The organism is Polaromonas sp. YR568 (genome assembly GCF_943369415.1).
GTDB lineage: Bacteria > Pseudomonadota > Gammaproteobacteria > Burkholderiales > Burkholderiaceae_C > Polaromonas.
In genome coordinates this window covers 1-54,328 of record NZ_CALRNF020000040.1, presented here as the reverse complement: position 1 = coordinate 54,328, position 54,328 = coordinate 1, and the positions used below count along the sequence as shown (strand labels likewise).

Below are 54,328 nucleotides of genomic sequence, written 5' to 3'. Positions count from 1 at the left end.
GACGGGGTCAAAAACAACTCGCCTGCGGCTCAAACAAGTTTTTGCCCTGAACCGTCTGGCCCTGCGCTCCTCGGCGCATCCACAAGGGGTGGGAGCGGGGACAAGGAATACCGAACAGCCAACAGCCGAAGACAGAAACCCGTATGTGTCTTCCTTCTTGTCCCCTCTCCCTCTGGGAGAGGGTTAGGGTGAGGGCCAGCAGCTTTCGCACCCGCAGCTACACATCAACTGCCGACGGCCCTGTCTTGCAGACCGCAGCCCAGGCTGAGCCTGGGCTTCTTCGCGCTGTCCAGATGCGCGCAGGCGCATCTGGAGCCGCAGCGCTCAGCCCCTGCCCTCTCCCAGAGGGAGAGGGAGTAAATTCATGGCCACCGCATCGCCGTCTTCTCTTGACCTGCCCTCCCTTTTTATCCCCGATCCCGATTGCCCCTTGTGGATGCGCCGAGGAGCGCAGGTTCAGGCGGATCAGGGATCGCGTTGTTTGAGCGAAGCGCAGCGAAGCGAGTTTAGCGAGACCCCGCCTGAACCGAGCACCGCAGGTTGCCCGTAGCGAAGCGGAGGGACGCAGCAACCAGGGTCGCCTTTTCTTTGGTGACTTTCTTTTGGCGAAGCAAAAGAAAGTTACTGGCCGCCGGGCCACTCCCGGCCAGCCGCCCTCAGCAAAGAGCACAAAGGAGAGCGCGCAAGCAGGCGCAAGACCCGGCCCCAAAACTCTACTTAACCCGATTCACCAAAAACACCCCAAATATCGCCAACCCCCCGCCGGCGAGCAGGCTGGCGCTCAAGGGCTCACCAAGGATGAGCCACCCCAACAACACCCCAAACACCGGCACCAGGTTGTTGAACACCACGGTCCGCGCCGCGCCCAGCTGCCGCAGGCCTTCGTAGTACCAGACAAAGGCCACGGCCGTGCCGAGCACGCCGAGGAACACCAGGCCGGCCCAGACTTCGGGTGTGAAGGATGCCGCGTGCACATGCGGGATGTCGCGCAGCGCCAGCAGCCCCAGAAACAGCGTGCCCCAGATCGCCGCCCACAGCGTGGCCAGCACCGGCGACAGGCCTTGCAGCAGCTTGCGGCCCAGCAGGGTGTAGACGGCCCAGGCGCAGACCGCGCCGAACATCGACAGCTCGCCCTTGCCGAGCGACTGCGCGATCTGCGACAGGTCGCCGCGCGTCACCACCACCCACACCCCCAGCAGGGCCAGCGCCACGCCCAGCCAGCGGGTGGCCGAGAGGCGGTCGCCCAGCAGCGCGGCGGCGATCAGCAGCGTGACCACCGGGTTGAGGGCGATGATCAGCGAGGTGCGCCCGGCCGGCAGCACCGACAGCGCCGTGAAGAACAGCAGGTTGTAGGCAAAGATGCCGGTCGCGCCCAGCGCCATGGTGCCCAGCAGCTGGCGCCGCGTGATGCGCGAGATGGCGCGCAGGCCTTCGGTGAAATGCAGGGCCGCCAGCAGGGCCAGCGTGGCGAACACAAAACGCACAAAACCCGCGGTCGCCGGCGGCAGGTGGGCTGAGATCACGCGGCCGGCGATGAAAGTGCCGCCCCACAGGACGGGCACGCAGGTCAGGCGCAGGTAAATGCTCCACAGCCTGGGGGTGGCGGGAACGGGCGTGGGGGCAAGGGGCGCGGTGGCAGTCGTCATGCTGTGGCTTTGTGAAAAACGGCAATTCGGGTAGATTTGATGCATGAGATTAGTTGTTAATCAATTCACTATCAAATGAGTATTCACTCATCATGACCCTGGCCCAACTCGAAGTGCTGATCACCCTGGACGAATGCCGCAGCTTTTCGCGCGCGGCCATGCGGCTGGGCACCACGCAGTCGGCTGTCAGCCATGCACTGCGCGCGCTCGAAACGCAGTTCGGCGTCAAGCTCGCGCTACGCGATGCCTCGGGCGTGTCCATGACCGACGCCGGCGAGCGCCTGCTGCTGCGCGCCCGCGAAATGACGGCGCTGGCCGCCACCATGACGCAGGAGCTCGGCGACGCGAGGGAGCTGAAAACCGGCACGCTGCGCATAGGCTCTTTCGGTCCCACCTCCACCGTCAACCTGCTGCCGCCGCTGCTGGCCGCGTTCAAGCAGCGCCACCCCGGCGCGCAGGTGCGCATCGAGGAAGAAAGCGACGAGGTCATTGACGACTGGCTGCTGCAAAAACGCGTGGAGCTCGGCTTCGTCGTGGTGCCCGACGAACGCTTTGAGGTGCTGCCGCTGGTGCAGGACGAATTCGTCGCCATCCTGCCTGCCGGCCATCCATTGGCTGAAAAAAAGGCCGTGCCCATCACCGCGCTCACGGGCCTGGACTTCGTGCTGACCGAGGCCGGCTGCGGGCCGGTCATCGTGCCCATTCTGCAGAAAAACATCGCGCTGCCCAAGGTGCTGTACCACTTCACGCAGATCATCTCCATCCTGCAGTTCGTGCAGCGCGGCCTGGCCGTCTCCGTCGCGGCGCGGCTGGCGCTGCCCGATGAGCCGCCCGGCGTGGTCTACCGGCCGCTGCTGCCCGCGCAGCCGCGCACCGTGGGCCTGGCCTGCCTGGACGCGGCAAAGCTTTCGCCGCTGGCGCGAGCCTTCTGGGAAACGGCTCGGGAGCAGGCCAAGGCTCCGGCGGCCGGCAAGGCCGGGCGCGGCAAACTTCCGGCCGCATGAGGCACGCGTATTGCTATCCATACTCTTATTAACGGTGTCTTCGGGGCAAACCCCGGCTTCGCTGCGCACGGCCTGCCGCCACAATAGGCCGCAACAACATCAAGAGGAGTGAGCATGAGGAACACGACGAGGGATTTCCAGGGCACACGCCGCGCCTTGCTGGGCCGGCTGGCCGGTGTGGCCGCAGCCGCCACCTTCATGCCGCTGGCATCGCGCGCGCAGGCGCCCGCACCGGGCCGCGCCATCCCGATTGCCGACATGCATTCGCACCTGGGCATCGTGGGCCGCACGCGCTCGCCGGCCGACCTCGCCACCGAAATGAAAACCCACGGCGCGACGCTGGTGTCCTGGTCCATCGTGGGCGATGCACCGTGGCTGGGCAACGGCCCCAAGGGCGTCATCCAGCAGGGCGAACCCACACCCGCCGAGCTCTCGGCCTTTTTTGAGAAAACACTCAACGGCATGCTGGCCTACGCCCAGCAAAACCAGCTGGCCATCGTGCGCACAGCTGCCGACGTGGACGCGGCCATGGGCGGCAAGCACTCGGTGCTGCTGGCCAGCGAGTCGGCCGAATTCATCAGCACCGACCTGGCGCCGCTGAAAAAAGCCTTCGACCTGGGACTGCGCCAGCTGCAGCTGGTGCACTACATCCGCAACCCCATAGGCGACTACTCGACCGCATCGCCGGTGCACAACGGCCTGAGCCCGCTGGGCCGGGAGCTCGTGAAGGCCTGCGAGGCGCACGGCATCCTGCTGGACCTGGCGCACTGCAGCACGCCGGCCATAGACCATGCGATGGAAATCGCCACCAAGCCCATGATCTGGTCGCACGGCTGGGTCGACAGCGACGCCGGCGGCTACCGCGACCAGTACGGCTACCTGATGCGGCGCCTGTCCGTGGACCAGGCCAAAAAGATCGCCGCGCGCGGCGGCGTGGTCGGCCTCTGGGGCCTGGGCCTGCGGCAGCCGGGCCAAGCCTACGGCTGGAAGGTCGGCCTGCAGGACCGCGCGGGTTATGCGCGCGAAGTGGCCAAGCTGGTCAACATGATAGGCGCCGACCACGTCGCCTTCGGCACCGACATTGCCGGCGTCGGCAGCGAATGGGCCATCAACGACTACAGCCACGTGCGCGAAATCGTGCAGTTGCTCGAAGGCCAGAAGCTGGACGCCGCCACGATTGAAAAAGTCGCCTTCGGCAATTTCGCCCGCGTGCTCAAGGCGACCTTGCCCGCGGCCTGAGCGCCATGCCGGTTTTCCAGATTGAAGCCATGAATACCGAGAACTTCCCCCAGGACATCTACACCGAGCCCGAGGTCGACCCCGACACCCTCGCCAACCTGGGGCCCTTGCGCGCCATGGCCGGCATCTGGGAAGGCGCGCGCGGCGCCGACGTCAAACCTGTGGTCACCGGCACCAAGACACAGGCTTATATCGAGCGCTATGAGCTGCACCCCATAGACGCGCAAACCAACGGCCCGCAGGCGCTCTACGGTTTGCGATATCACACCTTCATCCACAAGCCAGGCTTCACAAAAACGTACCACGACCAGGTCGGCTACTGGCTGTGAGAGCCGGCCACCAGCACCGTCTATCACACGCTCGCGATTCCGCGCGGCCAGGTGGCCATGGCCAGCGGCAAGGTCGCGGCCGATGCGACGCAGTTCGAATTGGTTTCCGAACGCGGCAGCCTCACCAACGGCATCGTCTCCAACCCCTTCATCGAGCACGCCTTCACCACGCTGGCCTGGCGCATTTCCGTCACGCTCAATGCCGACGGCAGCTGGTCCTACTTCCAGACCACGGTGATGCAGATCCAGGGCCGCGACCAGCCCTTCGACCACACCGACCGCAATACGCTGGTCAAGGTGGGCGAGCCCGCGCTCAACCCCAAGGCGCTGGCGAAGCAGCAGGGCACCACCGCATAACAACCGCTCAGGGTGCCAGCAACACCCGCGGCTCAAACTTCGCGCGCCGCGTGCTGAAAAAAGCCTTCACGTTGCGCACATTCGCATCGCTGGTGAACAGCCGCTGCGCCAGCGCGAGGTAACGTGGCATGTCGGCCACGTGCACCACCAGCATGAAGTCCGGCCCCGGCGACACGCGGTAGCACTGCTGCACGGCCTCGTCCGTGATCACACGCGTCTCAAAGGCCTCCTGCTGTTCGGCGCCCTGGCGTTCGAGTGTGATCTCGACCAGCGCCGTCAGCCCGTGGCCCGTGATCGCGGCCAGCTTGTCGACGTTGAGCAGCGCCACGTCGCGCTCCACCAGCCCGGCATCGCGCAGGCGCTTCACGCGGCGCAAGCAGGTGGGCGGCGAGATGTGGACGCGCTCGGCCAGGGCCTGGTTGCTCAGCGAGGCATCGGTTTGCAGGCTGTCCAGCAGTTTGAGGTCCGTGTCATCAAGCGTTATTTGTTCCATAAAATTACTGTAAATGAAATTAAATTCAATCAATCAAGAATTGTGAAATTAAATTCCACATTTAAAGAAAAATCAATCACATAACAAAATAACAAGTCCGTAGCATCAAGCCATTCTTTTTCAGGAGACCTCCATGTGCGGCATCGTTGCTTCCGTTTCGACCCGAAATATCGTTCCCATCCTGGTGCAGGGCTTGCAGCGCCTTGAATACCGCGGTTATGACTCCTGCGGCGTCGCCGTGTACAACGGCGGCCTCAAGCGCGCGCGCAGCACCTCGCGCGTGGCCGAGCTGCAGGAACAGGTCGCGAAAGACCATCTCGAAGGCGCCACCGGCATCGCCCACACCCGCTGGGCCACCCACGGCGCGCCCGTGGTGCACAACGCGCATCCGCATTTCAGCCACGGCAGCGGCGCCGCATCGCAGGCCAAGCCCGGCAAGGTCGCGCTGGTGCACAACGGCATCATCGAAAACTACGAAGAGCTGCGCGCCGGCCTCAAAGCCAAAGGCTACGTCTTTGAAAGCCAGACCGACACCGAAGTCATCGTGCACCTGATGGACAGCCTCTATGACGGCGACCTGTTCGAAGCCCTCAAGGCCACCGTCGCGCAACTGCACGGCGCTTACGCCATCGCCGCCTTCTGCAAGGACGAGCCGCACCGCGTCGTCGGCGCGCGCGCCGGCTCGCCGCTGATCCTCGGCGTCGGCAAAGGCAACGACGAGAACTTCCTCGCCAGCGACGCCATGGCCCTGGCTGGCGTCACCGACCAGATCGTCTACCTCGAAGAAGGCGACATGGTCGACATCCAGCTCGGCAAGTACTGGATCGCCGGCAAGGACGGCAAGCCCGCGCAGCGCGAGGTCAAGACCGTGCAGGCCCACAGCGGCGCCGCCGAGCTCGGCCCCTACCGCCACTACATGCAGAAAGAAATCTTCGAGCAGCCGCGCGCCATCGCCGACACGCTCGAAGGCGTCGAAGGCATAGTCCCCGAACTCTTCGGCGACGAAGCCTTCCGCGTCTTCAAGGACATCGACTCCGTCCTCATCCTCGCCTGCGGCACCAGCTACTACAGCGGCTGCGCCGCCAAGTACTGGCTCGAATCGATTGCCGGCATCCCCACGCAGGTCGAGGTGGCCAGCGAATACCGCTACCGCACCTCCGTGCCCAACCCCAAGACCCTGGTCGTCACCATCACGCAAAGCGGCGAAACGGCCGACACCCTGGCCGCGCTGCGCCACGCGCAAAGCCTTGGCATGACGCAGACCCTCACCATCTGCAACGTTTCCACCTCGGCCATGGTGCGCGAATGCAAGCTCGCCTACATCACGCGCGCCGGCGTCGAGATCGGCGTGGCATCGACAAAAGCCTTCACCACCCAGCTCGCGGGCCTGTTCCTGCTCACGCTGGCCCTGGCGCAAAGCAAAGGCAAGCTCACAGAGGAAGAAGAAGCCGGCCACCTCAAAGCCATGCGCCACCTGCCCGCCGCCCTGCAAGCCGTGCTGGCCCTCGAGCCGCAGGTCATCAGCTGGGCCGAAGACTTCGCGAAAATGGAAAACGCGCTTTTCCTCGGCCGCGGCCTGCACTACCCCATCGCCCTCGAAGGCGCGCTCAAGCTCAAAGAGATCAGCTACATCCACGCCGAGGCCTACCCCGCCGGTGAACTCAAACACGGCCCCTTGGCCCTGGTCACCAGCGCCATGCCCGTCGTCTGCGTCGCGCCCAACGACGCCCTGCTCGAAAAACTCAAAAGCAATATGCAGGAAGTCCGCGCCCGCGGCGGCGTCCTCTACGTGCTGGCAGACGCCGACAGCCACATCGAAAGCAGCGAAGGCCTGCATGTCATCCGCATGCCCGAACACTACGGTGCCCTCAGCCCGCTACTGCACGTGGTGCCGCTGCAGCTGCTGGCGTATCACACGGCCGTGGCGCGGGGGACGGATGTTGATAAGCCGCGAAATTTGGCGAAATCGGTCACTGTCGAGTGACGGATTTGGGGCGGCGTGCAACGCCGCACGGCGAAGCCGCCAGGTTTCTTGGTTTGGGGGAGCACTCATATCGCGAAGCGATGTGATGTGATCACCACACGCCACTGCAATCTTGCAAAGAGCGTGACCGTCGAATGACGGTCACGGTGCGCGCAAAAAAATACCGGCACGGAGCCGGTATCTAAAAACGGGTTTTCACCAGTCGGAGACTGGCGCGAGAGAGCCGCGCCAACAAAAAATCTTGGCCGCCTCCCATGACGGAGTGATGTCATGCATGAAACGGTTGCGTTCACGCCATGTGCGCCATGTCACGGATGTCGCTGCGCAGCGCCGCACGGTCAGATCCATGCATGGGAAGCGCGACCAGGAGTTCCAGGCGGCGGCGCAGCGAGTAGAGCGTTTGCAATGACATGGCTTTCAGCTCGGAGCTGTCGATGCCGGGCAGCAGGATCGCGGGGCTTCCCCACAAGGCGGTATCAGGTTGGCCGGGCCAGCTGGGGTGCTGACTGGCGGTGGCCTCGTCCAGCGAGATCACAAAGTCCATCCTGGGCGTGCCCAGGCGCGTGAACTCATTCCAGGATTTGCTGTGCAGGCCTGTGGTCGCAACCGATGCGGTTTCCAGCACCTCCAATACCGGCTCCGGGATGGGTCCGCCGGTGTGGCCCCGCGCGCCGCACGAAAACGCGTGGAATCGCCCCTTCCCAAGCTGGTTGAGGCACGCCTCGGCCAGGATGCTGCGGGCGCGATTGGCGCATGAGACGAAGAGCACGTGTATTGAAGATCTGGCCATGCTGGATTGGGAAGAGAAGTTACTGCTGTTATAGCCAAAAAAAATGACCGACGAAAAACGCCGGTATCACGCCTTGCGCGGATACGTGGCAAGCTTTCGGGCCGGGCGGTGATGTAGATGCCAACTCGCCACAGCAAGGTCATCTTCGACGCCGGCAAGCCAGGCCGTCTGCAGTGCGATTCGGCGGGCAAGGGCACCCCTGAACATCAGCGCCCGGCCCAAGCCGGTGAGCCTTTGGAGGCTGACGCTGCTGCCTCGTGTTCTCCGCATTCCAGAATCCAGGCCCTGAACGCGGCAAAAACAGGGCGATCAAGCCTGTCTGGTGCAAAGCATAGATAGTGACCCTGATCGAGCTCGATGGGCTTTCCCACCACGCAGGCAGTTCCTGATGCGATCTCCTCCTCAACCAGCGTCCTGGGAACGAGGCCGACGCCCAGACCGCTGACCACGGCTTGAATCACTGCCGAGTATTGGGCAAAAGTGGGGCCGGACATCGCCAGGACTTCGTCAATGCCGTGATGAGCCGCCCATCGAGGCCATGCGGAGACCGCTTGCTCGTGGTGCAAAAGGGTCTGGTCCAGAAGCTCACGCGCAGGCCGCTCCCTGCGCCCCTGTCTGGCTATCGAGGGTGCCGCGATGCACACGAATTCCCGGCCGGAGATGTACTCTGACTTGACGGCTCCCCACTCGCCCTTGCCGTATCGGATGGACGCATCGATGTCCAAAGGCTGCGGATCATTCGGTTCAAGGTGTTGCCGGAAGCTGAACTCGACCCCAGGATGGATTTTCCTGAAGTCAGCAAGCCGCGGGATCAACCACTTGCTCAAGAAGGTAGGTGCGCTGGCCAGCCGCAAGACACCTGAACTCGGTCCCCCGGAGCGGGCTTCAAACGTCGCCGTTTCTATAGACCTGAGACTTGGGGAAATCTTGGACCAGTAGTCCCGTCCGGCAGATGTCAGCCTCACGCCGCGCCCGGACTTTTGCAGCAGTTCCAGGCCGATGAATGCTTCAAGCCCTGTGAGCTGCTTGCTGATCGCGCTGACTGACACACAGAGGCTGGATGCGGCCCGAGTGAGGCTTTCATGACGCGCGACAGAATCGAACGCCAGCAATTCCTGAATGGTGGGGCAGCTTCTCTTCATGAAAGCAGTATGACAAATCGTTTCCAAATGCTCAACTGTTGTCGTTGAATTTTTCACTGGTGCTCAGGCTTCATCATAGACAAAATTTGCGACTGTGCAGCCTTGGTGATTTGTGAAGGTGGACTGCAAGGAAACAATTTAGAAATCTCGCAAGATGGTCCGCTTCCTTTCACTGATCTATGGCGTCTACCTGACGCTTCCGATCCTGCTGCTGCTTGTGGGGAGCTTTGGCGCGTCCTGGTCCAACACACTCCTGCCGACCGGCGTCACCGCCCGGTGGTACCTGGATCTCTGGTTCGATCCTTCCTTCCGGAAAGCCTTTGCCACCAGCCTTGTTGTGGCACTTTGCGCTTGCGCCATCAACACCGTCATCGCCGTCCCGCTGGCGTATTCACTGCATCACCGCGCAGGACAGCGTGGCGCCTTCGCAGGCCGCCTTGTGAGCGCGCTCCCGATCGCGGTTCCCACCATCACACTCGGATTTGGCTATGTCATCGTATTCAACACGGATACGCTTCCGTGGCTGGGCACACTACCGCTGCTGATTGCGGCGCATGCTGTACAGACATTGCCTTATCTCACTGCGACACTGCTCGCCGACCTCCGCCACCTTGGCATCGAGAAGCTGGAGGCCGCGGCTGCCACCCTGGGGGCTTCCAGCTGGCAGAGATTCTGGGGCGTGGCGATTCCCAATCTGCGGCATAGCCTGCTGAGTGGACTGGTCATGGTCGCCGCAATCTCCGTGGGTGAGTTCGGCCTGTCCAACCTGCTCACCAGTTTCCAGAACCGCACGTATCCGGTCGTCCTGCTCCAGGCTTTCTACGGGGCCACAGGCTTTGCCTGTGCAGCCACCGTGATTCTGTTGCTGCTGGCCAGCGCTTCGGCCGTCGTCTCCTCGTCCGTCATCAAAAGAATATGAGCCTCAAACTCGATCATGTCAGTTATCGGTATCCGGGAACGTCGCACGGTCTGACGGATTTCACGCTGGAAGTGCAGACCGGTGAACTGCTGGCCGTGGTGGGGCCCAGCGGCTCCGGCAAGTCCACCTTGCTCAAGCTGGTGTCGGGCCTGGCCAGCGGCTATTCGGGCACGATCCTGCTGCATGGGGAGGACATCTCCTCCAAGCCAGTCCACAAGCGGGACATCGGCGTGGTTTTTCAAAGCTATGCGCTGTTTCCCCATCTGGATGTCGCCGGCAATGTCGGGTACGGGTTGAAGTTGCGTGGCGTGCCGGCCGCCGAGCGGGCGCGGAAGGCAAAGGAATTGCTCGAGCTTGTGGGGATGGGCGACACCGCCGCCAAATCAGTGGATCAACTATCGGGCGGGCAGCAGCAACGGGTCGCCCTGGCCCGCGCCCTGGCGATCGGCCCCAAGGCCTTGCTGCTGGATGAGCCGCTGTCTGCGCTCGATGCGGGCATTCGCGCGCATCTTCGCGACCAGATTCGCTCGCTGCAGCGAAGATTCGGGGCCACGACCCTGCTGGTCACCCACGACCAGGAAGAGGCGCTCACCATGGCCGACCGGGTGGCGGTGATGAAAGACGGCGTCCTGCTGCAGGTGGGATCCCCGGAAACGATCTACGCCGAGCCGGCCAACCGTGCAGTGGCTGAGTTCATCGGCCTGTCGAACATCCTGGAAGCCAAGGTGCGGGGCCAGGACGAGATCGACCTGGGCTGGGCCATCCTTCGCGCGCCTACCGGAAACAGGTCAATTGGCGCCACGGTCCAGGCCCTGATCCGCCCGGAGCACATTCAAGCCGACCCTGAGATAACCACGATCAACCGCGTGGCGGGCCGCCTGACTGCCCGCCGCTATCTCGGGCCCGTGGTGCGCTACGACTTCAGCGTCCCCGGCAAAGCCGAACCGATTCTTGCCGAAGGCCTGCGCGAGGCCCGCGAAAGTATCGCCATTTCGCCCGATCACATCCGCCTTCTTGATTCCTGACCATCCAAACCGGAGATTTCCATGAAACGCAGAACACTCATCCAATTCGCAGGCCTGACTCCCCTGGCAAGCCTCTCTTGTCTTCCCGCATTCGCCTTCGACGGGCCGGAACTCTATGCGGGCGAGAAGGCGCTCTACGCCGCCGCCGAGAAGGAGGGCCTGGTCGTCTCCTTTGACACCGGACCGGAGTGGGCAAACTGGAAAGCCCTGTTCCGGGAGTTCAAGAAGCGCTATCCCGAGGTCGAGCTCACGTACAACGACCTGGGCTCAGCCGCCACCGTTGTGGCTTTGGAAAAGTCCAGGCGACGGCCTCAAGCGGATACAGCCTACTACTTCGCCGCCTCGGCGGTCGACGCCGTGAAGAAGGACGTGGTCGCCCCTTTCCAGCCAGTCAACTTTGAGAAACTGCCATCGGTGTTTCGCGAGGCTACCGGCAAATGGTTCACCATCCATACGCTTAACGTCGCCTTCCTGGTCAACAAGAAGCTGGTGAAGAATGTACCCGCGAGCTGGGCTGACCTGATGCAGCCGGAGTTCAAGAGCTCGGTGGTCTACCTGGACCCGCGCTCGACGGGTGTTGGTCAGGTCATCGTGTTTGCAGCCGCCTACGCCAATGGCGGTTCCGTCGACAACGTCAAGCCTGGCACCGACTATTTCGGGGCGCTCCACACCGCTGGAAACGTCATGCGCGTGGAAGGCACGACCCCTTATGCCAAATTCCTCAAAGGCGAGATTCCGGTCTGGATCAGCTACGAGAACGACGGCCTCAAGGCCAAGCACGTTGATGGCATGGGTGATGCGATGGAGGTGGTGATACCCAAGGAGGCGAGCGTCTCCGCACCCTATGCCATAAGCCTGGTCAAGAATGGACCCAACCCTAACAGCGCCAAGCTCTGGTTGAACTTCATCATGAGTGAAATGGGCCAGGGCCTGTTTGCTCAGGGCTTCGTTCGCCCATCGGTTCCCGGCATCAAGCTCGCCGCAGATGTGGCCGCCAAAATGCCGCCGGCGCCGCAGCTCAAGCCGCTCGACGTGATCAAGGCGTCCGAGCGCAAGGCGGATGTCGACAAACTCTGGGCCCAGGCAACCTTGGCGAAGTAAAGCATGACCATTTTGGAAAGACTTTCGATCCGGCAATTCGGGTCCTGGCCGGCATGGCTATTTCTTGCCGCATTTCTGGGACTTCCACTGGGCGCGTTGTTTGTGGAAGCGCTCTCAGAGCCCGCTTCGTTTGGGCGTGTTGTGGGAGACGGTCTTTTCGGGACGGCCATCAGGAACACCCTGTTGCTTGGCTTGATCTCAGGCGCTCTGTCGACGCTCGTGGGAGTGGCGATCGCCATCGAGCTGGCGCGCCAGCCTGAGTCGCGCCGGCGCGTGATGATGACCCTGCTGGGTCTGCCGCTCGCGTTTTCCGGTTTGGTGATCGCTTTTGGGTTCATCCTGGCTTTCGGACGTGCCGGCTTGGTCACGCAGTTGGCCGCGGGTGTTGGCGCGGACGCGGCGCTGGTGGGAAGCTGGCTTTACAGCGTATGGGGCCTGGGTTTCGCCTACGCCTACTATCTGGTGCCCAGGGTGGCGTTGTCTTTGTACCCGGTATTCAGCAATCTGGATGAGAGGCCCATGCTGGCTGCGCGAACCTTGGGAGCGTCCAGGCTGAGAGCCTTCTGGGACACCGTAGTCCCCGAAGTTCTCCCGTCCGTCATCACCGCGGCGACTACTGTCTCCGCATTGGCCATGGGAACCTACGGAACGGCTTTAGCCTTGGTAGGGACGCAGTTGAATATCCTGCCGCTGCTGCTCTTCGCCAGGGTCAGCGATGGCGCAGCAGATTTCCCCGCGGCCGCGGCGATGTCGCTGATTCTTATGGGGATCTGTATGCTCGTACTGTCGGGTGGTGACCTTGCAGCCCGCTTCCATCGCAGGAGTTCAAGCCGTGGCGCGTGAAGTTGATATTTCGACCCTATTGTCCAGACAGGCGGGGACGAGGCGCTTCACGCAGCCGATAGGAATGATAGGGCCCGGCGAGGGCGGCATTGAAGACTGCGAGGCCGCCTATGCCGCCGCGCAGGCGTTCGCACGGGCGGGACTGCACGTCATTTGTGGCGGCCGCGGAGGCGTGATGAAAGCTGCATCCGCGGGAGCCCGGGCTGCCGGCGGCGTGGTAGTTGGCATCCTTCCAGAGGATGACATCAGGGCGGCAAATCCGTATCTGACGGTGGCCATCGCCACGGGTATGGGCGAAATGCGCAATGCCCTTATCGCCCGGTCAAGTCTGTGCCTCGTGGCGATTGGCGGCGGAATCGGCACGTTGTCCGAGATTGCGCTTGGTCTCAAGTGGGGGAAGCGAGTCTTCGCCTTGAACTCAGACGCCGATCTTCCCGGGATGATCAAGGTTGAATCAGTGAATGAATTGATTGACGTCGTCCTCGAATGGTTGGCGGCGCATCCTTGAGCGTTGGTGGATCAGATGTTGGCGGAATTCAACAGGCCGGCGTAAAAGCTTCGATATCGGGCGTTGCGCATGGGCTGGGACCTGGATATCTCCAATCCGGGTGCCAGCCATTCAGTATCGATGCAGTTCTCCCGAAATGGTCCGGGAAAACTGTGATTCACGAATGAAAAAGCATTCGTATTGGCGCCCGAAAGCGTAAATCCTCCCGAGCTTTGTCCATCAGGCTGACACAGTAAATTGCGATCATTTCCAGGAGTCAAAAGCACAGCCCAGGAGAGAGAAAACATGGCCGCAGGGACCCTCGACAAGAAGTACCTGCGCCCACGGCCGCGGCGGGGTTTCACGCTCATTGAAATCATGGTGGTGCTGGTCATCATGGGCGTGCTCGCGGCGCTGATCGTGCCCAACCTGATGGAGCGCCCGGACCAGGCGCGCGCCACGGCGGCCCGCCAGGACGTGGGCGCCATCATGCAGGCGCTCAAGCTGTACCGGCTCGATAACGGCGAATATCCCAGCGCAACCCAGGGCCTGCGCGCGCTGGTGGAAAAACCCACCGCGGGCAAGGTTCCACCGAACTGGCGCAGCTACCTGGAGCGCTTGCCCAACGATCCCTGGGGCAAGGCCTACCAATACCTCAACCCCGGCACCAATGGCGAGATCGACGTGTTCTCGCTGGGCGCAGATGGGGAGCCGGGCGGAGAAAAAGCCAACGCCGACGTTGGTTCCTGGCAGTTGTAGGCGGCCGTCATGGGTGGAACCAGGGAGCAGTCCGCGGGCCTGCGGAGACAGGGCCGCATGAAGCGCCTTCACGCGCAGCAGGGCATGGCCATCGTCAGCATGCTGCTGGTCGTCGCCGTGATCGTGGTGCTGGCGGCGGCGCTGCTGGGAAGGCAGACCGCGGCCATCCACGCCGCCCAGACGGAGCAAACAAGGGCCCAGGCGCGCTGGCTGCTGCGCGGCGAGATCAGCCGCGCGCAGGGGGTCTTGCGCGAGCAGGCGCGGCGCAGCGCCGTCATCCGCCTCGACGGGCCCTGGAACCAGCCCGTGAGCGGGCAGGTCCTCGGTGAGGTTCAGGGTTCTCCCGCGCGCGCGTTCACCGAGATCATCGACGAGCAGTCCAGGTTCAACCTGCGCAACCTCGTGCGCTTCGGGCAGGTCGACCCGGCCGAAAGCGCCGCCTTCCTGCGGCTGTGCGCGCTGATTGACGTGCCGGCCGGGCAGGCGGCCCGCATCGCCCGCCGCGTGGTCGTCAGCCTGGTGGAAGCGGATGCCTCCTCAAGCCGGTCCGTCGCGCCGGAGGAAATCAAGGCGGCGCGGGACGCGGCGCAGGAACTGGGCTTGGCCAGCCTGCCGGCGCGCGAGCAGGCGCCGCGCCTGCGCGTGATCGAAGACCTGCTCGCCGTTCCCGGCATAGACGCCGGCAGCGTCGCGCGCCTGCGCCCTTATGCCACCGTGTTGCCGCAGCGAACATGGATCAACGCTAACACCGCCAGCGCCGAAGTGCTGGCGGCCTGGGTACCCGGGCTGGCGCTGGACCGCGCCCGCGAGGTGCTCAAGGCACGCGACAGCGGCCAGTGGTTCATCAACCGCGGCGATTTTGTGTACCGGCTTCAGATGCCCGAGCTCAAGCCGGGCGAGGTCCTCGTCGGCATCACCAGCCGGTGGTTTCGCGTCTCCAGCGCATTGCAGATGAACCGCACCACGCTGCTGATGCAGGCATTGGTGCACGACGACATGGAAGCCTTGCCGCAGGTGGTGTGGCTGCGGGAGGGCGCCTGACATGGCGCGGGTCGATCTTCTGCGGCTGATGCTGCCGGCCGCGCGGCACCTGGCGACGTCACCCGTGCGCTGTGCCTGGCGCACGCCGCAGGGCGGGTGGCAAGGCGCAACGTTCCAGAGCCTGGCATCGGCCGCCGCCAACTGCCAGCCCAGGCGCATAGAGGCCTGCCCGCACCCGGCCGACGTGTCGATGGCGGAGATCGAACTGCCGCCCCTGCCGGCCGGGCGCATGCGCGCCGCAGTGCTCGGCGCCGTCGAGCTGATGGCGCTGGCGGCGCCGAAGAAACTCGCGGTGGGCTTCGGCCCGCGCAGCACAGGGGGTACGGTGCCCGTGGCGTGGATGAACGCCGATGCCTTGTCGGCCTGCCTGCGCGAACTGCGCGAACACGGCCTGGCCGCGCAGGCCGTGTTCCCGCCGCCGGCCTTCCTGCCCGGCCCGGAGGATGCATCCTCGCCGGAACACACGGCAAGCGCGATGCTGATCGACGGTTGGGCGCTTGTGCGCACCGGTGTGGCTACGGGCATCCTGCATCCGGTTCCCATGGGCTCCATGAATCCTGTGCAGGCCGAGGCGAGATTGCGGCCCCTCCTGCCCGAGTCATTGCCGCTGCGCTGGTTGACGTTTGGCGAGGAAGGCGAAGCCGGTCAAAGCCAGGCGCCCGCGCCCTGGTCAGGAACCGGGTGGAGCTGGACGCTGCCCATGGGTAAAAGCCCAGCCCACGGCATGGACCACCCTTGGCTGCGACCGGCCATAGGCTGGGCCGCGGCGACCGCCGCCGTGTGTTTGCTCGGCCTCAACCTCCACGCCTCGCGGGTCGCCGCGCAGGGTCAAGCCTTGACGCGGCAGATGGCGGCGCAGGTCAAGGCCGCTTTCCCCGAGGTATCGGTGGTCCTCAATCCGCTGCAGCAGGCGCGGCAGCTGCGCGACGCGCGCAAAGCGGGGGGCGTGATCGTGGAGTCGGCGGACTTCGCCGCGCTGGTGCGCGCGTCCGCGGGCTTGCTGCCACGCGCCCAAGGGCAGGTGCAGCGCCTGGACTTCCGCGACGGCCAATTGCACATCCGGTGGCGGGAGGGCGCGATGCTCAGCGCCGACGAAACAAAGGCCTTGCAGGCGCAGGCCCGGGAGCGCGGCCTGGCGGTGCAGTTCGAGGACGGCGGGCTGCGCATGCAAGCGGCCTCCGGCACGAAGAGCGACAAGGCTGCGCCCGCGGTGAGGGTGGCGGCTTCGGGAGCGGTGCCATGAGTGCCTGGCCGGGGGCTCTCCATGCGCGGCGCCTTCAGGCCCGCCTGCAGCCTGTGCTTGCACAGGCGCGGAGCCGCTGGCGCGGGCTGTCGCAGCGCGAGCGCAAACAGATCCTGGGCATGCTGGCCGTCGTGGCCGTGGCATTCGTCTGGCTGGTACTGGTCAAGCCGCCGCTGGCCACGCTCCGGCACTGGAACACTGAATTGCCCCGCCTGCGCTCGCAGGCCGCGGCGCTGGCGGATGTGTTGTCCGATGCCGGAAGCCCCGCCACCGCCGCCGCGAGTTCTTCCGCCGGGCCTGCCGAACGCGTGCGGGCCAGCCTGGATGCGTCGGGCCTGGCGGGCGCCTACCAGTTGCGCGAGGCCGGCGCCGCATGGGAAATCGAATTCGGGGACGCCGCCGCGGCCTCCCGGGTGATGGACTGGCTGCTGGCCGCGCCGGCGTCCCTGGGAATGGTGGTGCAGCAGGCCACCTTGCAACGCTCAGAGGACGGCGCTTCGCCCGGTCAGAAAAGCCACGTCCGGGCCACGGCCACGGTGGCGCTGAAACGACAACCAGGGAATGGATCATGATGCGAGCCACTGCGGGTCAAATGGGAAAGCGCTATGCGCTGCTGTGTTGCATGGCCCTGGCGGGATGCGCCGCGACCGCGCCGGAGGACGCGCTGTTCCGGGAGGGAAATTACGTCCCGAGTTCCGGCGCGGGCGCTGACGCCGCCGCCGCGCCGCCGCGCGCCCAGGGGATGCCGCCCGCGCCGGGCGCCACGAGCCCCGTGGTGCGCCCGGTGGCGCAGGCCAGGCGCCCGGCAGGCGCCACGCCGGCGCGCGCGCCCGCGGCGGGCGCCGAAGACAAGGTGATACTGAATTTTGTCGACGCGGACATCCAGGCCGTGATCTCGGCGCTGTCCCGCTTCCTGGGGCGCAACTTCCTGATGGACCCGCGCGTCAAGGGCCAGATAACGCTGGTCTCCGACGGCGAGATCGCGTCGGCAACGGCTTACGACATGCTGGGGTCGGCGCTGCGCATGCGCGGCTTCACCATCGTCGATGTCGGCAAGGTCAGCCGCGTGGTGCCGGTCGCCGATGCGAAGCTGCAAGGCGGCGCCGTCAATGCGGCCCAGCCCAGGGGCGGCATCGCCACGCGGACCTTCCGGCTGGCCTATGAGAACGCCGATGCGCTGGTGCCGGTGCTCAAGCCGATGATCGCGCCTGAAAGCAGCATCGCCGCCTACGCGGCCAACAACACCCTGGTCATCACCGACTATGTCGACAACCTGGAACGCATCGCGCGCATCGTCGAAAGCATAGACACGCCGGCCTCGCTCGACACCGAGGTGGTCAAGGTCCACAACGGCGTGGCGATGGACATCGCGGGCCTGGCCAACGAGCTGCTGCAAGGCGGGGGCAAGGACAGCCGCAACGACATCGTCGTGCTGGCCGACCCGCGCTCGAACAGCGTGATCGTCCGTTCAAGCAGCCCGGCGCGCACCGCGCTGGCGCGCGACCTCATCGTCAAGCTCGACAACACGCAGGAGGACCCGGGCAACCTGCATGTGGTGTACCTGCGCAACGCCCAGGCGACCTATTTGTCCGGCGTGCTCAGGGGCCTGCTCACCGGCGACTCGGGCGGCAGCGCCCTGGGAAGCGGCGACAGCGCCCGTGCCGCGCTCGGCGCCGGCGGCATGAGCAGCGGGGCCGGCGCCGCGGGCGCTGCCGGCGGCAGCGGCAATACAGGCGGGGCAGGCGGCACAGGCAGGGCCAATTCCTCCGCGTCGGGCTCGGGCACACGAAGCACGTCGAACAACAGCGGCGGCGGCAGCGCGCGTTTCGGCGCCGCTGGCGGCGCGGGCGGCTCCCAGCAGAGCGGCGCCGGCGGTGCGGGCGCGGCGTTTTCTTCCAACGGCGTGACGGTGCAGGCCGACGCCACCACCAACACGCTCATCATTGCGGCACCGGAGCCCATGTACCGCAGCATCCGCCGCGTGATCGACCTGCTCGACCAGCGGCGCGCGCAGGTGCTGGTCGAAAGCCTGATCGTCGAGGTCACGGAAGAGGACGCGGCGCAACTGGGCATCCAGTGGATGCGCAACAACGGCCGCTTCATAGGCGGCACCAACCTCGGCGGCGCGGGACTGAACAACAGCGCGAAAAACACCGTAGACCTGCTTCCCAAGGGGCTTAGCCTGGGCATTGTCGACGGCAGCGTGAACCTGCCCGGGGTGGGCGAGATTCTCAATCTCAACCTGCTGGCGCGCGCGCTGCAAACCAAGGGCGGGGCCAACATCCTCTCGACGCCCAACATCCTCACGCTGGACAACGAAGTGGCCTCCATCATCGTCGGCAAGACGGTTCCCTTCGTCTCCGGCCAGTACATCACGCCGGGCGGCGGCGGCTCGGACAATCCCTTCCAGACCGTGACGCGCGAGGACATCGGCCTGCAACTCAAGATCAGGCCGCAAATCTCCGAAGGCGGAACCGTCAAGCTGGACATCTACCAGGAGGTCTCCAGCATCGACGAGCAGAACTCCGGCACGGCGGGCATCGTGACCAACAAGCGGGCGCTGGATACCAGCGTGCTGCTCGACGACGGCCAGATCATGGTCCTGGGCGGGCTGCTGGAGGACAGCGTCACCAACAGCACGGACTCGGTGCCGGGTCTCGGGTCGATTCCGCTGTTGGGCCAGCTGTTCCGCTCCGACAAGCGCCAGCGCGTGAAGACCAACCTGATGGTCTTCCTGCGGCCCTATGTGATCCGCGACGCCAATGCCGGCCGCGGCCTGACCCAGGACCGCTACAACTTCATGCGCACCCAGCAAAGCCGGGGGCAGCCCGCCAAAAATATCCTGTTGCCGGACATGTATGCACCCATCCTGCCGCCGGCCGATGTGCCCGTGGCCGGCGGCAAGCCCAAGGTGGACCTGCGGCCGGAACAGTGGAGCAGCACGCGCGAGCAGCCGGCGCCCGCGACGCAGATATCCGGCGAGGTGCGCGAGCGGCCCGCGCGGGCCGGTTCGAAAGAGCCTGAAATACGGACCCAGCTGCCTTCCAACGTCGGCGTGACCGGCGACCCTTCGGTGCTCTACGCCACACCCCAAAATGATCGCAGCGTGCTGCAGGTCGCCGACGTGGCGCGCGAAGAGGACGCGGTGCGCATCGCCAAACGCGTGCGCATCAGCGGCATGGCCGCATACGTCGTGGCCGGCCCGGGTGGCATCGGTTACGCGGTGCGGGTGGACCTGCCGCGCGATGCCCGCTCGGTGGACACCGCCGTCGGCGTGCTGCGCGAGCTGGGCTACCAGCCGGAGATCGTGGTGGCGCCATGAAGCCGGCCGAGCCTCAGTCAGTTGCCGCCTTGCCGCATGCCTGGGCGCGCATCCAGCGCATCGTGGTGTGTGGTGAGGGCGAAGCCCTGGTGCTGGCACTCAGTGCGCGCACGCCGGGCTGGGCCCTGGTCGAAGCGCAGCGCCAGACCGGGATCTATGCCTGGCGCGAAGTGCCGGAAGCGGAAATGGATGCGCTGCTGTCCGCCAACCATGCCGAGACAGGCAGTGCCGCCGCCGTGGTGGGCGCGGCCGAGTCCGAGGTAGACCTCGAAAGGCTGATGCAGGACATCCCGGCGGTGACCGACCTGCTCGATGCGCAGGACGACGCCCCGGTCATCCGCATGATCAACGCGCTGCTCGCCCAGGCCGCGCGCGACGGCGCCAGCGACGTGCATTTCGAGGCCTTCGAGACCCATTCGGTGGTGCGCTACCGCGTGGACGGCACGCTGCGCGACGTGGTCTCGCCGCGCAAGGCGCTGCACGCCGCGCTGATCTCGCGCATCAAGATCATGTCGCAGCTGGACATCGCCGAAAAGCGAATCCCGCAGGACGGGCGCATTACCCTGCGCGTGGGAGGGCGTCCCATCGACGTGCGCGTCTCTACCGTGCCCACGGTGCACGGCGAGCGCGCCGTGCTGCGCCTGCTGGAAAAAGACGCCGGCCGGCTGCAGCTGCAGCGCCTGGGCCTGGCGCCCGACACGCTGGCAGAACTCACGCGCCTGATCCGCCAGCCGCACGGCATCGTGCTGGTGACGGGCCCGACCGGCAGCGGCAAGACCACCACGCTGTATGCCGCGCTCGGCCAGCTCGACAAGAGCGTGAGCAACATCCTCTCGGTGGAAGACCCCGTCGAATACGACCTGCCCGGCGTCAACCAGATTCCGGTGCACGCCAAGATCGGCATGACCTTCGGCGCCGCCTTGCGCGCGGCGCTGCGCCAGGACCCGGACAACATCATGATCGGCGAGATACGCGACCTGGAAACCGCGCAGATCGCCGTGCAGTCCTCGCTCACCGGGCACGGCGTGCTCGCCTCGCTGCACACCAACGATTCGGTCTCCGCGGTCACGCGCCTGACCGATATGGGCATCGAGCCGTTTTTGTTGTCGTCGTCATTGCTGGGCGTTCTGGCCCAGCGGCTGATACGCTGCCTGTGCCCCGAATGCAAACGCGGCGAGCCGCAGCCCGACGGCAGCACCCGCTGGGTTCCCGTGGGTTGCGTGCATTGCAGCCAGTCCGGCTTCAAGGGGCGCACCGGCATCCATGAACTCTTTGTCATCGACGACGAGGCGCGCCGCATCATCCACGACGGCGGCAACGAACACGCCCTGCGCGAGGCGGCCCGGCGCCGCGGCATGCGCACCATGCGCGAGGACGGCCAGCGCTGGGTTGCTGCGGGCATCAGCACGCCGGAAGAAATCCTGCGCGTCACGCGCGACGACGGATAGGGCGATGCGCGATGTCACGCTTTCATTTTGAAGCCGCCGACGCGAACGGGAAAATCCAGGCCGGTACCCTGGACGCCGAATCATCGCGCGCCGCGCGGCTGCAGCTGCGCGAACGCGGGCTGGCGGCGCTGGACGTGCATGAGGCGGCAGGCGCGGGTGGCGCGTCGTGGCTGGGCCCCCGGCTCAGCGCCGCGGATTTGTGCTGGGCAACACGCGAACTGGCCAGCCTCCTGAGCGCGCGCCTGCCGCTCGAATCGGCCCTCGTGGCCACCATCGAACAGGCCGAGCACAAAGTCACCGCCGAGGCGCTCACGGCCGTCTGCAACCATGTGCGCGGCGGCATGCGCCTGGCGGACGCATTGGGCGAACGCCCTCGCGACTTTCCCTTGATCTACCGCGCGCTGGTCAGCGCCGGCGAAGACTCGGGCGACCTGGCGCGCGTGATGGAGCGCCTGGCCGACTACCTGGAGAACCGCGACAACCTCAACAGCAAGATGCTCACGGCCTTCATCTACCCGGGCGTGGTGGCCTTCGTCTCGGTATGCATCGTGATTTTCCTGCTCGGTTATGTGGTGCCGCAGGTCGTCAGCGCGTTTTCGCAGGCGCGCCAGGAGCTGCCCATGATCACGCAGGTCATGATCGCCGCCAGCCGCTATGTGCGTGAATGGGGCGGCTTCAGCGTGATCGCATTGGCGGGCGCGTTTGCGCTGTGGCGCTGGTCCTTGCGCGACGATGCCTTTCGGCTTCGATGGCACAGTGCCTTGCTGCGCGTGCCCATGGTGGGGAGGTACGTGCTGGGCGTCAACACCGCGCGTTTCGCGTCGACGCTTTCCATCCTGATGGATGCCGGTGTTCCCTTGCTGCGCGCGCTCGACGCGGCGCGCCAGACCATGGGCAACGACCGCCTCAAGGCCTGCGCGGCCGACACCAGCGCGCGTGTCAGGGAAGGCGCGCCGCTTGCGTCCGCGTTGCGTGTGCAGAAGGTCTTTCCGCCCAACCTGATTCACCTGGTCGCCAGCGGCGAGAAGACCGGCGCGCTCGCGCCCATGCTGGACCGCGCCGCCGCCAATCTCTCGCGCGACCTGGAGCGCCGCGCGGCGCGCCTCACGGCGCTGCTGGAGCCCATGATGATCCTCGGCATGGGCGGCGTGGTCATGCTGATCGTGCTCGCGGTGCTGCTGCCCATCATGGAAATCAACCAGATGGTGAAGTGAAGAGCGGGCGGCATGCGCCGCCATGCACAACCAGGCCGCCGGTGAAGACGGCCATTCCGTTTTTTTCGAAGCGAGCCGACGAACGGTAAATTCGCGACGAGTACTTTAGGCGTCATCTTCAAATGGTCCTCCCGAGCGTTTTGCGCATGTTCGGGAGAACAGTCATTGAAGGCCTGCCCTTGCGTGACGCCAACTCGCCGCGCGATGCGCTTCCAACCGGAGCAGCCGATGCGAAATCGCATTGGCAAATCAAGGGCTTGAGCCCTCTTCGCAGCGCGCCCTCGCGCTGTTTCAAAGCGGTTTCATGCATCGCTCGCGCATGCAACAAGACGTTGAAAGCTCGGGAGAATTTTCAGCGATGTTGGGGGTTCTTGTTCAACGCAGCGTCACCCTCGCTCTCCAAACTGGACACGTCGCCAAAGCAATGGCGGCAATGTCGATCCAGAGGGTGACAGGGGCCTCGTACATCAACCGTGTATGCGGCGCCCGCAAGTGAGTCAGTTCGTTTTCGATTCTCAACCTTTCAACTTTTTTAGTTTGCTTAAGGAGCAATTCGATGAAATCCGTTAACTCTCAACTCAAGGCGCTGTCCGCAATCGCGGTCGGCATGATGGTGATGGCCGGTGCCGCATCGGCGCAATCGGTGGTCAGCGGTGGCGCAACACTGCCCCAGCCGCTGTACGCTAACATCATCAGCAACGGTCCCATTGTCGGAACGTGGAGCTACACCGGCACCGGCAGCGGTCCCGGCAAATTGGCATTCCTGACCAACAACCCGCAGGCCACCCCCGCCATGCCGTTCCGTGATGAGAACAACCTGCCGACAAAGCCGGCATGGCCCACGTCGCAGCCCGTGCATATCGCCGGTAGCGACTCCGCGCTGTCGTCGACGGAACTCAACAACTACAACACCGCGTTCGGCGCCTCCTTTGGCCCGCTGATCCAGGTGCCGGCTGTGGCCACCCCGGTCCTGCTGACTTACGCGGAAACCGGCGTCACGACGCTCAACCTGAGCACCGCGCAGATCTGCCGCATCTACTCCTTCCAGCCTTCTTCACGCACCTGGAACCAGGTCACGACGGCCGCCGACGACGGCGCCGTGGGCAGCACCAGCGCCATCGAAGTGCTGTACCGCACCGGCGGCAGCGGCACCACCGAACTGCTGTCCCGTTTCCTGAACGCCGCCTGCCCATCCTTCCTGCCTGCCGGCAAGTCGTTCACCGTTTCGAACGACTTCAAGACCATGGTCGCCAGCGCGCTGCCGACCCTGACGCCCGCCCAGGACGCGAATGCCGATGGCCTTCCGGACGTGTGGGTTGGCGCCACCGGCAGCGCCGGCGTGGAAGCCGCCGCCGCGGTCAACCATCGCCTGGGCTACCTGAGCCCGAGCTTCTCCTTCCTGAGCACCAACAACGGCGTCGTCGCCCGGATCGACGGCTTCCAGCCCAACGATGCCGCCATCCAGGCAGCACTTCCCGCGCCACCCGTGGTGGCCGACCGGGCTGATCCGCTGAAGTGGGTTCCCGCCTACTCGCTGCCTTCCGGCGCTTACCCGATCCTCGGCACCACCAATCTGCTGCTCGGCCAGTGCTATGCCGACGTCGTCTCCGGTGGCGTTTCCTCCCCCAACCCGGAAGGCGCTGCCGTGAAGAACTTCCTGAGCAACTTCAACGATGGCACGTATGACAGCTTCATCACCGCCAACCATTTCGTGAAGCTGCCCGCCGCATGGAACACGGCCATCAAGGAAACCTTCCTGGATGCATCCGTGAGCGGCAGCACCCTGGTGATCGGCGACGCCTCCACCTGCAACGCCATCGGCCGTCCGTAAGGTGCGGCATTGAGTTCCCGTGGGTTGCGCGGACCGGTGCCGCGCAGGACCACGGGTCTTGATGGATGCCAGACAGGTGCGATGCACCTGTCTGGCTTTTCCAGTTTGCGAATGGCATGTCGGCATGTCGCGGTTTTTCCGCGCCAACTCGATGCAAAAGGAAGCAGGGAGGTAGACGTTTTCTTTTTTTCGGCTTCTGAAAGGAGAAATGAAGACCATGAACTTGAAACGCAAGGTGTTCCATACATTGGCCGCAACGGCCCTGGCGGCTGCGGCCTGCATCTCATCGGCCCAGACCGTGGTCGGCGGAGGGACCCCCTATGCGGCGGCGCTCTACGGCTACATCATCACCAATGGCGGTGTGCCGGGCATATGGAGCTACACCGGGACAGGCAGCAGCGCCGGCAGGGAGGCGTTCCTGCAGAACAATCCGCAAGCTGTCGTGGGCGGCGAGTTGCGTGATGAAAACACGGCGGGGCGCCCGGTGTGGCCCACGTCGCAAACCGTGCACTTCGCCGCCAGCGACCTTGTGTTGTCGGCCGCCCAGATCGCCACTTACAACGCCGCATACGGCGCCGGTTATGGGCCGCTGATTCAGGTGCCGGTGGCGGCCATACCGGTTCTGCTCCCGTACAAGGAGACCGGCATCACCAGCCTCAACCTGAGCGCCGCGCAAGCCTGCCGCATCTTCTCATTCCAGCCGTCCTCCAGAACCTGGAACCAGGTCACCACCGCCGCAGACGATGGCGCGGGGGGCAGCGTGAGCGCCATCGAAGTGGCCTATCGCACCGACACCAATGGTGCAACCGAATCGCTGTCCCGCTTCCTGAATGCCGCTTGTGGACTTTATCTGCCCGCCGGCAAGTCGTTTACCGTATCGAGCAATTTCCGCACGGCCGTTGCCAGCGCCCTGCCGGCCCTGACCGCCGCCCAGGACGCCAACGGAGACGGGATTCCTGATGTGTGGGTTGCGGCCACGGGAAGCGGGGGCATGACGGCTGCCGTCGCGACCAACCACCGGCTCGGCTACCTGACTCCCGATTCCGTCTACACCATCAGCGCGGGCGGCCTTGTTGCGCGGATTGACGGCTTCCTGCCGAATGCGGCATCCATACAGGCGGCCATGCCGGCGCCGCCCACGGGCATTGCCGGGAGCAACCCGCTGAACTGGGTGCCGGCGTATACGTACAGCGCGACCATGTATCCCATCTACGGCACGACCCATCTGCTGCTGGGCCAGTGTTATGTCGGCGGCATGGTCGCGGGCAGCGCCGGCGTGGCCGTCCGCCAGTTCGTGGCGGCGCTGGGCGGTGTTGCTTATCCCCCTCCGTTCATCAACATGCCTGCCCCATGGAACGCGGCCATCGGTGCCACCTTCCTGGATCCATTCAGCGCCCTGGCGATCGGCAACACGTCCGTCTGCAACGGCATCGGCCGGCCTTAGGCGCCGGTTCATGCCTCAATCGAATGCCAGCACCCGGCGGTATTGCATCGCGGGGCCCGCGCTACGGCGCACGCCGAGCGCGAGCTCAAGCCCGGACGCGGCATGGCTTGCCGGCCCTGTTGCCGGGAGCCTGCGCCAGCCTTGCTCCGGCTCCCATGCGCGTACTTCAAATGAAGCGATGCCCTCGAGAACCGCGACACGGTCGGCGGCCTGTGGCGCGGGGAGGGGATAGGCGTCCGCGGCCGGGCCGGCCGCGCGGTAAAGCGTTCCGGACTGGAGCCACCATTGCACGCGTTGCCAGCGCCCTGGCGCGGCCGGCGCGGCGCGCACCACCTCGACCAGGAAGGGCGTTTCGGTGAGCCGGCGCACTTCCATGCCGGCCGGCAAGAGGAACACCGGCGCGGCCGCGCGGGGGCCGCGCCGGGTTTCGGCAGCGGCCGGCTCCTGGCCGTCGGGGATCGCATCGATCGCCGCGGAGGGAAGTTCGGTGGTGGTGCGCCAGGCCAGGTCGCGCTCGATCTGCTGCAGCGCGCGCATGAGGCGCGCGGTTTCTTCGGTGCGCAACTGGAGCTGCGTGTTCGCGCGGCCCATGCTGTCCAGGCCGCGCCAGGCGATGAGGCTGAGCACCGCCATGATCACGATGGCGATCATGACCTCGATCAGGGTGAAGCCCGCGAAGCCACGCGGCCGTTGCGGGCGCAGCGGTTTCATCGCCGACGCTCCGGCAATCGTGTCTGCAGGCCGGCCAGGCTCTGGCTGCTGTCGCGTCCGAGGTAGACCTCGACGGCGACCGGCCGCAGGCCTTGATCCAACGGGCCTATCTGTACCCTGCAGATAAACGCCTGGTCGGCCTGCGGGCACTCGACCTGGCGGACTCCCGCAGCCGGTAGCGCACTGATCTGCAGTTCGGCCAGGCTGTTCTCCGCCGAAAGCATGGCCAGCGAGCGCTGCTCCAGCAGGCCCAGGTTGGCGGCGGTCTGGCTGGTCAGCCGCACAAACGCCGCCAGCGCGACGCTGATGATCGCCAGCGCCACCAGCACCTCGATGAGCGTGAAACCCGCGCGGCGCTGCGCCTTCAAGGGCCGGTGTGGAGACGGCTGCGCGCGCATCGCTCACTGCACCTGGAAGCCGCCGGTGGCATTGCGCACGACCATCACGGTATGGGGCCCGCTGCGCAGTTGCAGGCGCAGCGGTGCGCCTATCCATTCGGACGCCAGCAGCAGCGGCGCCGGCGGCGTGACCTCCACCGCGGCGGCGCGCCATTGGCGGGGGCGCAGGGCATCGTCCTGGTAGAAGTGGTCGAGCTCACCCGCGGTGGACACCACCGGAACCACGCTGCCGGGCGCCGCGGCCCAGGTGCCCCGCACAAACTGGTAGCCGTCGCCGCGCGGCTCCCAAGCGATGACGCGGCCGTCAATGCGCACCTCGTGTTGCGCGGCCGTGAGGCGCTGCGCGAGTTCGCGCGCGTCCAGCCGCAGCGGCGCGGCCGGGTCGGGCGCGACGCTCACTGAAATGGCGGCCGTCGCGATTCCGATGATGACCAGCACGATCATCATCTCGATCAGCGAGAAACCACGATGGCGGCAGAAAGTATTCATGCGAAAGAGACCGGTATTCCGTGCCTGCGCAGCGTGCGCGACGCGTCATGAAAATAATAGGCGCGAAATGTGGCGTTGACATGAATCGCCAATATGCATCTGCTAATACTGTGTCCCTCCGCGCGCGCAATACCTTGCGTTCGCGGCATGAAAACATTCAAGGAGTTGCGTCATGACACGAACATGGAAATGGCCGTCTTCGCTATCGCCGGCGCGCATGGCGCATGTGCTGGGACTGGTCGCGGTGGTTGCCGCCGCGTGCTTCTGGGGCTACACGCTGCGCCAGCCCACACCGGCCCCGCCGCAGGTGCGGGCTGCGCCGGTGGTCCCGCAAGACCCCGCAGCCAGGGCGGTGGCAAGCTGGCTGGCCCCGGGGCAGGTTCGCCTCAACGTCGCGGTGGTCGGCCTCATACGCCGGCACGATCGCGCGGTGGCGGTGCTGAAGGTCAATGGCGCGCCGCCCAGGCCCTTCATGGCCGGCGAGACCCTGATGCGCGACGTCACGCTCAAGTCCATAGCGCCGGATGGCGTGACGCTGGAGCGCGCCGGCACGTCGATACGCATCGCGGCACCGTTGCGCAGGGACTACGGCTCGTCCGGGATTGTGCGAGTGCCTTGATTTCCGCGACGCGCTTGAGCCATTGCGTTGAAGCGCGCCTCGTAGCTCTTTTGTCGTATGTGGGACACATGGACGGGCGGACGCCGCTTGTCCCGCGCGAAGGGTATTAGTACCGTTTCCTGCGGATTCACCGATCGGAACTCGTCTAGAAAAAAGCAGTCGCGGATCATGGTTGGAAAACGCTTTTCGGCGCATGTGGAATGTCCACGCGCGAGGGGCGTATTCAGGGAGCTTGAATGCTGAAAAAGAAAGCCGGACCGAATCTCTCCGCCAGCCCGGGCGGAAGCGTATCGATGCAGACGCTGGACAAGGAGCTGTCCAGGCATGTGGAGGCCGCCCGGACCAGGCCTGTGCTGGTGGACAGGTATGGCGTGCCGTGGGTGTGGATCGTGTCGCACCCCTTGTGGGTCGAAGCCGATTGCCTGAAGTCCTTTGCCCCCGAGGACCACGCCCTGGTGGCCTTGCGCGAGGCCATCGACAGCACACTGGCTTATGAGGGCCACGTCATGAACGAACTCACCGCGCAGTGCGCGAGCGGTGTCGATGCCAGGGTGGTCACGCGTTCCTGGCTGCTGCAGATCGTCTATTCGTTGGCGGACCCCAAGCGCGTGCGCGAGGGCCTCGGCTACAACATGCTGTGGCGCTGGTTCGTGGGTTACCTGATGCGCTCCGAGCCGCTGCCGGAACCGCAGGCCTTCATCCAGGACATCAAGATGGTCAGCGCCCATCCCCGCGTGATCGACATCGTGTCCCGCTGCCTGACCAACGACGCCTTCCTGAGCGCGGACACCGACGAGTTCTGCATCAACTACGGCCTGCTGCACACCTTGCGGGCCCATCACTTCGAGAGGCTGAATCCGCCGGCGCGCCGCCCCGCCGCTCCCGCCCACCACGAACGGGATGGGCAGGCCCTGAACAAGTAAGGCCCTGGGAGATTGATCAATCAGGCCCGCGGCAGGCGGGGCTGGTACGCAAAGCCGATGCGGGCGTGCACGATACCCGCATGGGCAAAAGAGCCCAGGCTGAACAGCCAGGCGAGCAGCACGTTCCACATCAGCGCGGCCGACACGGCCGCCAGCGAGGCATGGCTCTGCGCGGCGGGCAGGGTAAGGTCCGGCAAAAATCCGCTGGCCCAGCCGCAGGCCAGGAACAAGGCCGCGCCCATGCGCCGGCTCATGCCGAGGTAGTGGCGCGCCAGCGTTTCACGGCAGGCATATTCGCGCCGGTGCTGGCGCTGGTTGATACGCATGATGGTCGCTGCATTGACGAAGGCGACGATGCCCATCAGGGATGCCCAGAACGCGGGGTGGTCGCTGCGGGAATTGATCGCCAGCAGCAGGCCGGTCAGCCAGAAGGTCGGCGCCGTCACCGTCGCCAGAGTCCAGGAAGCCACCTGGCATGTTCGCCAAGGCGCGCGCCAGTGGAGCGTGCTGGGTGCGTTGTGAGCCGTGTGCCCGTCAGTGCCGGCCCGCAGGGAAAGCCACTGGCGAAAAGCCATTCTTGACATCGGGTACTTTCTGGGAGGAGGCTGTGGTTCGTTTGCCGCAGCCTTCACCTTCATCGGGCTGTTCTTCCAGACGAGTGAGGACACGCATTCCCGCAGGTTTACGGCAAAAGGGTCAAGGATATGCAGGGCACAGCGGACCGCGCCGCCGGTTGCTGTCATGGATATGTCACTTGCTGTGCGGACAATCCCCATTTTTAACAGGGTGCCTGTGCCGTGCTGACGCGATCCTCCAACCCCTTGCCCCCTGGCCGTCGCTTTGACGGCGGGGCGCGGGGCGTTTCCGGCAAGGCATTGTGTGGGGGTGGGCAGTGGTCCGTGCCGTCGCGCGCGACGTAAGCCGCGCGGCGGTTTGCGCCTGCGTACTGTGGATGGCCGCGGAATCCGTTCCGGCATTGACCGCCGATGATCCGGCTGCCGCGGCTGCTTCGGCCCATGGCGATTCATTCGACTTCGACCTTCCGGCGCAGCCTTTGAGCTCGGCGCTGGAACGCTACGCCGTCATCACGGACCGCAGCGTCCTGTTCAGCGATGCCCTGGTGGCGGGCCGCATGTCGTCCCCGGTCAAAGGCCGCCATGCCCCCGAGGCGGCGCTGGCGGCGCTGCTGGCGGGCACCGGCCTCGCGGCGGAGAACCCGGGCGGCAGGCTGCAGAACAGTTTTGTGCTCAAACAGGCATCGGCCGCCGCGGCGGCGCAGGCGGATGGCCCCGGCCTGGAACGCAGCTACGACGGCCTGGTCCAGATGCGTGTCTGGGAAGCGCTGTGCGCCGATCGCCGCACGGCGCCCGGCAACTACCGCGCATCGCTGCGCCTGACTGTCGACCCCGGCGGCCGTCTGGCGGCGCCTGCCCTGATCGGCTCGACCGGCGACGCCGGGCGCGACCAGGCCGTGCTCGCCGCGCTGGACCGCCTGCAGATGGACCACTCGCCGCCGGCCGGCCTGCGGCAGCCGCTGGTGCTGGTCATCCTGCCGCGCGGCAGGATTGCCGGGCAGGCGTGCCGCACGGGAGCCGCATCGTGACGGAAAACGTCCTGCCCATGCTGCGCAGCGTATTGGTCCAGCGCTATGAGCAGATCAAGCGCAGCCTTTCCATCCAGCTGGGCAGCGCCGAGCTGGCGGGCGACGCCCTGCACGAGACCTGGTTGCGCCTGCAGCGGGACGCGCACATCGCTGGCCCGGTCGTCAACCCGCAGGCCTACCTGGTCCGCATGGGCGTCAACCTCGCCATCGACGTGCGGCGCAGCCAGAGCCGCATGCTGTCGGCCGAGGACGTGCAGGAGTTGATGAGCGCCATCCCGGACCCGGCGCCCGGCCCGGCCCAGGTCGCCGAGATGCGCTCCGAGCTGGAAGCCCTGAAGGCCGTGGTCAACGAGATGCCGGCGCGCCGCCGCGAGATCCTGATTCTCGTGCGGTGGGAGAATTGGCCGCAGCGCGAAGTCGCCAGGCGGCTGGGCATATCGCTGCGCACCGTGGAAAGCGAACTCAAGGCCGCCCAGGAATACTGCGCCGCCCGCCTGGCGTGGCCGTAACGGGATTCCATGACGGACGTGCAGGATTTTTCAGCGGGTTTGCGGTTTGGCAATCGTCTAGTGGGTGCGGGGCCGGCCCTGGAAAACGCACGGCCCCGCGCACGGCCGCGCATGGCCGCGCATGGCCGGCCAAGAGTAAAGCAATGACAATATCCCGCGATCGCAATGAACTGCCGGACGTGTCCAAGGATGCGCAGGCCTGGGTGCGCAAGCTCACCTCGGGCCACGCCAGCGCGTGGGAAGCGCAGGCCTTCAAGCGCTGGCGCGATGCGGACCCCACCCACCTGGCGGCCTTCCAGGAAGCGAGCCGCCAGTGGCAGTTGCTGGCGTCGGCCAGCGGCAGCGTGCTGGACACCAATGCGCAGGCCGCGCGCTACCACCGCAAGACCCTGCACCAGCCGCGCGTCGGCAGGCGCGCCTTCCTGGGCGCGGCGATAGGCGGGGCCGCGGCTGCGGGTGTCGCCGCCTATTCGCCGCTGGGCCTGTGGCCCGACGCCGGGCAGTGGGGCGCTGACTACCGCACCGCCGTGGGCGAGCAACGCGAGCTCACGCTGGACGGCCGCGTGAGCGTGGCGATGAACACCCGCACCAGCCTGCGCCGGGTCAGCGACCAGGGCCGCATGGCTGGCGTGGAATTGCTCGAAGGCGAAGCGGCGCTGGAAGTGCGCGGCAACGCGGGGCCCTTCCGTGTGGTGGCGGGCCTGGGGCAAGTCGTCGCCGAAGCGGCGGGCTTCGAAGTCAGGTACCTCGAGGGCCGCACCTGCGTCACCTGCCTGCACGGCAAGGTCGGCATCGAGCACCCGGCGGGCCGGCGCCTGCTGCAGGCGCGGCAACTGGCCGTGTACGACGGCCGGGCCATCAGCGAGATCGCTTCCGTTGAAGCGGACACCCTGTCGCCCTGGCGCCATGGCGAGCTGGTGTTCAAGCAGACGCCGCTGCCCGCCGTGCTGGAAGAGATCAACCGCTACCGCCCGGGGCGCGTGGTGTTGCTGGGCAACGCGTTGCGCCCCAAGACCGTCACCGCGCGCATCAAGATCGCCGAGATCGAAACCGCCTTGCTGCAGATCCAGTACAGCTTCGATCTGGGTGCGCGTTCATTTCCCGCGGGCGTGCTGGTCCTGAGCTGATTTTTTCCGGCGCGAACGCCCGGTTGAAATGTGACGGCGCCATGACAAACCCCCACGCATTTCCGGGGTGTGCCGTGCCCATTTCGGTGCGGGCCTTCCCGGGAATACGCTGTTCGCCAGGGCCGAAAAAAATCGCGCTTTTTTTCCTGCGGATTAAGCGATTGGCACTCGTCTAGAAAAAACCCGTCGCGGACCGTGTGCGCAAAACGCCCATGGATGCCGCGACCTTCTGGACCAGGTGCGCACGCAAGCCCGCGTGTGGCCGGCTTGACTTCGACATCTACACGGCGGGAATTCACATGAGCACACGCGCACGCGGCGGCAGGGATCAATTCATAGCGGCCAATGAGAGCCAGCTGTTCCGCATGGCGCCGATCGCGCGCGCCATCGCCGTGGTGCTGGCCGCCAGCGGCGTGATGGTGGACATCCATGCACAGCAGGCCTTCGGCGGCGCCTGGTTTGCGGCCAAGGGTGCGGCGCAGAATACGGCCGTCCAGACCGGCCTGCTGCCCAACGGCACGCCGGCCTCGCTGCTTGCCAGCCCCGCGGCCCAGCAGCAAAAGGCCAATGCCCAACTGCAGCGCTCCATCGACAACCTCAACCTGGCGGCCCGCGGCATCGCGGCCCAGCAGGCCGCCCAGGCGGCGGCCCGGCTGGCTGCGGCCAATGGCGCGTCCGTCCCCGACGGCCTTGCCGAAGGCGGCCTGAAGGTCGACACCAACTCCCTGACCGCGGGCTGGGCCAACGCCAATGCGCCTGTGCAATCGCAGGCCGACGGCCGCAGCAACGTGGTGATCCAGCAGACGGCGGACAAGGCCATCCTGAACTGGGAGACCTTTAACGTCGGCCGCAACACCACGGTCGACTTCAGGCAGGACGCGAGCTGGGCGGTGCTCAACCGCGTCAACGATCCGAATGCCCGCCCCAGCCAGATCCAGGGCCAGGTCAAGGGCGAGGGCACGGTGATGGTCGTGAACCGCAACGGCGTCATCTTCAGCGGAAGCAGCCAGGTCAACACCGGCAACCTCGTGGCGGCCGCCGCCAGGATCACCGATGCGCAGTTCAACACCAACGGCATCTACAGCGCCGGCAACACAGCCGCGTTCACCAATGCCCAGGGCAAAGTCGAAGTCCAGGCGGGCGCCCGCATCGCCACCCTGGCGCCCAGGACGTCCACCGAAGGCGGCGGCTACGTGCTGCTGCTGGGCCAGGAAGTGAACAACGCCGGCGAGATCAGCACGCCCAGGGGCCAGGCGGCGCTTGCGGCCGGCGACAATTTCCTCATCAGGAAGGGCAACGGCACCGACGGGAATCCCGGCTCGACCACCCGCGGCAACGAGGTCACGCCGCAGTTCATCACCAACAGCCTGGCCGGCAAGGTCAGCAACAGCGGACTGATCGTCGCCCGCGAAGGCGACGTGACCATGGCGGGGCGCGACGTGCAACAGGGCGGTGTGGCGCTGGCCACCAGCACGGTCAACACCCGCGGCACGGTGCACCTCAACGCCGCCGGCACAGGCGGAAAAATTGTCCTGGGCCAGGGCGCCACCACCGCCGTGGTGATCGAAGACGACGGCAGGTCCACCGCCCTGGACGGCCAGCGCGACGCCCTGATCGGCCCGGCCGTGCCCGGCACGAACAACATCGTTTCCGTCACCGACCGCCGCGACCAGTCGCGCATCGAGATCACCAGCGGCGGCACGGTGGACTTCCAGGGCGACTCCCTGACCCTGGCCACCGGCGGCCAGATCGTGGTCAGCGCCGCGCAGCGCAGCCTGGTGCGGGAGCGCGCCCGGCTCGACGTTTCGGGCGCCATCGGCGTGAACCTGGCCATGGAGTCCAACAACGTCAAGATCAACGTGCAGGGCAACGAGCAGCGCGACGCGCCCGGCAACCGGGACAACAAAAGCCTCAACAGCAACGACCTGTGGATAGACCGGCGCACGCTGGTGTTCGTGCCCAAGGGCACCAACGGCTACGAGAGCGACCGCTGGTACACCGCCGGCGGCCTGCTCGAGGTCGGCGGCTACCTGGGGACGCAGGGCCATACGGCGAGCGAGTGGATGGCGCAAGGCGGCACCGTCAGCTTCGGCGGCAACGACGTCGTCACGCAGGCGGGTTCGAACATCAACCTCTCGGGCGGCACCCTCAACGTGCAGAGCGGCTACATCAACCTGAGCTGGCTCAAGGGCGCCGACGGGCGCCTGTACGAACTCTCCAAAGCGCCGGGCGACCAGCTCTACACCGGGGTGTACAGGGGCTTCGAGGACGAGCACCTGCGCTGGGGCAAGAACGCCACGGAATATTTCTACAACCCCTTGATCGGCCCGCAGAGACGGCTGGAAAGCGGCTACACGGCGGGGCGCGACGCGGGCAAGCTGGTGATCGCCACGAACGGCGCGGTGCTTGAAGGCGACATCACCAGCGAAGCCTTCCAGGGCGCGCGCCAGACGCAGGCGCCGCAAGCGGCGCTGGACGGCTACGACCAGTCGCACAACGCGGCGGCGCGCAGGGCCCAGCTCATCATCGGGCAGTACCTGCCGATGTACGACAAGAGCAGCGGCGTGTTGAGCTACAGCCTGGGCGCCGTCATGAACCAGGCCGAACTGAAGGACACGCAGGCGCGCATCGCGGCGGGCCTGGACCTGGCCACCGTCCTGCCGGCGGACCGGCAGGGCAAGCTGGTGCTGGACACGGCGCAGCTCAACGGTTTCGGGCTGGGCGCCATCAGGATCGCGGCCAAAGGCAAGATCGCGGTCAACAGCGAGCTGCAGGTCGCGCCGGGCGGCGAGATCGTGCTGTATGCCCCGGCCGTGGACGTGGCCGCCGGCCTCACGGCGCACGGCGGCGCCATCCGGCTGGGCAATGTGCTCAAGCAGGTCGGCGCCACAGGTTTGCCGGCATCGGACATCGGCATTGCCATTCCCGCGGGCGTTGACGGCGGTGTATGGCTGCGCGAAGGCGTCACGCTCGACGCCACCGGCCTGCTGCCCGACCTGCGCGCCGCGGGCGCGGACCCGGGCGCCATGGCCTACATCAATGGCGGCACCGTCAGCATCCGATCGACCGAGGGCTTGACGCTGGCGGCCGGGTCGCTGGTCGATGTGTCCTCGGGCGCGGTGGTCAAGGCCGGTGGCAGCATCACGGGCGGCAGCGGCGGTTCCGTGCAACTGGGCTCGGGCCTGGCCAGCACCGGGGCGGGCAATGCCGCGGCGCTGCTGTCGCTGGACGGCCGTATCCGCGGCCACGGCGTGAAAGGCGGCGGCACTTTGGACATCGAATCGGCCAGCGCGATTTCCATCGGCGGCCAGTTGCTGAAAACCCCCGGCGTGCTGGGCGCGGGCGAATCGGTGCAGGTCGACCTGGTGCTGGACAGGGACGTCAACATCGCGGCGGGCAAATCCCTTCCGATCGACTATTCCTACCGGGTCTCGCGCGCGGCCCCGGGCGAGGCCGTCGGATCGCCGCCAAATTTCACCAACATCGTATTGGCGGCGGCCTGGACGCTGCCCTACGCCAGGCCCGTTCCCAGCAGCGGCAGCAACAACTACGACGTCAATTACACCTTGCCGGGGCAAACCACTGTCGTGGTCCTGAAGGTGATGAGTGAAGCATTGGCCAATGGGCGGGTGTACACCCTGCCGGCCGGCGCGAAGATCGTGAACAGACTGCTCTACGACGTGAATTTCCCCGTGGACTATGTGGTTCCGGCGAACGTGTTTCCGGGCGGTATTCCGGTGATGGAGTATGGGAAGACCGCGAAGGCCGGAACCATCCTGCCTTTTGACGCGCTGATCAAGCGCGGGACCGTGCTCAAGGCCGGCTCGGTTTTCACCGATGCCGTGCCGGTGAAAGAGGCCACAGTCCTGTCGACTGAGTTGTTCAGGACAGGTTTTTCCCAATACACCGTACGCGCCCGCAACGGCCTGGCCGTGCCGGACGGCCTGACGCTGGAGGTGCTGATGCCGGTGCTCAGGGGCGACGTGGCCGCGCTGCCGGCGGGCGGCGACATGAAGGGCCTGTTGCAGCCCTGGCTGCCGGAGCTGTACCAGGACAATCCGGCGGCCCGCACCGTGGCCCAGCGCCGCGGCGCCGGCCTGTCGCTGGCCGGGGGCATGGCGAACGAGCTGACCGGCGTGGGGGATGGCGGCAACCTGTATGTGGGTGAAGGCGCGGCCGTGCGGGTCGATCCCGGCCAGTCCCTCGCCCTGTCCAGCCGCGGCAGCCTGACCGTCGATGGCTTGTTGCAGGCGCAGGGTGGGCGCATCAGCGTTCTGGGGCCCCAGTCGGCTTCCGCGGGCAAGGCACTGGAGGACGGTGGCGGGGCCGCCGACGGTTCGGCCAACACGCGCGCCATTGTGTTGGGCCGGCATGCCGTGCTCGACGCTTCGGCGGCCTCGCACATTGCCTACGACACACTGGGCCGGCCTTACGGCGTGTTGACCGAAGGCGGCAGCATCACCCTGGGCGGCACGCTGCAGGAATCCGGCAGCCGCGCGATAGCCTCGGATGCCTTTGTGGTGATCCGTGAGGGCGCCGTGGTGGATGTGTCCGGCGGCCAGGCGCAGTTGAACCTCAACGGTGCCGGCACAAGGACCATCACCAGCGATGGCGGCAGCATCCAGATTGCCTCGGCCAGCGGTCTCTACCTGGACGGCGCCCTGCGTGCCTTTGCGGGTGGTGCGGGCGCCTCGGGCGGCAGCCTGGTGGTGGCGCTGGAGGCACCCAATTACGCGTTGGCCACCGTGGAGAACGCGGTCATGGCCTTGCGCGACCTGACCCTGGTCCAGCGGCGCGCGTCGGGGGCCTCCGATGCGGCGGGCCTCCAATACGGCCGGGCAACGCTGGGCGTGGACCAGGTGCGAAACGGCGGCTTCTCTTCATTGGCCCTGTACAGCAACGGCGCGGTGAGTTTCGGCGGCGACGTGGACCTGTCGATGGGCAAAGAGCTGCGCATTTATTCAGGCGCGCTGGCCGCCCTGCCGGGCGCGGCTTCCGCCATCAAGGTTTCGCTGTCCGCTCCCTATATTTTGCTGGCCGGCATCACCGACAACGGGTCTTCCAGCGACCCTTATGTGCGTCCGTCCTACCAGGGCGGCGTGAACACGCTGAGCTCCAGCGCGGTGCTGGACGTTCACGGCAAGCTCATCGACATCAAGGGCGTCGTCACACTGGGCCTGAACGACACCGTGGGGGCATCCCTGGTCGAGCGGGCCGGCTTTGGGCAGTTGAACCTGGACAGCGAGGGCGACCTTCGTTTCGTGAAAGGTGCGCCTATGCTGAACGGCGCTATTTACGATGCCGAACTGAACACCACCGGCGATATTTTGCTGCGCGCGGCGCAGGTGTACCCGGCGACGGGCGTCTCGGCGCGCATACTCGCGGGCCGGGCGAGCACCAGCGCTTACAAGCCCGCCGGCCGCCTGCTCATCGAACGCCATGACGCGCAGGCCGCCGCGCCCGCGCTGCCGTACTCGGTCTTTGGCAGCCTGATTCTCGGCGCGGCCCACATTGAGCAAAACGGCGTGCTGCGCGCCCCGCTGGGAAGCCTCCAGCTGGGCACGAATTCACCCGTGATGGGCAACACCACGTCGGCGACGCTGGCTGCGGGCAGCCTGACCTCGGTCAGCGCCGCGGGCCTGGTGATGCCCTACGGCGGCACCGCCGACGGCGTGAACTACAGCTACCTCGGAACACCCGTTGCCCTGCGCGGCGTGGGGAGCGCGGGATCCATCGAGGTGTCCGCCCAGGGCATCACGGTGGAACAAGGCGCGCTGCTTGACCTGTCGGGGGGCGGCGACCTGCTCGGCGCCGGCTTTGTTTCCGGCCGCGGCGGCTCCACCGATGCGCGCATGTACCCCTTGATGCGGGTCGGTAGCAAGGGCTTCACGCTGCCGGGCCTGGCCAGCAACCCGGTCTACGCCATCGTGCCGGGCTATGCCTCGGCCTATGCCCCCGCCGGCGGCGGCGGCGCGGTCGATCCGCGGATAGGCCAGCAGGTCACGATAGGCGCCAACGACATTCCCGGCCTGGCCGCCGGCACCTACGTCCTGCTGCCGTCCCACTATGCCTTGCTGCCGGGCGCCTTCCGGGTCGAGGTCAACGGTGCGCCGACGGGCAAGTCATCCGGCCCCGCCGTCGCCATGCGCAACGGTTCCTACAACGTGGCCGGCACGCTGGGCATCGCCAACACCGGCCTGGCCAACAGCCTGTCCAGCCAGCTCACCCTCACGCCGGCGGACGTGCTGCGCAGCTACTCCCAGTACAACGAAACCAGTTATGCGGACTTCGTGCTGCAGCAGGCGGCGCTGGCCGGCACCGTGCGCGCCATGCTGCCGGCCGATGCCAAGGCGCTGGCCTTGCGGCTGCCGTCGTCCGCCGGCAGTTCGCTCAGTTTTGAAGGCCGGGCGAACTTCGCCCCAGGCAAGAATGGCTACGGCGGCACGGCCAGCATCGCGACCAGCGACGGCAACCTGGGAGACGGGGCCATCGAGATACTGGGCGAGGGCGCGGCGCGGACCGCGGCCTTCAACGGCTTGTCGCTGCATGCCGGGGACCTCAATGCCATAGGCGCGACCCGCCTTGTCGTCGGCGGAAACCTGTCTTCGGTCCACGGCGTGCAGTCCAACGGTACGAATTCCAGCAACTACATCGACGTGGCGGGGCAGACCGGCAGCATCGTGCTGCGCCAAGGCGCCATCCTGAAAGCACCCGAGGTCTTCCTGGTGGCCGCCAACACCGAGGGCGGCATCACGGTCGAAACCGGCGCCGGCATCAACACCATCGGCATGGGCAAGGTGGCCTACGACTCCACGAACGGCTACATCTACCGGCCGGGTGCGGTTGCCGTGGTGGCCGCCTCCAACGGCTGGCTGAACCTGCTGGCGCCGGAAGCGGCTCCGGACCCCGCCAGCACCCAGGGGGCGGGATCCATCGCCATCGGTGCCTGCGGCCTCACCTGCACGGGCACCGCCCAGCTGTATTCGGAAGGCACGCTGCTGGCCGCGACTCGGCGCGATTTCGAGTTGAGCGACAGCGTGCGCTACGGCACCCGCAACCTGGTGTTGGCGGTTGGCGCCGTCAACGCCGGCAGCAACGAAGACCTGGCCGCCGCGGCGGCGCGCGGCGCGCTCACCAGCGGCCTGACCTTGAACCAGACGGTGCTCAACCGGCTGTTGCGCGGCGACACCGCCTACGGCGCGCCCGCGCTGGAGCGCCTGGTGCTGACGGCTGCCGAATCGGTCAACTTCTTCGGCAGCGTCAGCCTGGACACCACCAATGCCGCCACCGGAAGATCGTCGCTGGACAACCTGGTGCTGTCCACCCCGGCCATCTACGGTTACGGCGGCGCGGGCGACGTCGCCAGCATCACCACCGGCAAACTCACCTGGGCGGGGCTGGGCAATGCCGCCCCGGCGCCGATTGCCGGCGGCCGCGGCACGGGCTCCGGCACGCTGGCGGTCAATGCCGGTGTGATCGAGTTCGGCTACGACAGCAGCGCCCAGCCCAACGGCGTCGACAACTTCAGCCGCACCATCCTGGGCTTTGCCGATGCGCGGTTGACGGCCAATGAGCGCATCACCGCCAACCACAAGGGTTCGCTCTCGGTCTACCAGTCGCAGATTGCCGGCATCGACGGGCCGCGTTACCAGGGCGGCAGCCTGACGCTGACGGCCCCGCTGGTCACCGGCGCGGGCGGCTCGGTCAACAGCATCACCGCGGGCGGCGCGCTGCAGTTGCTGGCCCCGGCCGGCGGCGCGGCCAATGCCGCCGCCGCCAGCCTGGCGGCCGGCGTGCAGACCGGCGCCGAATTGAACCTGACCGGCAATACAGTGCGGGTCGACACCACCGTGGCGCTGCCCAGCGGCAAGCTCGACATCACCGCCGATGGCGACATCACCCTGGGCGGTTCGGCCTGGCTGGACCTGGCGGGGCGCGAGCTCATGATGCACGACGTCAAGCGCTATTCCTGGGGCGGTGACGTGACGTTGCGCAGCACTGCGGGCAACATCACCCAGGCGGCGGGCTCCATCATCGACCTCTCCGCCAGGAACAACAACGCGGGCCTGCTGAGCGCCATCGCGCTGGCCGGCGGTGCCGGGCGCGTGAACCTGCAAGGCACGCTGCTGGGCAGCGCCAGCGGTCACCGCGATGCCGGCGGCACGCTGGTGCCCTACCGCGCGGGCGGCGTGAACATCCGCGCCCAGCACCTGGGCAGCGGCGGCACGCTGAGCGATGAGTTCGCGGCCTTCAACACACGGCTCAACGGCGGCGCCTTCCTGGGTGAGCGCAGCTTCCAGTTGAAGCAGGGCGACCTCACCATAGGCGATGAGCTCAGAGCCGGCGAGATCAATGTCTCGCTGGACAACGGCCGCCTGACCGTGGCCGGCACCGTGGACGCCAGCGGCGAGCAGGTCGGCAGCATACGCCTGGCCGCCGCGAACGGCCTGACGCTCGCGAACACCGCCGTGCTCGATGCCCACGGCACGGTGCTGCGCGTGGACAGCTACGGCAAGATCATCGACAGCCCGAACCGGGCCATGGTGGAGCTCGATGCCGGCACTGGCACCCTGACACTGGCCGGCGGCGCGCGCATCGACCTGCGCCACGGCACCGGCTCGGCCGGCGGCGACGGCAAGAACCGCGGCACGCTGGACCTGTACGCGGCGCGCATCGGCAGCAACGGCGGCGCCGGCGATGCCAACTCGGCCACCTACGGCGACATCGCCATCGACGCGCGCGGCAACCTGGACATCCTGGGTGCCCGGTCGATTGCCGTCTACGGCAAGCAGGTGTACAAGGACGCGCCCTACGGCAGTGACCCGGCTGCCAGCGGCCGCCCCTACCAGGTCGTCGACCAGGCCTACCTGGGAGCCAAACACAACCAGGCCGTGACGTTCATCAACGCGGCGCTGGCCAACGGCAACCTGCTGGGCAGCAAGCTGGCCGGCCTGAACAACGCCAGGTACCGCGACGCTTTCCACCTGCGCCCCGCGATGGAAATTGCCAGCGCGACACCTGACGGCGACCTGGTCGTGCAAGGCGACCTGGACCTATCGGGCTACCGCTACGCCAGCCTCAACCCGAACACGCCCAGGACAGCCGCCTACGGCTCGGGCGAGGTGGGCATGCTGACGCTGCGTGCCGGAGGCGACCTGTCGATTTACGGTAGCATCAACGACGGCTTCGCGCCGCCGCCCGCGACGCCCGACGACAGCGGCTGGATCCTGACGGCGGGCGTGCAGGCCTTCGGCGGTGACCTCGTGGTGCCGGTGGCCGGCGTCACCCTGGCCGACGGCACCACCTATCCGGCCGGCAAGACGCTGAACTACGCCATCACGGCGAGAGACGTCACGCTGCCCGCGGGCACCGTGCTGCCCGGCACGATCACGCTGAGCAGCGCGCTGTCCTTACCGGCCGGCACGGTGCTGGCGGCGGACGTGCGCGCGGCCAACGGCAGCGTGTTGCTGGCGGCGGGCACGGTGGTGGGTGCCGGCGGCCTGGCATTGCCGGCGGGGGCGCAGCTGCTGGCCGGCGCGCGCCTGCCCGTGGCGGTGACGCTGGCAAGCCTGGCCTGGCCCAAGGGCGCGGCGCTGCCGGTGGCGATGGTGCAGGCGGGCGCGAAGCTTTTGCCGGTCGGCGCGCTGATCGCGTCCGGCACGAACGTGGTGCTGCCGGCCGGCGCCTTGTCGGTGGACTTGCGGCCCGCGGATTCGACGGGCCGGCAGGCACGCAACTGGGCGGTGGCGCAGATGCTGCCGGAAGGCTCGCAGTCGTGGAGCATGCGGCTGGTGGCGGGCGCCGATACGCAGGCGGCCGACAACCGGCTCACGCGGCTCAATGCCGGCAGCATCGTGCTGGCCGATTCCCACTACAGCGTCTTCCGGGAAAGCCGGACCGAGCCCGGCGGCATCTGGTACTGGGGCGGCGGCAATACCTATGGCGGCGCGCCCGGAACGCCCGCGGATGACTGGGCGACGGACCCGAGCTACAACCTGTGCGCGGCTGAGCCCGGCGAATGCGTGCTGGTCTCCTGGCTGTGGACGGCGGGCAATACCTACGGCGGCACGCCGGGGGCGCCGGTGGATGACTGGGCCCTGGACCCGAGCTACAACCTCTGCGAGGCCGAGCCGGGCGAATGCGCGGCCATAGGCGCTCCCGGCGGCACGGTGCTGGTGTCTGTCAAGGCCAAGGCGCCGGTCTTCAGCGTGCTGCGCACCGGCACGGGTGACCTGGACCTGGCGGCGGGCCGCAACTTCTCCATGCAGTCGCCCTATGGCGTGTACACCGCCGGGACACAGACCCGCCTGGGCAATGCCGCGCTCGATGCGGGCTACAACCAGGCCCGCGGGCTGGTGAACGGCACGACGGTGCTGGGAACCAGCGCGGGCGACCTGGCGGTTGACTATGAGAACCTGGTCAAGGGAACTAACAGCTTGTACAAAGCCTGGTACCCGGACGGCGGCGGCAACCTGTGGCTGAACGTCGGGGGCGATCTCACTGGCGACTCCTGGAGTGCCAGCGGTGAACTGGCCGGGGCCAGTTCCAGCGTGGGCAACTGGCTGTGGCGGCAAGGCACCGGCAACACGGCGGGCGTGAACAATGTGCCGACGGCGTGGTGGATCAACTTCGGCACCTATGCCGCTTCCGGTGCATTCTGGCCCGCGTTGACCGGTTTTACCGGTGTGGGCACCCTGGGCGGCGGTGACGCCACGATTCGCGTCGGGGGAGATGCGGGTGTCATCCACACGCGCTCCACGGACGGGGTGACCATCAATTCCGCGACCAGCAAAACAGCGCGCAGCGAAGGCCTGGTGCTGGCGATCGGCAGCACCGGGCGGGTCCTGGCGGATAACCGCCTGGTGTTGACCGGCGGCGGGGACCTGGACCTGCGTGTCGGTGGCGGCTGGAACAGCAGCATTGCCGGGCGCCTGGCGAACAACTTCGCGGTCACCGCCCAGACACATGAGTTGTATGGCGGGCTGGTCAACCTGCGCGGCGCGATCGACGTGTCAACGGGCCAGGTCGGCACGGTGGAACTGTTCTACGGCGCGGTGCAGGACGACAGGGAAGTCCGGGCCTCGAATCCCTACGCCTCAAGCCTGTCCCGCGCCACGGGCGGCCTCATGGTGATGGCGGGCGATGCCGCTGTTTCCATCAGCAGCCGGGGCGACCTGGTGCTGGGAGGCACCGGCAATGCCGGCCTCGTGGGCACGCCCAATGCCACGGCCTTCACCTCCACCGCCGGCAACGGCCAGCGGGGGCAGAGCTGGTTCAGCCTGTGGACGGACAGGACGGCGCTCCAGCTGCTGGCGGCGGGCGGCAACCTGGCTTTTGACACCCGCGCCGGCGAAACCATCGCCAACCCGTCGGTGGCCAACTGGGACTACACCAGCAACGGCGGCTGGTTCCTGTTGCCGGGCCAAGTCAGCGCCGTGGCGGGCATGGGCAGCATCTATTACGGCAAGTCGGCGGCCTATCTCAACAGTTCGGGCAATGCGACCCAGTGGGATACCGGCGGCCTGCTGCTGGCGCCGCTGGGCGAGCGCCGCATCGACATGCTGGCCGGCGATTCGCTCTATGGCGGCGGCTACGCGATCAGCGCTTCCGGCGCGGATGCGTCGGCCATGGCGACGGTTTTCCGGCCGGCTTTCGCCGGGTACAACGCATCGGGCACCCGGCTTGCAAGCAATGCCAGCGCCACAGGCGCGAGCGTCGCCTTGGACCGCTTCCCCTTGCTGGCCTTCGGCCTCAACAGCGTCGGTGGCCAGATCGGCGTATCCGATACAGCCTCCAATCCCTCGCGCTTCTACGCCGTCAACGGCGACATCATCGGCTTGCGGACAGGCACGGTGGTGAAGTTCCCGACCAACGGCGTGCGTGCCAACCAGCTTGACTACGTCGCTGCGGGGCCGGTCGCCGTGAAGGCGGGGCGGGACATCGTCTATACGGGTAACCGCGCGGACGAGACCTTGACTGATGTTATTGGACTCACCGGTGATGGTTCGCGTGCAACGCCGTCCGGCAACCTGGTCGTCCACACGAACAGGAACGACGTCTCCGTCGTCCAGGCGGGCCGCGACATTCTTTATGCGAACTTCAACATGGCCGGCCCCGGCACCCTGGAAATCTCCGCCGGGCGCAACCTGGTCCAGAATGACAAGGCCAGCATCATCAGCATAGGCCCGGTCGCGCCCGGCGACAGCCGCCCCGGCGCCGGCATCGTGGTGCAGGCCGGCCTGGGCGCCCACGGCGCCAACTACACCGGCCTTCTGAACCAGTACCTCAACCCCGCCAACTTGGCGCAAGCCGGTGCGCCGCTGGCCGGCCAGCAGGGCAAGGTCGCCAAAACCTACGAGAACGAGCTGGCCGCCTGGTTGTCCGAACGCTACGGCTTCAAGGGCACTGTGGAGCAGGCGCTGGCCTACTTCAACGCGCTCGCGCCCGAGCAGCAACGCGTCTTCGCGCGCCAGGTCTACTTCGCCGAGCTGCGCGAGGGCGGGCGCGAATACAACGACGCGGACAGCCCGCGCAGCGGCAGCTACCTGCGCGGGCGCAACGCCATCGCGGCGCTGTTCCCGGGCCAGGATGCCGCGGGCAACGCGATGACCTACCAGGGCAACCTGCTGATGTACGGCGGCTCGGGCATACGCACCAACCTCGGCGGCGACATCCAGGTGCTGACTCCGGGCGGCGCGCAGACTTACGGCGTGGAAGGGGCGGCCCCGCCTGCCACGGCCGGCCTCATCACCCGCGGCAAGGGCAATATCCAGCTGTATTCGCTGGACAGCATCCTGCTGGGCCAGAGCCGCATCATGACCACCTTCGGCGGCGACATCCTGGCCTGGTCGGCCCAGGGCGACATCAACGCGGGCCGGGGCTCCAAGACGACGGTGGTCTACACCCCGCCGCGCCGGGTCTACGACCAGTGGGGCAATGTGGCGGTCTCGCCCGACGTCCCCAGCACAGGCGCCGGCATCGCCACGCTCAACCCCATCCCCGAAATCGCACCGGGCGACGTGGACCTGATCGCGCCCCTGGGCACCATTGACGCGGGCGAGGCCGGCATACGGGTGTCGGGCAATGTGAACCTGGCCGCCTTGCAGGTGGTCAACGCGGCCAACATCGCGGTCAAGGGCGACTCGGTGGGCATTCCCGCCATCGCGGCGGTCAACGTGGGTGCCTTGACCAACGCGAGCGCGGCGGCTTCGCAGGCAACGGTGGCGGCGCAGGACGTGGTGCAGCGTGAACGCGTTGCCGCCCGCAGCAGCCTGCCGTCCATCTTCACGGTGCGGGTGATTGGTTTCGGCAACGAGCCTCTGGAGGCCGGTGAGCAGGCGCCCACGCAGCCGCCCCGGGGCGGCCTGCAAAGCGGCACGCGCTTCCCCTACGACGCACAGAGCTTCGTCCAGATAGCGGCCCACGGTGATGCGTTCGACCCCGCCGTGATGGCCAAACTGTCCGAAGCCGAGCGGCGCGAGCTGCGGCAAGCGAAGTAGTCCCCCGTCCCCGTTCCACGCGGTTCCCCTGCAGGGGGAACCGTGCGGGAGAGGATGTGTTCCCGTGTCCGCCACCAACACCGGCAACGCTTGTTGTTGCTGTGAAGCCCGAAACGATGAGGAGGAGGTTTTCATGTTGGACTTGAGCAGCTGGTTTTGCCTGGATACCGCCGGCCATGCGGAGGGGTATGCACCCGGCGAGGATGCCGCCGGTGTCTTGCCGCGGGACTTCCTCGTGGCGAACTACGCCAGCCTGCACCGGCGCCTGGCGCGGCACCTCAATTGCCCGGACCTCGCCAGCGAATGCCTGCACGAGGCCTGGCTGCGCTTGGGTCGGTTGACGCTTCCCGCGACTGTGCGGAACCCGGAAGCTTATGTGTACCGCACCGCCTGCAACCTGGCGATGGACCGCTTGCGCAGTAACCGGTGCTGGCAATACACGGGCGACTCCGACACCGAACTCGAAAGTCTCGCCGACGACGTACCCGGCCCCGACCACATTGCGGCGGCGCGTTCCGACCTGGCCGCGGTGGAGCGCGCGATGCAGCGCTTGCCGCATCGCCATCGCTCGGTGCTGATCGCACTGCGAATAGAAGAGATGACCCGCCAGGAAGTCGCGGACTGGCACCGCATCTCCCCGCGCAGCGTGGATACCGTACTGCGCCAGGCGCAGGACTACTGTGCGCAGGCATCGGGCCAGACAGTGATGGAAGACGACAGCTCCCTACAGCGGGTTCATTCCAGGCGTTGGCAAGCCAAGCCTGCTTGCATTGGAATTCAGCGGACGGGGTAGTCCTCAACATGACAGCGGTTTTTCCGGGGTTGCACTGAAGTCTGACTTCACTGTGTTGCGAGCCAGGCCCGCACAGCCAGACCCGCGTTACCCGCAGGGGGGCGCAGCCTGTCACGCAGGCGTCATGCAATTTGCATAAAGTTCACGACTGCTCGCGTCTATAGGCACTTTGATTCCTTGATATGAAAACCTGCCGCAACCATTTATGTCGTGGATTCTTGCGTCTAGATGTGCCTTGACGATTGTGGTGTGCGTACTCTGCCTGAATCGGGTGGCGGCCCAGGAAGGCTTGCCGCCAGACCCTTCCAGCGGCTATATGCAGTTTGATATTCCCGCTCTGCCGCTTCAAGTCGCGCTTGAGCGCTTCATGAGTTTTACCTCGTACTCGGGGCTTTACGACAGCGCATTGACGGCTGGTCTCTACGCTCCTGAAATTCGCGGTGCCATGCAGCCTGAAGCCGCATTGCGCCGCATGCTTTCGCTGAGCGGTCTCCAGGTGCGGTATGCCTCACCCGACACATTCAGCCTGGTGGCCGCATCCGCCGAACCGGCGGCGCAAACAACCGGTAGCGGGTTCGCGCAAGGCGTTGAGAGTACGGATCCGGAGAGAAAATACTTCGCGGTGGTTCAGTCGGAGGTCCGGGCCTTCTTTTGCCGCCTCCCCGTGACATCTTCCAGTTCATACCGCATCGCTTTGAGCCTGTGGATTGAGCCTTCGGGGAAAGTCACCAAGGTGCATCTGCTCGGCACCAGTGGCTCGCCTTCACGCGATGCCAGCATTCGCGCGGGCCTGCATGGCATGCACCTTCCATCGCAGCCTGGCCACGGGGAGATTCGGCAGCCTTTGACGATGATCGTGCTCCCAACGCTGTTGAATGCACAAGGCGAATGCATTGGCTGAACATCCCAATCCCCTTCAGCGAAAAATTTCCGGACGGCTGTATTGATGCCCGGAAATCCATTGACATCGCTGCGCGACTTTTTGACCTCGAACTACGACGAACTCAAGAAGCGCCTGACCTATCGCCTGGGCAATGTGGACATGGCCAGCGATGCCCTGCAGGATACCTACCTGCGCCTGCAGGATAAAAGTGTTGAGCAGAAGGATGCCGCCCCTTCGGTGGCGCATCCGGTTGCGTATCTTTTGCAGATGGCCTTTCACATCGCGATGGACCGAGAACGCAGCGCGGAAAGACGGCTTACCGTTGAAGAGGCCGAGGGATATCTGGATATCGTCGATTCCGCTCCCGGTCCGCTCGCCATTGCCGAAGGGCGGGAGGACCTGATGCGGCTGTTGCAGGACCTGGAAACGCTGCCCAAGCGCCAGCGGGAAATTCTGCTCGCGGTGCGTCTTGATGGGGAGTCGCGTGAACAGCTGGCTCTGCGCTATCGCATATCGTTGCGCACGGTAGACAGGGAACTGGAGCGGGGTTATGCGTTCTGCCATGCCCGCATCCGTGAAAGCGATCAATGAAAATGGCAGTTTTGGCTCGCTGGTCCCGTCTCGGTTGTAAAAGGCCACTTCTCGCTGGATGCGCTCGATTGCCCGAGGAAAAAATTGGAAAAACGTGATTCGCTAAGCCCGCCTTCGCCTCATGAAGAACACCGGCTGTTGTCGCAGCAGGCGCAAGCCTGGGTGGTAAAAATCAAAACAGGCCAGGCGACGCAGGCGGATATGCTCACCCTGAAACAATGGCTGGCGGCGGGCGCTGGGCGTGAGCAGGTTTTTCAGCATGCAAGACAAAGCTGGGATGACATGGGCGCCGTGGGCCATGCCTGGCGGCTTGGACATCCCGAACCCGTTTCAAAGCCACGCCTTGCGCGCGGGGTAGTCCGGGAACGACGGATGTTCCTGGGCGCGGCATTTTCGGCGGCTGGCGCGGCCGCAGTCGGTGCCATGGTCTTTCCTCCCGCCGGGCTTTGGCCGTCCGTGTTCGAACTTGGTTCGGACTACCGTACGGCAACAGGCGAGCAGCGCCGCATTGAGCTGGCAAATGGCGTGGTGGTGGAGCTGAATACCCAATCCAGCCTGAACGTGCGTGCTGACGATGGTGGTGACGGCCCCTACGAACTCAAGCTCGTGTCGGGCGAGGCGGTTATCTCCAATGAGGATGCGCGAAGAGAGTTGAGAATCGTTGCCGGCAAGGGTGTGATGTTGATGGCTTCCGGCGAAATAGAGCTGCGCCAGATCGAGGGGCGTGCGTGTTTGACATGTTTGCGTGGCAAGGTCCAGTTCGAACATGCGGCTGAGCGGTTGAGCTTGCAGGCCGGCCAGCAGGTCTTCTATGACGATGGGGGCGGCAAGGCCGTGCAACAGGCGAGTGTCGACCTGACGGCCCCTTGGCGCGACGGCGTGCTGGTATTTCGCGACACGCCGCTGGCCGATGCCGTGGCTGAAATCAACCGCTACCGGCCGGGGCGCATCGTTTTATTGGGCCGGGCTCTGGGCGAGCGGAAGATGAGCGGAAAATTTCAGATCAAGCGGCTTGATCTTGCGATAGGCCGTATCAAGGAAGCCTTTGGCGTGACGTCCAGGCATTTGCCTGGCAATGTGATTCTGCTCGGCTGACGCGAGCCGGGCTTTCTCGCAAATCTTTTTTGTGACAGCTTTGTCATAAAAAACCGGCGATATGCGTGGCAGTTTTGATCAGGGCAAACCCGTCTCTGGACATGGAAGCCGAAAGTCTGCCTTTCGTGCGACGTGTTCATTGATCTAAAACGGAAGCGCCATCATGCATGCCAGCCGCACAGCCAAAAACCAAGCATCTCCTCTTGAAAATGTGGGTCCAGACTTTGATGCATCGAAGAAGACCATACGCCTGACCCCATTGGCCTCGGCCGTTGCCGTGCTTCTCGTCGCAGGTGCTGCGGGCAACGTCCATGCGCAGCGCGCTTTCAGCAACGCGTGGTACGCCAACATGGGCGCGGCGCAAAGCACGGCGGCCACCACAGGCCTCTTGCCCAACGGCACCCCTGCCTCCTGGCTCACCAACCCGCAAAGCCAGCAGCAAAGGGCCAACGCGCAGATGCTGCGCTCCTTCGACAACCTGAACCTGGCCGCCCGCGGCATCGCCGCGCAGCAGGCCGCGCAAGCCGCGGCGCAACTGGCGGCGCTGGCCGGTGCCTCCGATGTTCCGGACGGCTTGGCCCCGGGCGGGCTGGTGGTGGACACCAACAGCCTCACCGCGGGCTGGCTCAATGCCAGCAAGCCGACACAGGCCGCCGCCGGCGGCAGGACACAGGTCACCATAGACCAGACGGCCGAGAAAGCCATCCTGAACTGGGAGAGCTTCAACGTCGGCCGGAACACGACGGTCAACTTCAACCAGAAGGGCGGCAACAAGGCCGACGGCACCAACGCCTGGATCGCGCTGAACCGCATCAACGACCCGAGCGGCAAGCCCGGCCAGATCGCCGGACAGATCAAGGCCGACGGCTCGGTGTACCTGATCAACCGCAACGGCATCATCTTCACCGGCAGCAGCCAGGTCAACACACGCAGCCTGGTCGCCAGCTCCCTGCGCCTGACGGATCAGCAGTTCAATCTGGGGATCAATAATCCACAAAAATTTGACAACTCGGGGAATGATTTCGCCATTCCCCAGTTTGGCGAATTCACGACCCGGATGCCATCGATTTACGGCGCTGCCGGGTACGTTCCAGGAAACGGAGCCACGCCGGATCAACTCGGTATGGTCGACCGATTCCAGCCGGGCGCGGCTCCGGGGGATGTCAAGGTGGAAGCGGGTGCGCGTATCGCAGTCGCCAGCGGCGGCAAGGTCATGCTGTTTGCGCCCAAGGTGAGCAATGCCGGGCGCCTCTTTGCACCGGACGGCCAGGTCATCCTGGCGGCCGGTGAAAACATCTACCTCAAAACGTCATCGACGCAAGATCCCAATGCGGTGCGTGGCCTGGATGTGGCCGCGTCAGCCGTGCCGGGTTGGGCGTTCACCGGTGGGCAGATGTTGGGTGCGCTCGGACTGGAAACAGTCTATGCGGATGCGAACTTTGTCAACGGCATCCGCAACATCGTCCTGCCCGAAATGGCGGCGCGCGCCAAGGCCGTCGGCTACGAAGTGAACAATACCGGCGTGGTGCAGGCCGACCGCGGCAACATCACCTTGCAGGCGCAGGACGTCCGGCAAAACGGCGTGCTGATGTCCACCACCGCGCTGAACAACCGCAATGGGTCCATCCTCATGCGCGCGTGGGGCCTGGGCACGCACATGTACGCGGACGGCATTGACGATCTTTTCAACTGGTCGGCCGGCACGCTCACGCTGGGCAGTGGAAGCGTCACGCAAATCATGCCGGACGCCGCCGACACCAGCGAAATCGAAGCATCCGCGCTGGGCACCCGCTACCAGCCCGGCTGGATAGGCATGTACGGGCAACTGATAGACCTCAAGCCGCGGGCCGGCGTGCTGGCGCCCGCGGGCAAGATCAACATCGAATCGGCGGTCAATCCGATCTTCACGCAGCAAGCCTGGCGCAAGGGAAGCCTGGGCGACCCCAGCCGCATCTACATCGACAGCGATGCGTTCATGAGCGTGGCGGGCCTGCGCGACATGCTGGTGCCGATGGCACGCAACTTCGTCGAGGCGGAGCTGCGCATCAATGAGCTGCGCGATTCGCCGCTGCTGCTGAGCTCCTGGCTGCGCGGCCAGAAGGTGATCGTCGACCGCCGCGAGGGCGGCGTGTTCGCGGGCGGACCGATGGCCGGCGTCAAGTGGGTGCAGAGAAAAGACGCCAACGGCCAGATGGTCTACATGCCGGGCGAATGGGTGGGCACGCCGCTGGCGGACGTGACCGGCTGGATAGGCGTGGGCAAGACCGACCTCAATGAACTGTCGGCCGATGCGGGCAGCATCATGATGCGCGCCGGCGGCTCCGTCGTCACGCGCGCCGGCTCGATGATCGACATCTCCGGCGGTTCGGTGCGCTATTCGGACGGCATGAATACCGCCACCAAGCTCGCGGGTGCGAACGGTGGCATCTACACGATGAACAAGGCCATGCCCGACATCGAATACGCGGGGCTTGCCGGCCGGTTTACACAAAACCATGCGCGTTGGGGCGTGAACACGACCTGGCGCAGCGCGCTGATAGGCGGTGACTTCAAGGAGGCCGGCTACACCGAAGGCCGCAAGGCCGGTGCGCTGCAGATCTTCGCGGGCAGCGCGATGGTGCTGGAAGGCGATTTGTGGGGCGGCGAAGTGGTCGGCGACCGCCAGCAGAAAAAGCCCGCCAACGCCAACGGCGGCAAGCTGCAGCTGGGCGGCGGCAGCGTGGAAGACCGGCCGTGGTCGCCGGGCACCATCATCGTCAGCCATGATCCCAAGCGGCTGGGTAATGCTTTCAACGCCGGCACGGCCCTGGGCGCGGACTTCTTTGTGCCGCTCGACCCGGCCAATCCGAAGTCCACCAAATTGAGCTTCCTGTCCGACGACATGCTCAATGCTTCGGGCATGGGCCACGTCACTTTCAACATCATTGGCGGCGACTTCGAACTGGCCAGGGGCGCGAACCTGGAACTCTCTCCGGGGGCTTCCCTGTTTGTTTCCGGCGCCGACGCTTCGACGGGCAACATCCGCATCAACGGCATGTTGCGTGCGGCGGGCGGCTCCATCTGGCTCGACTCCGTCAACGGCCGGCTGGATGTGGGCGCACATGGCGGGCTGGATGTCTCCGGCCAATGGATCAACACCTGGCGCGACGGCATGTCCTCCGGACCGTGGGCCATCAACGGCGGCGCGATCAAGCTCAATCTCGCGAAAATCGTCGCCGACCCGCAGGCCGTGTTCGATGTGTCCGGCGGCGGCCGTGCCGATGTCGGCAAGAAAGGCCTGCCTGCCTTGCGTGTGGGCGATGCCGGTTCCATCACCTTGAGCGGTGTGACGCCGCAGACGGGCCTGGCGGGATTGAACCTGCGCGCCTATGCGGCGGGCTCGGCCGGCAGCCTGGTGCTTGAAACCGCGTCATCGGTGCAGATGGGCGGCGCGGCTACGGACCCATCGGTCGTGGTGCTGCCTGCGAACCTGTACGGCGAGCGCGGTTTCGGCAATGTGACCGTCAACGTGCGCTCCAACGGGCGCATCGTGGTGCCGGACGGCGTGACGATCACGCAGCAGGCGGTCGGCATTGACATGGTCCCGTTCGCCTACCGCGATCTCGCCACGGGCGAGCGTCTGGCCGATGTGGCGCCCATAGTCGTCTTGTTGCCGCAGGAGCGCCTCAAGCGCCGGCCGGGCGGGATCACTTTGGCGACCAGCGACGGGGCGATCATGGTGGGCGTGGGTTCCGCCATCGTCACCGACACCCGCGGCAAGCTGACCCTGGGGGGTGGTGGCGCCAACGGTGCGGTGACGGTATCGGGTCGGCTGGAAGCGGCCGCGGGTGGCATTGAACTGAGCGGTACGAGCGTCAAGTTGAATTCCGGCGCGCAGCTGATGGCACGCGGCACTCCCGCGATTTACAGGGACAAGTCCGCGCATCTGCGGGGTGAGGTGCTGGCAGGTGGTGTGGTGGAGATCCGGGGTTCGGATGTGCAGCTTGCCGCGGGTTCGTTGATCGACGTGTCAGGGGCGAGCGGGGAAATTGAACTGGCTGAAGCCGGCGGTTCGCCGGGGCAGCTGCGGTACGGCAAGCTTGGCATTGCCGGTGACGGCGGTGCGATCAACATCAAAGGCAGTTCGCAAGGAACGATACGAATTGCAGGCGATCTTCGGGGGAACAGTGGCGGTGCCGGCGCATCCGGCGGCTCATTGACGATCATCGATGAAAGTGGCGGGCCGGCCGGATCGCCGAGCGCTGTGGTGCTTCCTACACGCCTCTATTGGCGGGATCCGGTCACGAATGCCATCAAGAATGCCATCGCGACCTCGGTTCCTGATTTTGACCTCTTCGACCAGTACGGTACGGTCGCTGTAAAACTCACAACTCAAATGCGCGCGGCAATTACGGCGCTGCCTGGTGTGACCGGCGGCGGCATGGAAATTGTCAACGACATGAATGGGCCGCTGTTTTCGTCCGTATTAAAACCCTGGGAGGTCAATCCCGCCATCACACCCATGATGGTTGATTTGCTCACACGGTATTTTTATACGAACGCAGCAGCAACGACCCGCGTGGTCATTCCGGATGTGGCGGCGGTGTCCACGTCGCGCGTAATGGCCAACTCCATTTCCGGCGGCGGCTTCGGTTCGGTTTCATTGCAGGCCGGCAAAGGCATCACGCTGGCCAATGGCGTCAACGTCAATGTCGCCGGATCCTTGAGCCTCAGTACAGCGAAATTGGGTAACGGCGGCAGCGGCGGCAGTGCGAATTTGTCCGCTTCGCAGATTTCGCTTAACACCTCATTGCCATACGCATCGGGTGCATGGAGCACGCCTTCCGCGCTCGGCGGCAAGCTGGCCTTGTCGGCCCAATTGATCGACATCAACAAAAATGGCACAGCCACAGGCGTTGCCGGCACACGCATCAGCGGCTTCGGCGAGACCGAGTTTGCGGCAAATGAAATTCGTCTGGGGGGCACATTGCCCGACCAGATTCTTCCCACGACCAACTTGCAGCTTAATCTCGACGTAGACGGCAGGCTGCTGCTGAAAGCCGGGCAAATATACCCGGCGACCGCGATGACTGCGGTCATACGCGCCGGTGACCGAATTACGGTTGATCGTTTATCGGGTGCCGGGGCACCCGCGTTGTCCGCAGGAGGCACGCTGCGCCTGGAAGCGCCGGTGATCGAGCAGAACGGTGTGCTGCGCGCGCCCTTCGGGCAGATAGAGCTGGTAGCCGGCAACCGCCTGACCCTGGGCGCAGGCAGCATCACCTCGGTCTCAGGCGCGGGCCTGATGCTGCCCTACGGCACGCTGTCGAACAACGAGCACTGGAAAGACCCCACCAAGGCAAACGACGCCGCCAATCCCTCGAGCGGCTCCCTGACCTCCCCGCCCGAGAAACGCATCACCATGAAGTCGCCCAATGTCGACCTCGC

General features: G+C 66.0%; 36 protein-coding genes and 1 pseudogene. 29 read left to right on the top strand and 8 right to left on the bottom strand.

The window, feature by feature from the left end; all coding sequences use genetic code 11:
- Positions 1-713 precede the first annotated feature (713 nt).
- Positions 714-1,646 (bottom strand): DMT family transporter, encoded by a 933-nt coding sequence (locus tag ACLV74_RS21535; protein WP_411881460.1) that lies wholly within the window; start codon positions 1,644-1,646, stop codon positions 714-716.
- Positions 1,647-1,738: 92 nt separating this feature from the next.
- On the opposite strand from ACLV74_RS21535, the gene ACLV74_RS21530 reads away from it, so the two are divergent.
- The 3 genes and pseudogenes from ACLV74_RS21530 to ACLV74_RS21520 all read left to right on the top strand — a co-directional run bounded on the left by ACLV74_RS21530 (position 1,739) and on the right by ACLV74_RS21520 (position 4,575).
- The gene (locus ACLV74_RS21530) at positions 1,739-2,650 is read left to right on the top strand and encodes a LysR family transcriptional regulator (protein ID WP_411881459.1); all 912 of its coding nucleotides are present in this window, start codon (positions 1,739-1,741) and stop codon (positions 2,648-2,650) included.
- A gap of 114 nt (positions 2,651-2,764) precedes the next feature.
- Positions 2,765-3,889, top strand: a complete 1,125-nt coding sequence (locus ACLV74_RS21525) for a dipeptidase (protein WP_411881458.1) — start codon at positions 2,765-2,767, stop codon at positions 3,887-3,889.
- A gap of 29 nt (positions 3,890-3,918) precedes the next feature.
- A pseudogene (locus ACLV74_RS21520) lies at positions 3,919-4,575 on the top strand (FABP family protein).
- 7 nt (positions 4,576-4,582) lie between these two features.
- Here the strand turns inward: ACLV74_RS21520 and ACLV74_RS21515 are convergent.
- Positions 4,583-5,068 (bottom strand): Lrp/AsnC family transcriptional regulator, encoded by a 486-nt coding sequence (locus tag ACLV74_RS21515; protein WP_411881457.1) that lies wholly within the window; start codon positions 5,066-5,068, stop codon positions 4,583-4,585.
- A 133-nt stretch (positions 5,069-5,201) separates the two neighbouring features.
- Between ACLV74_RS21515 and glmS the strand changes: the two genes are divergently transcribed.
- Positions 5,202-7,052 carry a glutamine--fructose-6-phosphate transaminase (isomerizing) gene (gene glmS, locus ACLV74_RS21510; RefSeq protein ID WP_411881456.1) on the top strand — a complete coding sequence of 617 codons (1,851 nt, stop codon included), beginning with the start codon at positions 5,202-5,204 and terminating at the stop codon, positions 7,050-7,052.
- A 289-nt stretch (positions 7,053-7,341) separates the two neighbouring features.
- On the opposite strand, the gene ACLV74_RS21505 is transcribed toward glmS, so the two are convergent.
- Positions 7,342-7,842: a protein tyrosine phosphatase gene (locus ACLV74_RS21505; protein ID WP_411881455.1), complete on the bottom strand. Its 501-nt coding sequence runs from the start codon at positions 7,840-7,842 to the stop codon at positions 7,342-7,344.
- A gap of 206 nt (positions 7,843-8,048) precedes the next feature.
- A complete protein-coding gene (locus ACLV74_RS21500; protein WP_411881454.1) occupies positions 8,049-9,041 on the bottom strand; it encodes a LysR substrate-binding domain-containing protein in 993 nt (330 codons plus the stop codon).
- A gap of 97 nt (positions 9,042-9,138) precedes the next feature.
- Here ACLV74_RS21500 and ACLV74_RS21495 point away from each other — a divergent pair, with 97 nt between their 5' ends.
- The 14 genes from ACLV74_RS21495 to ACLV74_RS21430 all read left to right on the top strand — a co-directional run bounded on the left by ACLV74_RS21495 (position 9,139) and on the right by ACLV74_RS21430 (position 25,661).
- Positions 9,139-9,903: an ABC transporter permease gene (locus ACLV74_RS21495; protein WP_411881453.1), complete on the top strand. Its 765-nt coding sequence runs from the start codon at positions 9,139-9,141 to the stop codon at positions 9,901-9,903.
- Positions 9,900-10,928, top strand: coding sequence for an ABC transporter ATP-binding protein (locus tag ACLV74_RS21490; RefSeq protein ID WP_411881452.1), 1,029 nt, complete (start codon positions 9,900-9,902; stop codon positions 10,926-10,928). The genes ACLV74_RS21495 and ACLV74_RS21490 overlap by 4 nt, the downstream gene beginning before the upstream one ends.
- Positions 10,929-10,949: 21 nt before the next feature.
- Positions 10,950-12,029: an extracellular solute-binding protein gene (locus ACLV74_RS21485; protein WP_411881451.1), complete on the top strand. Its 1,080-nt coding sequence runs from the start codon at positions 10,950-10,952 to the stop codon at positions 12,027-12,029.
- 3 nt (positions 12,030-12,032) lie between these two features.
- Positions 12,033-12,872: an ABC transporter permease gene (locus tag ACLV74_RS21480; protein WP_411881450.1), complete on the top strand. Its 840-nt coding sequence runs from the start codon at positions 12,033-12,035 to the stop codon at positions 12,870-12,872.
- On the top strand, positions 12,862-13,380 hold the full coding sequence (locus tag ACLV74_RS21475; RefSeq protein WP_411881449.1) for a TIGR00725 family protein: 519 nt from the start codon (positions 12,862-12,864) through the stop codon (positions 13,378-13,380). The genes ACLV74_RS21480 and ACLV74_RS21475 overlap by 11 nt, the downstream gene beginning before the upstream one ends.
- Positions 13,381-13,665: 285 nt before the next feature.
- On the top strand, positions 13,666-14,118 hold the full coding sequence (gspG, locus tag ACLV74_RS21470) for a type II secretion system major pseudopilin GspG (RefSeq protein ID WP_411881448.1): 453 nt from the start codon (positions 13,666-13,668) through the stop codon (positions 14,116-14,118).
- A gap of 57 nt (positions 14,119-14,175) precedes the next feature.
- Complete coding sequence (gene gspK, locus ACLV74_RS21465; RefSeq protein ID WP_411881447.1) at positions 14,176-15,159, top strand: type II secretion system minor pseudopilin GspK; 984 nt, start codon at positions 14,176-14,178, stop codon at positions 15,157-15,159.
- Between the two features lies 1 nt (position 15,160).
- The gene (gspL, locus tag ACLV74_RS21460) at positions 15,161-16,402 is read left to right on the top strand and encodes a type II secretion system protein GspL (RefSeq protein ID WP_411881446.1); all 1,242 of its coding nucleotides are present in this window, start codon (positions 15,161-15,163) and stop codon (positions 16,400-16,402) included.
- Positions 16,399-16,974, top strand: coding sequence for a type II secretion system protein GspM (gene gspM, locus ACLV74_RS21455; protein WP_411881445.1), 576 nt, complete (start codon positions 16,399-16,401; stop codon positions 16,972-16,974). The genes gspL and gspM overlap by 4 nt, the downstream gene beginning before the upstream one ends.
- A complete protein-coding gene (gene gspD, locus ACLV74_RS21450) occupies positions 16,971-19,724 on the top strand; it encodes a type II secretion system secretin GspD (RefSeq protein WP_411881444.1) in 2,754 nt (917 codons plus the stop codon). Before gspM ends, gspD begins: the two co-directional genes overlap by 4 nt.
- Positions 19,721-21,172: a type II secretion system ATPase GspE gene (gene gspE, locus ACLV74_RS21445; RefSeq protein ID WP_411881443.1), complete on the top strand. Its 1,452-nt coding sequence runs from the start codon at positions 19,721-19,723 to the stop codon at positions 21,170-21,172. The genes gspD and gspE overlap by 4 nt, the downstream gene beginning before the upstream one ends.
- An 11-nt stretch (positions 21,173-21,183) precedes the next feature.
- Positions 21,184-22,386 (top strand): type II secretion system inner membrane protein GspF, encoded by a 1,203-nt coding sequence (gene gspF / locus ACLV74_RS21440; RefSeq protein WP_411881442.1) that lies wholly within the window; start codon positions 21,184-21,186, stop codon positions 22,384-22,386.
- A 556-nt stretch (positions 22,387-22,942) separates the two neighbouring features.
- The gene (locus ACLV74_RS21435; protein ID WP_411881441.1) at positions 22,943-24,217 is read left to right on the top strand and encodes a substrate-binding domain-containing protein; all 1,275 of its coding nucleotides are present in this window, start codon (positions 22,943-22,945) and stop codon (positions 24,215-24,217) included.
- 217 nt (positions 24,218-24,434) lie between these two features.
- Positions 24,435-25,661, top strand: a complete 1,227-nt coding sequence (locus tag ACLV74_RS21430; protein ID WP_411881440.1) for a substrate-binding domain-containing protein — start codon at positions 24,435-24,437, stop codon at positions 25,659-25,661.
- A gap of 15 nt (positions 25,662-25,676) precedes the next feature.
- On the opposite strand, the gene ACLV74_RS21425 is transcribed toward ACLV74_RS21430, so the two are convergent.
- From ACLV74_RS21425 to ACLV74_RS21415, 3 genes are read right to left on the bottom strand one after another with little or no spacing between them, the layout of a single operon-like run.
- Entirely contained in the window at positions 25,677-26,372 is a 696-nt protein-coding gene (locus ACLV74_RS21425; RefSeq protein WP_411881439.1) for a prepilin-type N-terminal cleavage/methylation domain-containing protein, read from the bottom strand.
- Positions 26,369-26,740, bottom strand: coding sequence for a type II secretion system minor pseudopilin GspI (gene gspI / locus ACLV74_RS21420; RefSeq protein WP_411881438.1), 372 nt, complete (start codon positions 26,738-26,740; stop codon positions 26,369-26,371). The genes ACLV74_RS21425 and gspI overlap by 4 nt, the downstream gene beginning before the upstream one ends.
- A 33-nt stretch (positions 26,741-26,773) precedes the next feature.
- Entirely contained in the window at positions 26,774-27,259 is a 486-nt protein-coding gene (locus tag ACLV74_RS21415) for a prepilin-type N-terminal cleavage/methylation domain-containing protein (protein WP_411881437.1), read from the bottom strand.
- A gap of 172 nt (positions 27,260-27,431) precedes the next feature.
- Between ACLV74_RS21415 and ACLV74_RS21410 the strand changes: the two genes are divergently transcribed.
- Positions 27,432-27,878 carry a type II secretion system protein N gene (locus tag ACLV74_RS21410; RefSeq protein ID WP_411881436.1) on the top strand — a complete coding sequence of 149 codons (447 nt, stop codon included), beginning with the start codon at positions 27,432-27,434 and terminating at the stop codon, positions 27,876-27,878.
- Positions 27,879-28,114: 236 nt separating this feature from the next.
- Positions 28,115-28,801 carry a hypothetical protein gene (locus tag ACLV74_RS21405; protein ID WP_411881435.1) on the top strand — a complete coding sequence of 229 codons (687 nt, stop codon included), beginning with the start codon at positions 28,115-28,117 and terminating at the stop codon, positions 28,799-28,801.
- Positions 28,802-28,821: 20 nt separating this feature from the next.
- Here the strand turns inward: ACLV74_RS21405 and ACLV74_RS21400 are convergent, their stop codons facing one another.
- The gene (locus tag ACLV74_RS21400; protein ID WP_411881434.1) at positions 28,822-29,271 is read right to left on the bottom strand and encodes a hypothetical protein; all 450 of its coding nucleotides are present in this window, start codon (positions 29,269-29,271) and stop codon (positions 28,822-28,824) included.
- Between the two features lie 482 nt (positions 29,272-29,753).
- On the opposite strand from ACLV74_RS21400, the gene ACLV74_RS21395 reads away from it, so the two are divergent.
- From ACLV74_RS21395 to ACLV74_RS21355, 9 genes are all read left to right on the top strand, one after another.
- On the top strand, positions 29,754-30,404 hold the full coding sequence (locus ACLV74_RS21395) for a secretin and TonB N-terminal domain-containing protein (RefSeq protein WP_411881433.1): 651 nt from the start codon (positions 29,754-29,756) through the stop codon (positions 30,402-30,404).
- Complete coding sequence (locus ACLV74_RS21390; protein ID WP_411881432.1) at positions 30,401-30,913, top strand: RNA polymerase sigma factor; 513 nt, start codon at positions 30,401-30,403, stop codon at positions 30,911-30,913. The genes ACLV74_RS21395 and ACLV74_RS21390 overlap by 4 nt, the downstream gene beginning before the upstream one ends.
- A gap of 143 nt (positions 30,914-31,056) precedes the next feature.
- Entirely contained in the window at positions 31,057-32,040 is a 984-nt protein-coding gene (locus ACLV74_RS21385; RefSeq protein WP_411881431.1) for a FecR family protein, read from the top strand.
- 299 nt (positions 32,041-32,339) lie between these two features.
- Complete coding sequence (locus tag ACLV74_RS21380) at positions 32,340-45,539, top strand: filamentous haemagglutinin family protein (RefSeq protein ID WP_411881430.1); 13,200 nt, start codon at positions 32,340-32,342, stop codon at positions 45,537-45,539.
- Between the two features lie 64 nt (positions 45,540-45,603).
- Positions 45,604-46,332, top strand: a complete 729-nt coding sequence (locus tag ACLV74_RS21375; RefSeq protein ID WP_411881429.1) for an RNA polymerase sigma factor — start codon at positions 45,604-45,606, stop codon at positions 46,330-46,332.
- A 244-nt stretch (positions 46,333-46,576) separates the two neighbouring features.
- Positions 46,577-47,233: a TonB C-terminal domain-containing protein gene (locus ACLV74_RS21370; protein WP_411881461.1), complete on the top strand. Its 657-nt coding sequence runs from the start codon at positions 46,577-46,579 to the stop codon at positions 47,231-47,233.
- Positions 47,234-47,293: 60 nt separating this feature from the next.
- The gene (locus ACLV74_RS21365) at positions 47,294-47,806 is read left to right on the top strand and encodes an RNA polymerase sigma factor (protein ID WP_411881428.1); all 513 of its coding nucleotides are present in this window, start codon (positions 47,294-47,296) and stop codon (positions 47,804-47,806) included.
- An 84-nt stretch (positions 47,807-47,890) separates the two neighbouring features.
- Positions 47,891-48,901 (top strand): FecR family protein, encoded by a 1,011-nt coding sequence (locus ACLV74_RS21360; RefSeq protein WP_411881427.1) that lies wholly within the window; start codon positions 47,891-47,893, stop codon positions 48,899-48,901.
- Between the two features lie 211 nt (positions 48,902-49,112).
- Positions 49,113-54,328: filamentous hemagglutinin N-terminal domain-containing protein (locus ACLV74_RS21355; RefSeq protein WP_411881426.1), on the top strand; the 5,216-nt coding region annotated here is incomplete at its 3' end.

Coding starts and splice junctions, on each gene's coding strand:
- ACLV74_RS21495 (WP_411881453.1), top strand. CDS start 9,139: ATGGTCCGCTTCCTTTCACTGATCTATGGCGTCTACCTGACGCTTCCG.
- ACLV74_RS21425 (WP_411881439.1), bottom strand. CDS start 26,372: ATGAAACCGCTGCGCCCGCAACGGCCGCGTGGCTTCGCGGGCTTCACC.
- ACLV74_RS21380 (WP_411881430.1), top strand. CDS start 32,340: ATGAGCACACGCGCACGCGGCGGCAGGGATCAATTCATAGCGGCCAAT.
- ACLV74_RS21385 (WP_411881431.1), top strand. CDS start 31,057: ATGACAATATCCCGCGATCGCAATGAACTGCCGGACGTGTCCAAGGAT.
- gspL (WP_411881446.1), top strand. CDS start 15,161: ATGGCGCGGGTCGATCTTCTGCGGCTGATGCTGCCGGCCGCGCGGCAC.
- ACLV74_RS21535 (WP_411881460.1), bottom strand. CDS start 1,646: ATGACGACTGCCACCGCGCCCCTTGCCCCCACGCCCGTTCCCGCCACC.
- ACLV74_RS21435 (WP_411881441.1), top strand. CDS start 22,943: ATGAAATCCGTTAACTCTCAACTCAAGGCGCTGTCCGCAATCGCGGTC.
- gspF (WP_411881442.1), top strand. CDS start 21,184: ATGTCACGCTTTCATTTTGAAGCCGCCGACGCGAACGGGAAAATCCAG.
- ACLV74_RS21485 (WP_411881451.1), top strand. CDS start 10,950: ATGAAACGCAGAACACTCATCCAATTCGCAGGCCTGACTCCCCTGGCA.
- ACLV74_RS21410 (WP_411881436.1), top strand. CDS start 27,432: ATGACACGAACATGGAAATGGCCGTCTTCGCTATCGCCGGCGCGCATG.
- ACLV74_RS21405 (WP_411881435.1), top strand. CDS start 28,115: ATGCTGAAAAAGAAAGCCGGACCGAATCTCTCCGCCAGCCCGGGCGGA.
- gspM (WP_411881445.1), top strand. CDS start 16,399: ATGAGTGCCTGGCCGGGGGCTCTCCATGCGCGGCGCCTTCAGGCCCGC.
- gspD (WP_411881444.1), top strand. CDS start 16,971: ATGATGCGAGCCACTGCGGGTCAAATGGGAAAGCGCTATGCGCTGCTG.
- ACLV74_RS21505 (WP_411881455.1), bottom strand. CDS start 7,842: ATGGCCAGATCTTCAATACACGTGCTCTTCGTCTCATGCGCCAATCGC.
- gspG (WP_411881448.1), top strand. CDS start 13,666: ATGGCCGCAGGGACCCTCGACAAGAAGTACCTGCGCCCACGGCCGCGG.
- ACLV74_RS21530 (WP_411881459.1), top strand. CDS start 1,739: ATGACCCTGGCCCAACTCGAAGTGCTGATCACCCTGGACGAATGCCGC.
- ACLV74_RS21525 (WP_411881458.1), top strand. CDS start 2,765: ATGAGGAACACGACGAGGGATTTCCAGGGCACACGCCGCGCCTTGCTG.
- ACLV74_RS21395 (WP_411881433.1), top strand. CDS start 29,754: ATGGCCGCGGAATCCGTTCCGGCATTGACCGCCGATGATCCGGCTGCC.
- gspK (WP_411881447.1), top strand. CDS start 14,176: ATGAAGCGCCTTCACGCGCAGCAGGGCATGGCCATCGTCAGCATGCTG.
- ACLV74_RS21430 (WP_411881440.1), top strand. CDS start 24,435: ATGAACTTGAAACGCAAGGTGTTCCATACATTGGCCGCAACGGCCCTG.
- ACLV74_RS21515 (WP_411881457.1), bottom strand. CDS start 5,068: ATGGAACAAATAACGCTTGATGACACGGACCTCAAACTGCTGGACAGC.
- ACLV74_RS21490 (WP_411881452.1), top strand. CDS start 9,900: ATGAGCCTCAAACTCGATCATGTCAGTTATCGGTATCCGGGAACGTCG.
- ACLV74_RS21415 (WP_411881437.1), bottom strand. CDS start 27,259: ATGAATACTTTCTGCCGCCATCGTGGTTTCTCGCTGATCGAGATGATG.
- gspE (WP_411881443.1), top strand. CDS start 19,721: ATGAAGCCGGCCGAGCCTCAGTCAGTTGCCGCCTTGCCGCATGCCTGG.
- ACLV74_RS21480 (WP_411881450.1), top strand. CDS start 12,033: ATGACCATTTTGGAAAGACTTTCGATCCGGCAATTCGGGTCCTGGCCG.
- glmS (WP_411881456.1), top strand. CDS start 5,202: ATGTGCGGCATCGTTGCTTCCGTTTCGACCCGAAATATCGTTCCCATC.